Below are 55840 nucleotides of genomic sequence, written 5' to 3'. Positions count from 1 at the left end.
ACGGCGAGGCGGGTTTCGTCAAGGAGCTGCGGCGCCACCTGCGCGTGGAGCGCGGCCTGCCGCTCGAGCGGCTGTCGATCTCCGGCTACTGGCGGCTGGGCCGCGACGAGGACGGCTGGCAGTCCTCCAAGCGCGACTGGAACCGCCAGGTCGAGGAGGAGGAGTCCGCCGCCCTCGGCGGCTGACCCGGCCGCCGCCGTACGAGCCCGGGCTACCCGCCGAGGACGCGGCGCAGCCAGCGCAGCCGGGCGGCGCGGGCGTCCCGCGAGACGGCCGCCTGCGGGACCATGAGATCGAAGCCGTGGAACCCGCCCGGCCACACGTGCAGCTCCGCGCTGCCTCCGGCCCGCCAGATCGCGGCGGCGTACGCCACGTCCTCGTCGCGGAACGTCTCGGCCGAGCCGACGTCGATGAAGGCGGGCGGCAGCCCGGACAGGTCGGTGGCGCGGGCCGGAGCGGCGTAGGGGGAGACGTCCGGGCCGCCGCGGGCGTCGCCGAGCAGGGCGCTCCACCCGGTCTCGTTCGCGGTGCGGTCCCAGACGCCGGACCCGGCCATCTGGTGGGACGACGGGGTGTCGTTACGGTCGTCGAGCATGGGGCACATCAGCATCTGCCCGGCCAGGGCGGGGCCGCCGCGGTCGCGGGCCATGAGCGCCAGCGCCGCGGCCAGGCCGCCGCCCGCGCTCGCCCCGGCGACGATGATGCGCTCCGGGTCGACCCCCAGCTCGGCGGCGTGGGCGGCGGTCCACACCAGGCCCGCGTAGCAGTCCTCGACCGGCGCCGGATGAGGATGCTCGGGCGCCAGCCGATACTCCACGGACACGACGACGAGCCGGAGCTCCTGCGCCCAGTCGAGCACGACATCGAGGCCCACCCGGTTGTCACCGATGATCATCCCTCCGCCGTGCGCGTGGTAGACGGCGGCGAGCGGGGTGGTGGCGCCCGCCGGGCGGCAGATGAGCAGGGAGACGCCGGGCGCGCCGTCCGGGCCGGGCACCGCCCGCTCCTCCACCTCGAAGGCGCCGCCCCGGCTGAGCGCCTCGTCGGGCAGGCTTGGGCCGTTCGCCATCCCCGCCCGCAGGAGCGGGATCATGTCCGGAGTCAGCGACGGCGGCAGCGTCTCGCCGAACGCGGCGAGCGCGGCGGCCAGCTCCGGGTCGAAGGGCGGCGGGGTGGCGGGAAGAGTGCTGCTCAATGAGGCCTCCCGTATCGTGACTGGTCCGTGAAAGACGGCGGCGATTGCGGCGCCACCCGCGGCCACTACCCCGCCGTCCGCGCGTACGAGCGGCGGCGCGTTTTAGATCCGCGTTATCCGCCGGTGGTTATGGTGACGCCCGACGACGTCTCGGGGAGCGGTCTCGGGAGTGCCCATGTCACAGCGAAAGGTCAAGCGTATGCGCGCCGCCATGCGGCGCGAGGAGGCCAGGCGGCGCGAGGAGCGCAGGCGGCTGATGCGGAAGATCACGTACGCCGCCGCAGCCGTCGTGTCGGTGGTGGCCGTGGCGACCGGGGTGCTGGTGTTCACCACCGCCGGCGCGACCAACACGGCCACACCGGCGGCGGACGCCTCGCCGCCTCCGTCGACGGCGGGACCCGTCAAACCGTCGGCCACGCCGTCGGATGCCGCCTCGCCCGCCGGCGCCGCCTCGCCCGCCGGTGCCGCCTCGACGTCGGGCACCGCATCGCCCAAGGCGGCGACGCCCGCCGGATGAGGCACCGCCGTGACCCGGGCCGCCGCTCGGGTCACGGCACGTGTCACGGCGCTGGTGGCGGCCCGGGGCGTGGGGCCGCGGTGTCCTGCGTCCGTGTCCTCCTGCGTCCGTGTCCTCCTGCGTCCGTGTCCTGCGTCCGTGTCCTGCGTCCGTGTCCTGCGTCCGCCGGCCGCGCGGACCGCCGCCCGCGATGCGGACGGGGACGTTCACGGCCGCTGCTCCGGGCCGACGATGGGCGTGCGCAGCACGCCGAGCCGGTCGATCTCCACCTCGACCACGTCCCCCGGCCGCAGGAAGCGCGGCGGGTCGCGCACGTAGCCCACGCCCTCCGGCGTGCCGGTGGCGAGCACGTCGCCCGGCTGGAGGGTGAACGCATGGCTGACCAGCGACAGCAGCTCGCCGACACCGAAGATCATGTCGCGCGTGTTCCCGTCCTGGACGGTCTCGCCGTTGACCCGGGTCCGCAGGCGCAGCCCGTCGGCCAGGTCGCCCACCTCGTCGGCGGTGACCAGCGGCCCCATGGGTCCGCTGCGGTCGGCGTTCTTGCCCAGCGTCCACTGCGCGGTGAGCTTCTGCGCGGCGCGGGCGGTGAGGTCGTTGAAGGCGGCGTAGCCGAGCACGGACGCCGCGGCGGTCGCCTCGTCGGCGTCGATCAGCCGCCGTCCCACGACGGCGGCGACCTCGCCCTCCCAGTCCAGGCCGGGCTCACCGGCCGGCACCGGAGCGGGAGTCCCGCTCACTGTGAGGGTCGAGGCCCAGCGGCCGGAGACGGTCGGATGCCGTGGCGGGGTGAAGCCGCCCACCGCCGCGTGCGACCGGTAGTTGAGCCCGACGCAGACCACCCGGGCCCACGGCGGCACCGGCGGCGCGAGCTCGGCCTCCGCGACCGGGTGCAGCCCGACGTCCGTACGGCGGGCCTGCGGCAGCCAGCGGCCGAGGTCGGCGTAGAAGTCGCCGACCTCGGCGATCGGGGTGACCCGGTCGCCGATCCGGACGGCGACGTCCACCCGTCGCCCGTCGCGAATGCCGACGAGCTTCACGCGATCCCCTTCCGACGGACGTGCCGGACGTCGGAGACGACGCCGGCGAAAGGTCCATCCGGCCGGTGACGCGTCTGGTGCGCCTCCGGTCGCCGGGCGTCCCGCCGTGTGAGCGGCAGGTCCTCTCACCAGGGCGTACCCGCCGCCGGCCGCGTTCGCCCAGACCCATGCGTCTGCCCTCGGCAGACATACCGACAGGTCGCGGGGCTGCGCGGATACAACTGCGCCATGAGTGTTTCATCGAGCACTGGTTACCGGGATCGGATGAACGAGAAGCTGTTCCAGCAACGGACCCTGCTGTTGACCGGAGAGGTCGACGACGAGATGGCCGAGCGGGTGTGCGCCGAGATGGTGTTGCTGGCCTCGGAGGACTCCGAACGGGACATCGTCCTGTACATCAATTCGCCGGGAGGGTCCGTGCTGGCCGGGCTGGCGATCTACGACACGATGAAGCTGGTGCCGAACGACGTCGTCACCGTCGCGCTGGGGCTGGCGGCGAGCATGGGCCAGGTGCTGCTGGCCTCCGGCACGCACGGCAAGCGGATGAGCCTCGCGCACAGCCGCATCATGATGCATCAGCCGTCGGCCGGCATCGGCGGCACGGCGATCGACATCTCGATCCAGGCCGAGAACCTCAAGTACATGAAGCGGCAGTCCGAGGAGATCCTCGCGGCCGAGACGGGACGCACGGTCGCGGAGATCGCCGCCGACAGCGACCGCGACCGATGGTTCACCGCAGAGCAGGCCCGCGACTACGGGATCATCGACGAGATCGTCGGCTCATTCCACGGCCTCGCGCCCTTCGCCGTTTCCAACCGGATGGGGTTCTCGTCATGAGCCAGTACACGATCCCGTACGTGGTCGAGAAGACCCCGGTGGGGGAGCGGTCGTTCGATATCTTCAGCAGGCTGCTCAACGAGCGGATCATCTTCCTCGGCACCGAGATCGACGACGGCGTCGCGAACGTCGTGATGGCGCAGTTGCTCCACCTGGAGGCGGAGAGCCCGGACCAGGAGATCAACCTGTACATCAACTCCCCGGGCGGCTCGTCGACCGCGATGCTCGCGATCTACGACACCATGCAGTTCATCCGCGCGAAGGTCGCGACGTACTGCATGGGCCAGGCGGCCTCCGCGGCCGCGGTGCTGTTCGCCGCCGGCGCCCCCGGGCGGCGGTTCATGCTCGCCCACTCCCGCGTGCTGCTGCACCAGCCGTCCACGAAGGGCCAGGGCACCATCTCCGACCTCACCCTGCAGGCGGACGAGGTGATGCGCGTACGCGCGCAGACCGAGGAGATCCTGAGCCGTCACACCGGAGTGGACGTCGCGCGGCTGCACGAGGACACCGTCCGGGACCGGGTCTTCAGCGCCCGGGAGGCCGTCGAGTACGGCCTGGCCGACGAGCTGCTCTTCACCCGCGAGCCGTCGTAGCGCTCACGCCGCCAGCAGCTCCACCCGTGGCGTGCCGGTGGGCCTGTGCGCCGCGAGCCGGCGCGACGCCGTGATCCGCCGGACGGCACGGGTGAGCAGCTGCTCGATCGGCAGACCGAGTGCGTCACACACCGAATGCAGCATCTCCGACGACGGCTCCTTGCGGCCGCGCTCGACCTCCGACAGGTACTGCTTGGACATGCCCACCGCCCGCGCCACGTCGTCGAGCGTGCGGTCCTGGTCGAGCCGCTCGTCGCGGAGAATTACCCCGTAGACCGTGCGCAGCAACGGGTCCGGGCCGTCGGGGGTTTCCGGGGCGCGCTCCTTCACGGCCCGGCGCGTCCGGATGTCGACGACCACTGATCGGTCCGAGGCTGCCATGCCTGGGAGTCTGGCATGTCCGGAGCCCCGGCGGACCGCCTGTTCGCGGACAGATGAGCGGAAGTCGCCGTCGGCGGGGTCAGGAGAGCCTGTGGCCGCCCAGGGAGATCTGCGTCTCGGGCATGGGAGCGAAGAAGTCGAAGTTGGGCGGCGGGCCGACCCTCCGCTCCAGTGTCCTCACGACGTGCCGGACGTCCTCGTTCGGGCCCGCGAGGTAGAACGGCTTGCCGTCCTTGCCGAAGGCGATGGCCGACTTGTCCTCCCACGCGCCGAGGTGGCCGGCCGCCCCGGCCACGTCCGTGGCCGGCTCGAAGCCGAGGTCGCGCGCGTAGTCGACCGCGCCGAAGACGAGGTGCCGGACCAGGTCGAGCGGCGCCTCCCGCCAGCCGTGCGTGTAGATCCTGAACCACTTCGGGAGGAAGCGGTGCAGCTCCACCTCGCTCATCACGTCGGGGCCGACGGTGTGCTTGACGCCCAGGCAGTAGACGTCGACGAGGTAGGCGCAGACCGACAGCTTGTCCCAGCCGTGCTTGCGCGCCACCACCACGCTGACCGTGCCCGCGGTCTCCTGGCCGTCCGGGACGTCGTCCGCCCAGCCGGTCGTTTCCGGCACGCCCAGTCCCTCGCTCCAGCCGGCGTTGATCCAGCACCCCGCGAGTTCGGCCTCGGCGGCCTGCCCGCCCTTCTGCTCGGCCACCGCCCGGATGTACGGCGCGACCGCCGCCGGCGCCATGCCCAGCGCGCGGGCGATCTGCTTGGGGGAGCGGCCCTGTCCGCGGAGCTCGCGGACCTTCTCCAAGATCGAGCTGTCCATAGGGTCCGAAGCCTACCGGCTGTCCCTCACGGGCCGGGATGGACCGATCGGCCGGTTCGAGCCCCTCGAAGCGGCAGACGTCAGGATCATGCCCGACGCCATAAAGTGATCTCGACGGGGAGACGGCGGGACCGGAGGACGGTGATGGACGAGCGGCGGCTGGTGCGGGTCTCCAAGTACCTCGCCAGGCATCTGCGCCACCAGCCCGAGGCCATCGGCATCGAACTCGACGCGCACGGCTGGGTGGACGTCGACGCGCTGCTGACGGCGGCGGCCTCGCACGGGTTCCCGATCTCGCGGGCCGAGCTGGAGCAGGTGGTCGACGGCAACGACAAACGGCGCTACGTGATCGAGGGCGATCGGATCCGGGCCAGCCAGGGACACTCGGTACGCGTCGACCTCGACCTGCCGGTGGTCGAGCCGCCCCCGGTCCTCTACCACGGCACGGTCGCCCGGAACGTCGGGGCGATTCGCGCGGAGGGGCTGCGGCCGATGGCCCGCCATCACGTCCACCTGTCCCCGGACCGGGAGACCGCCACCCGCGTCGGCGCACGCAGGGGCAAGCCGGTCGTGCTCGTGGTGAACGCGGCCGGGATGCACGCGGCAGGGCACGAGTTCAGGGTGAGCGCCAACGGCGTCTGGCTGGTGGACCACGTCCCGGCGGACTTCATCTGGTGGTGAGCACCGTCATCCGTGTTCGGCGTGCCGGCCGTGGTCGGAGACCTGGGCGTCGAACCAGGCGTGCAGCGCCTTCACCAGGGTGGGCTCGCCGGTGGTGTAGGTGATCCGGGCGCCGTCGGGCATGTCGGTGTAGCGGATGTCGATGCGGGTGTGCCCTTCCCGAAGGTCGTGCAGGCCGGGCATGTGGTCGCCGTGGATGGATGCGGGGTCGCCGAAGTCGCCCTCGCGGAAGGCGGCCACTTCCTCGGTGAGGTGCTGCCGGATGAGGGTGATCTGCCGTACGTCGGAGGGGTCGTCGGCGGTGACGGTCTGCACGCCGCCGGTCGCCGTCTTGCCGAACCGGTGTGTGGTGCGGTCCAGGTCGAAGGGCATCACCGTGCGGCCCCTGGCGGCGACCTCCGCCTGACGCCCGGCCGGTGTCTGATGCTGCCCGTGGTCCTGGCCGGAGGGTGCGCAGCCGGCCGCTGCCAGCGCCAGAGCGGCCAGGAGCAGCCCGGCGCGCCGGTGTTCACGCGTCATCCATCGCCTCCGTGAGGATGCCGAGGGCGCGCAGCACCGCCGCGCGTTCATGTTCGGGGACGCGGCCGAGGACGGCGGAGAAGCGATCCGCTCTGGCCCGGGCGAGTCGCGCGGCCGCGTCGGCGCCGTCGGCAGTGAGCCGGACCAGGACGCCGCGGCCGTCGTCGGGAGTCGGGGTGCGTTCGGCCCAGCCGCGCTTGATGAGCTGGGTGACCAGGCGGCTGGTGGTGCTCTTCTCCAGGCGCAGCCGATGAGCGAGGTCGTGCTGCCGCAGGGCGCCGTCCCTGGCCAGCTCGCCCAGGGCATGGGCCTCCGAGACCGGGATGGGCTGCCCGCAGGGGGTCCGGTCGGGCTGGTGCAGGCCGAAGGCGCGAACGAACCTCGCCACGGCCTCCTGCAGGCGCATCTCCTCCGACATGGTTCGACCATACAACCAAAATTGTTGTATAGCACAACCATCTCGCGTGATATTCGGGTGGCGATGGGCCTGGGGACGCCCTATATCGTGCGTTCGTGGAAGAACTGATCATCGCTCGGCGCCTGCGCGTGCCCGTCGACAGCGCGGGGGACGAGACGTCCGACTGGGGCGGGGTGGCCGCCCGGCAGCTCGACGCGGCGCTGCTCAGCGTGGGGTTCACGTGCTCGCCGGCGCTGCTCGCCCGCCTGGCCCGGCTGCCCGGCGAGCAGGTGATCGACCTCGGCGTGCGCGTTCTGGCCGCGGTCCGCCGTCTGGTCGGCGATCACGTCGAGCACAACGCCTACTTCGTCGACTTCCCGGACAACGTCCCGGACACCCTGGAGTTCTGGGCGGGGCTGCTGCGCGAGGCCATGCTCGACCCGGTCGCCGCCGCCCGGCTCCGGCCGGACGTCCTCAACCTGCTGGACCTGCCGCGATACGGGAGCTACCGGCACACGTACGCCGACCTGCTGGCCGCGCACGCCGAGCTGATCCCCCTGGCGAAGGACCGGGTGACCGTGCTGGAGCTGGGCGGGAGCCTGCGCGACGAAGCGCGGGAGCTCTATCTCTCGCTGGCCGGCTCCGAGGTGCCGCTCGCCGCCGAGGACCTGGCGGCTCTGCGCGCGCTGGCCGCCTTCCGCGCCGGCGTCGCTGCCGACTCCGGGGCTGACTTCGGGGCCGACTTCGGGGCCGACGACCGGCCCGAGCACATCCCCGTACGCGAGAACCGGGCGGTGGTCAACGAAGCGCGGCTGGCCGCGGGGCGGCCGCTGCTCGTCGACACCGTGACGGACGTCCTCCGGCTGGCCGCCGCCTGCTCCGGCGGCGACGTCACCCTGACCACACCCACCCGGCTGCGCTCCTTCCGCCGCGCCGAACGCCGCATCCTGCTGGCCGCCCTGGACACCGTCCCGGCCGCCAAGCACGGGGACGTGCTCCGCCACCGGGAGCAGTGGAAGCGGCTCGGCGAGCGGCTGCACCCCCACGAGTATCCGCAGTTCCCCCGGGCCGCCCAGGTCTTCGACGTGGCCAGGGGTGTGCGCAGGGCGGCGAGCCTCGGCAGTCGCGTCGAGGCCGCGCTCGCCGCGGGCCGTACGGAGGAAGCCGTCCCGCTGCTGGAGCACACGCCCGGCGCACTGCTGCGCCGCCTCGACCACCTGCTGCGCACGGGCGGCGGCTCGGCCGTACTGGAGGCGGCGGGCAGGTCCGCCGCCCGGGCCTCCGGCCGCGTACTGCTCTCCCTGCGGGAGCACCTGCAGAACCGGCTCGCCCCCGCGGACCGGGTGTTCACCAACCGGTCCGGCAGAGCGTGGACGACGCCCGATACCCGCCCTCCCCTCGACGAAGAGGCACTGCACCGGACGCTCGCCATCCTCGACGAGGAGATCGGCCGCCGCCTGCCCGACCCCGGCGAGCTGATCGTCGACCCCGCCGTACTCGACGTGGCGCTGCCCCTGTCGGGCAAGGCCGTCGCGCCCGGGCTGGGGATGCTGCCCCGCGGTTCGCTGTCGGCCGTGGACGGTGAGCTGCTCCGGTTCTTCGTGCACTGGCGGCAGCGCGAGAGGCGCACCGACTACGACCTGTCCGCGCTCATGCTCGACGCCACGTACGACAACCCGAGGCACATCTCGTGGACGTCCTACACGAACGGCTTCGCGACCTATTCGGGCGACCTCACCGCGGCATCCGACGGTGCCTCGGAGTTCATCGACGTACGTCTCGCCGGGGCGACCAAGCCGATCATCATCCCGCAGGTCCACATCTACGCGGGGGAGCCGTTCGACGAGGCCGCCGAGGCGTTCTTCGGCTACATGACCAGGGACGCCGAGCAGGAGGGCAGGCCGTTCGAGCCGCGTACGGTCCGGATGAAGTCGGACCTGCGCGGGTCCGGCCGCGTCGCGCTCCCGCTCGTGTTCCTGCGAGGGGAGGACGGCGCGTGGCGGGTGAAATGGTTGCACCTCTACCTGTCCGGCCGTCCGGGGTTCAACCAGGTGGAGGGCAACCGGGTGACCACGTCGCTGCTCGTGCGCTCGATCGTGGAGCGGGACTACCTCGGCGTCGGTTACCTGGCCGGCCTGCTCGGGGCCAAGTCCTCCGTGTCCACCGCGTCTCACGGTGGCGGGCAGGTCACGTACATCGGGCTCGAGGCGCCCACCGATCTTCCCGAAGGGGCGCGGGTCTACACGCCCGCCACCCTGCACGAGCTGATCCCCGCCTGATATCTTGATGATCGCAAGGCCATGGAAGGGCTTCCTTCTCACCTCTCTTGGATCCGGTCTGCCCGTGAGGGCGCCGGGCTGGTTCTAGCTCTTCCGCTTTCCTTGCGCTCGGCGGGTGAGGCCATTCGGAGGCTTCCTTCTCACCTGGTTCGATTCCAGGTAGGCCCATGGGCCTGCTGGTACATCTAGCTTCCGAGCTCTCTTCACCCGCCCCGCAGTAGCAGTCGGCGTTCCGGCGAGACGGAGGGTAACGAAAGAATTACAGAACGTTATAGTGACCTCGTCGTCCGATGTGGCGTCGATACGGTCACGCAGTGGCACTAGCCGAACACGAAGCCCTCGTCCGCCTGTTCTGTGAACGACCCGACCTCGCCGCCGACCTGCTTACCCGGTCCCTGCGAGTGCAGCTGCCCGACTACGACTACGCGGGCCTCGAATCGGCCGATCTCACCCAGGTCACACCTACTGAACGTCGCGCCGACTCGGTCATCGTGTTCCGTCGTAAACGGCCGGAGGCCGATCCCCAGCCCGTTCTCGCCGTGATCGTGGAAGTTCAGCGTGGCCCGGACCCCGGCAAGATCTGGTCCTGGCCGATGTACCTCGTCAGCCTGCGTACCCGCCTCGAATGCCCGGTCATCTTGCTGGTCGTGTGCCCCGAAGCGTCGGTCGCCCGCTGGTGCGCCCGTCCGATCGAGCTGGGCCATCCCGGGCTGGTGTTGAAACCGCTGGTCGCCGGCCCGAACGAGGTGCCCGTCATCACCGACCCCGGCCAGGCGGCCGAGGACATCGAACTCGCGGTGCTCTCGGCGATTCACCACGCCGCCACGCCGGAGGGCCCCGACATCCTCAACGCCCTGTTCGCCGCGCTGCACAATCTCGACCGTGACCTGGGGGGTATGTACGCTGACATGGTTCGTGCGGCGCTGCCTCGAGAGGTCTGGGATCACTTGGAGGAGCACTTGAAGACCGAAACATACGAGTACCTCAGCGACTGGGCCCGAGACAACATCGCCAAGGGCAAGGCCGAAGGACAGGCCGAGGCGATCCTGACGGTCCTGTCGGCCCGAGGCATCGAGGTGTCCGAGGACGTTTCCGAGAAGATCCGGAAATGTCATGACTTCGACCGGCTGGCCGCCTGGCTCCGGGCAGCCGCCACGGTCGACTCCTCCGACGCGCTGCTCGACGACATCTCGTGACGCCGTCCGAGCGGTGACGTGGTCCGGCTGCGCTGCCGCCGCCGGGCAGGGGGCTTTGCGGTTGGAGGAGCACTTGAAGACCGAGACGTACGAGTACCTCAGCGACTGGGCCCGAGACAACATCGCCAAGGGCAAGGCCGAAGGCAAGGCGGAGGGCAAGGCCGAAGGACAGGCTGAGGCGATCCTGACGGTCCTGTCGGCCCGAGGCATCGAGGTGTCCGAGGACGTTTCCGAGAAGATCCGGAAATGTCATGACTTCGACCGGCTGGCCGCTTGGCTCCGGGCAGCCGCCACGGTCGACTCCTCCGACGCGCTGCTCGACGACATCTCGTGACGCCGTCCGGGCGGTGACGTGGCCCCGCTGTGCCGGGTGCCCGGGGACACGGCAAGCGGTTCTCCCTTCAGCGGGGCGGAGAACGACTGGGCCAGCGCGTTTGTCCCAGCACTGTCCGCTGCGCCCGACTGACAGTCGCACGCCCAGCTCGTGGGCGAGCTGGGCCTAGTTGTACTGCTCCGAAAGGTTGGTGACGCGGCTGATGGGTGGCTGGCCTTTCAACGCGGTGTGTCCGCGGTGATGGTTGTACATGTGCAGCCAGGGATCAAGTGCGGCGCGTCGTTCGGCTTCTGAGGCGTACGGGCGGGCGTAGGCCCATTCGTCGGCCAAGGTGCGGTGGAAGCGTTCGACCTTGCCGTTGGTTTGCGGGCGGTAGGGGCGGGTGCGCTTGTGGGTGATGCCCAGCCGGGCGCAGGTCTCGCCCCACAGCTGGGAGCGGTAACAGCTGCCGTTATCGGTCAGGACGCGTTCGATGACGATGGTGCGGGCCGCGAACCAGGTCTGGGCACGCAGGAGGAATGCGGTCGCCGTTTCCTTGGTCTCATCGGCCAGGATCTCGGTGTAGGCCAGGCGGGAGTGGTCGTCCAGTGCCGTGTGCAGGAAGCCGTGGCCCAGGCGGGGGTTGCCGTGGGCGTTGCGCGAGGCGGTTGGGTGGCCTGGCGGTTGCGCCGGCGGCGCGGCCCAGGACGCGGTGACCGTCACCGTCGGGGATGTTGCCCAGCTTCTTGACGTCGATGTGGACCAGCTCGCCCGGGCGGTCACGCTCGTAGCGGCGGACAGGTGAACCGCTCGCGCGATCCAGGTGAGCCAGGGGCGGCATGCCGTACCGGACCAGTACCCGGTGCACGGTGGAGGGGGCCAGGCCCAGGCGGGCGGCGATTCGGGCGGGTCCGAGCCGATGGGTGACGCGGAGCTTGCAGATGCGCCGTTCGGTCCGCTGTGGGGTACGGGCCGGGCTGCGGCGCGGCCGGGAAAACCGTTCGGTCATGCCGGCTGGGCCCAGTTGTCGATAGCGGCGGGCCCAGCGGGCGGCGGTGGTGTGGGAGACCTGGAAGCGTTCGGCCGCGCGGCGGATGCTCCAGCCGTCCTCGACGATGCAACGCGCGAGCCGGAGTCTGCCGGTTTCGGTCAGCGGGGCGTTACGGTGGGGCATGAGGGCCTCCGGGCGATGTGAATCTTGGTCGACTCACACCACGCCAGAAGGCCCTCACCCTTTTCAAGGTCATCGACAGCGTGTCGCCGATCCTGCTCCGCTGTCACCCACGTCCATGGGCAGAACACCTAGGGCAGACGGTTTGGTGCCGGCACCAATGACACGCTCCGCCCTGAGTGCAGCCGGTCGGGCGCATGTCTTCGAATCAGCCGAACTGAAGATAGCTGGCAAGGGTGTCGAGCTCGCCGGACTCGCCCGCGGGGAACCGGGAGAGCAGTGTGCGGAGGACGCCGCCCTTGTCGATCGCGACCCATGCGTATCCCTGCTCGTGGGCGTTGATCGTCAGATGCCAGCCGGAACCCTGGATCCCCCCGAACCACGCTGCCGCGTTCTCCTGAAGGACCTTGGTCCCGGACGGCAGCCTGCGGATCAACCCATCGCGGACCTTCTCTGCCATACGCGTGCGCGCCCGCTCGTCGGAGAGGGGTTCCACCGTGGTGACCCGTATGCTCAACCACTGTCGATCGTCGGGTGAGGTGAGCTCGGCGCTGCCGGCGAGGTCTCCGGCGAACTTCCAACTGTCCGGACGGCACAGCATGATCCCGCCGATCCAGTCGTTGTGCGGCATCAGGCGTTCGGTGTCGACGGTCGACATCGCGGTGGTGGCCGACGCGAGCCGCCGTGAGCCCGAGTAGAGATCGACTCGGTACTCTCCCGACGCCGGACAGCTTCGATCGAGCATTACCCACGTCGCCTGCCCCGCGGACTTCTCCAGTGGCGAAGGGATAATTTGCGTCATGTCGGACCGCTGTGTCCATTCATCGACTGAGCTCGGTCGATAGTAGGCAACCATGCCGATCTGTGCCCGCTTGGGCAGGTTGCGGTAGGTGTAGTCGGCGACGACTCGCGCCCCCTGCGCGACCACCTTGAGCCGTGAGACGGCCGCGATGGGCGCGGGCTGGGCCCTCGGGGCCAGTTCCTCGGCCTGTGCTCGGACCAGCTCGCCCTGCAGTTCGGCGACCAGGGGACGCACGTCGTCGCGCTGGGTCGCGACGACGTCCAGTGCGGTGCGTCCCGCCGCGTAGAGCTCCAATCGCTCGGCGGGGTCCGGCCGAGCCTTGATCCTCTTGATCACATCGACGGCCAGCCGCCGCGCGTCGGCAGGTTTGCCCTGGCCCGTCAGGGCCGTCAGCAGGTTCAGCCAGGGCAGCGGAGGCCCGGGGTTGAGCGCGATGGCGCGCCTGGTGTACTCCTCCGACTTCTTGTGATCGGCCAAGTGGATGTTGACCGCTCCGAGATTGAGGAGCACCACATAGCGCTCGCCGCCGAGTTCGAGCGCCCGGGTGAGGTCCGCGGCGGAGGCCACCCAGGCGCTTCGCGGGGCGGAGCTGAAGACGTAGCTGGAGGTGAACCTCTCCGGACTGGCGGCCAGGACCCGCGCGGACGAGCGATGCTCGTACGCCGTCGCGTAGTCGTCCTTCACGGCGATGGCCCGGTCGTACGCCTTGACCGCTCCTTCGAAGTTTCGCAGCGACGCGAGGCGATCACCTTCCGCGACTGCGCCGATGACCTCTTTCGGGGTCATGTCCGGCGGAGTGACTACGGCCACCACGGAGGCGGCAAAGCAGGCGACTGTGAGGACGCCTGCCGGCCAGACGAGGTAGCGGCGGGTGGACACGCTCACGGTGAGCGACAGGCCGAGCAGGGTGAGCGCCACCGCCAGCAGAGTGATCCCCCCGACGTAGGTGTTGTTCTTGTCGCCCCATTCGGACGCGGTCTCCTGCGCGGCCTGTTGATTGAGCGTCGCGCGGTTCGCGCCGACGTAGCGGTCGGAATAGAGCATGTCCAGGCGATTGGCGTACGTCCCCGAGGACAGCACGGACACACTCTGCACATGGGAGTACGCCTGGTCCCACCGGGCGGCGGCCGCCGACTCCTCGCGTCTCAGCAGCAGCTCTGCCCGGACCGCGTCCAGGTCGTGCCGGCGCTTCAAGGTGCTGACGGTGCCCAGATTCGCCCTGTTCTCCGAGACAGCCGCCTCGACCGTCATCTGCTCGCTCATCGCGGCGATGGCGGCACGCTGGGCGTCGCGCATCGTGCGGTCCTCGCGCGCGCCCGCGTCGCTCGCGAGATAACCGAGAATGCCGCCGGCCAGCGCGATAAGGACCACGGCCAGCGAGAGACGGCGCTTGTACGGCGTGTTGAGGTCCTCGACCTCCGGCGGCTCCAGATTGATCTCCATCGACCCGCCTCAGATCGAGGCCAACGCCGGCGGGACCGCGAGGACGAGCAAGGCGACATAGCTCGCCACCGCCGTTGCGAACACGGCCGGCCGCCAGCGCCGTGACGGCACGAGCCGCGCGACCGTCAGAACCACGACGATCAGGATCGACATCACGACGTACAGCGTCAGCTCATTCGCGAGGTCGTGCAGGCTGTCGGCGCGCCGTGCGGTGAGATCCGGTTGACCCTGTGGGACCGATATGTATTCGTTCACACGAATTAGGGCGTCCCGGCGCATGTCGTGGTTCCAGGTTGAGGCAGCACCCGTGCCGGTGCGGTAACGCACGTCGATCCACTCGGCGGCCAGGACTCCATCCGCAAGCATGCGCAGCAGGCGTGCCTGCGCCGGATCGGCCGCCTCGACCGCGTCCGCCTGTGCGTTCATGACCCGGTATTGCGCTATCTGGCTGCCCTCAGCGCGGCTGCGCGCGTCGGCGACCACGCGGCTCGACTGTGCCTGTACGGTCTCCACGACCGCCTGCCGGTCGGCGTCCACAGCCTGGGAGTCGGCCCGGATCGAGGCGTAGGTGATCACCGCGCCGCTGATCGTGACTATTCCGGTCGCAAGCGCGATCCACAACTCCCATGGTGCGCGTGCGGTCGTTGTTCGGCCCTTCGTCCGGTACTTCGTATATAAGCGCGAAAGGCGGGATTGTCGTGCATGCTCTTCACCCGCCGTTTTCTCGGCGATGGGGGGGACCGTTTTTCGATCTTCCCCTGGGAGGGTCTCCTCCGCTTGCCCAGTCATTCTTTAAGTAGAAAAAATTGCTAACATTGCGACAAGTAACTTATCGTCACATTCTAATTACAACGGATGTCCGACGCGGGAGGCCGACCTGGACGGGTTCGTGATGAACGTACGGCGGTGGCTGGACCACGGGGTGTTGCACGGCCAGATGGGCGTGGCCGCTCGGCCGGCCATGCTCGCCGACCCGGCCGCAGACGTGTCCGGGAGGAGTCGGTGGTCTCGTGGCAAGCCCGGCTCGTTCCTGCCGTCCTGACAATCAACCCGTCCGGCACGACGGGATCGCCCGCTGCCACGTGGTGGACGGGCGGGAGGCCGACCTCGGGGAGGGCGGACGACCGGGGTCAGCGGGGGACGATCGGCAGCGTGATGTACGAGTCGGGGTAGACCTTCTGGTGCTGGACGACCACGTCGGCCTCGGTCGCGTCCGTACGGCCGGTGCCGGGGTTGCGGTCGAAGCGCGGGAAGTTGGAGCTGGAGACCTCCACCCGGATCCGGTGGCCGGCCTTGAAGACCTGGCTGGTGGCGACCAGATCGATCAGGAACGTCCCGGACGGCTCGGAAACTCGGACGATGCCATCGATCACGCTCATGGCACGGCCGTCCGGATACACGTCCACGAGCTTGGCCGTCCAGTCGGTCGAGGCCGCGGAGGTCTCCGCGTGCAGGGTCACCGTGACCGGGCCGGTGACCTCGACGTCGGAGGCGAGCACCTCGGTCGAGTAGCAGAGCACGTCGGGCCGTCGCTCCACGTCGCGCTGGTCCTGGGGGCCGACATTTGTGACGTCGGGCAGCAGGGTCGGGCCGCCGACCGTGGGCACCGGGTCGCGCGGGTCGAAGGTGAAGGTCGCCGGCTCGTGCGCCGAGGGCGGCTCGGGGGAGAGCAGGCCGCCGGTGTGCAGGAAGTAAGGAGTCTCGACGGCGCGCTCCAGCGGCCAGGCCTCCTCGTCCCGCCAGACGTCGTCGCCCATCACGAAGATCTTCACGGCGGGGCCGGTGTCCTCGCCCTTCAGGAACGCGAGCTGCCGCTGCTCCAGTCGGATCGCCTGGGCGGAGGCGGCGCCGCCGAAGAACAGCCGCCCGGTGCCCGCGGCGCCGGGCGCGAGGTGGGACCAGGGACCGATCACCAGAGGGCCGCCCAGGCGGCGGTGGTTCTCCAGCGTCCCGCCGAGGAAGAGGTCGAACCAGCCCGCCACGTGCATGACCGGCACCTCGATCCGGTCATGGCGCAGGGTCTCGGCCAGGCCCTCCCAGTACGCGTCGCGCTCCACGTGCGAGGTCCAGTCGCGCCACCAGGGGATGCCGGGGATGTCGGCCAGCGGCAGGGTGCGCGCCGCGGCGTCCTGGTCGCCCAGGATCGGAAGGACCGCGGCGAACCCCGCGCCGGCGTCCTCGCCCGCCTCCGCGGCGTGCTGCAGCGTGAGCAGCGCCTGGAACGCGCCCCAGTTCAGGGCCGAACCGAGGGCGAAGGCCCCGCCGTGATACTTGAGGCCGTCGTGGAAGTCGTGCGGCGTCATCGAGGCGATCACGGCCTTGAGCCCCGCCGGGCGGGTCGCCGCCGCCTGTAGCGCGCATCCGGCGAGGTAGGACATACCGCTCATCACGACCTCGCCGTTCGACCAGGGCTGCGCGGTGATCCAGGCGATCGTGTCGTGGCCGTCGGCGCCCTCGTCCACCCACGGCCGGAACTCGCCGTCGCTGCTCCCGCGCCCCCGGCAGTGCTGTAGCACCACGGCGAACCCGGCCCGCAGCGCGGGCGTCACCGGCTCCGTCCGGAACGAGTCCTCGCCGTACGGCGTGCGCACGAGCAGGGCGGGGAACGGGCCGCCCTCCGCCGGACGGTGGACGGTGCCGCGCAGGACGGTGCCGTCCCGCATCGGCATGGGGGTGTCGTGCTCGACGGTGACCGGAAGCGGGGGGCGGTCGAGCTTCGGCATGAGGGCTCCTCGGGGCGAGGTCAGGTCAGGGCGTAGGCCTCGTAACGTACGGCGGTGGCCGCACGGGCCGCCGAGGCCACGGCGAGAGTGCGGTTGAGCCACAGATACCGATCATCGCCGGTCTCGAAGCGGCAGAACAGCCGGAAGTAGTACTCCGCCGGGTCCACGTCCTCGCCGCGCGCGAGACGGCCGAGCACCTCGGGGGCGCCGTGCCGGACTCCGCTCGTGGTGATGTAGACGTACGCGCCGTCGTGGGTGCGCAGCGTGTAGCGGGTGTCGATGCTGATCATGCCGTCGGCGTGCACGACCTGCCAGTCGGCCCCGCCGGGCAGCACCTCGCCCGACAGGCGGGGGCCCTCGAAGGTGCCGCCCACGATGTTGATCACACGGCGGTGCCCCCACTGCGAGCCGCCGAGGTCGAGCACGGGGTCGAGCTCCACGTGGAACGTGGCGAGCGGTTCCAGGTTCACGAGACGGCACTCCGATCGACGCTCCACGAGGAGCGTTCGCTGAGCGAGGCGGGGTCGAACCCGGCCGTGCGCTTGTAGGACGCGGCGATCTCCGCGCGTTCGGCGAGGGGGATGACCTGCTCGATGTCGTCGAACCCGCCGGGCGCCCGCTCGTGGGCGAGCTTCATGACGACCTCCGGGCCCATCTCCCGGTTGGACAGCTGCAGCGCCGTCGTGGCCGGGCGGCGCATCTCCTCGTACGCCGCGAGGTCGCCCCGCGCGAGGGCGTACGCCAGCACCCGGGCGTCGATGATCGCCTGGGAGGCGCCGTTGGAGCCGATCGGGTACATCGCGTGCGCGGCGTCGCCGAGCAGCGTGACGCCGTCGAAGGTCCAGCGGGGGAGCGGATCGCGGTCCACCATCGGGTACTCGTACGCGTTCTCGGCCCCGGCGATGATCCCCGGCACGTCGAGCCAGTCGAAGCGCCAGTCGGCGAAGTGCCTGCCGATCTCGGCGAGGTCGGCGGGGCGGTTCCAGTTCCCCCGGTCCGGGGCCTCGCCGTCCAGCGGGCGTTCGGCGATCCAGTTGATCAGCGTGCGTTCGCCGGTCTCGATCGGGTAGGCGACGAACTTCTGCGTGCCGTCCCCGGCCATGATCATGGATCGACCGGTCAGGAACGGCTCGCCGTAGGTGACGCCCCGCCACAGGACCAGGCCGTTCCACGGCGGCGGGCCCTCGCCCGGGTACAGGTGGGCGCGGACGGCCGAGTGGATCCCGTCCGCGCCGATCAGCAGGTCCTCGTCGCCGGGGCCGGTGATCCGGCTGCCGGTCCGTACGGCGTCCGGGCCCAGCCGCTCGACCACCGCCTCAAGCAGGAGCATCTGCAGCGTCCCCCGGTGGACGGAGTACTGCGGCCAGGCGTAGCCCGCGGCCAGGCCCCGGGGCTCGGACCAGATCGGCGTGCCGTACCGGTTGAAGTAGGCCAGCTCGGCCGTGGCGACGCCGATCTCGGCCAGCCGGTCGGCCAGGCCCAGCTCGGTCAGCTCTCGCACGGCGTGGGGGAGGAGGTTGATCCCGACGCCCAGCGGCCGGATCTCGGGGGCGGCCTCGTGCACGGTCACGTCCTCGAACCCGGCCGCGTGCAGGCTCAGCGCGGCGGTCAGCCCGCCGATGCCCGCTCCGGCGATGACGATGTGCACGGGTGCCTCCGGGGAGTACGAGGAGTTGTTACGGCCGTAACAATACTCACGGCCGCCGGTGCGGCTGCGCAAGACTTGACGGGTGAACAGCGAGCCCGACACCCGGCCCGACCTCGGCATGGACGTGCCGCCGGACCTGCGGTACGCCGCGTACGCGCGCGAGCGCCTGGCGGCCATGTCGCCTCCGGCCGACGCCGAGGCGTTCGCGCTGGCCTACCACCTGCTCCAGCTCGCCTACCTGCTGGTCACCGACCTGGAGACCCGGATCCACCGGCCGCGCGGCCTGACGCTGCCCGGGTTCCGGCTGATGTTCAAACTCTGGCTGCTCGGCCCCACCCAGCCCGTACGGCTCGCCGAGATCTCGGCCATGTCGCGGTCCGCGGTGACCAACGCCGTCAACACCCTGGAACGCGGCGGGCTGGTCGAACGGCGGCCGGTGCCGGAGGACGGCCGCGCGGTCGTGGTCGCGCTCACCCCGGAGGGCGAGGCGGCCGTGCGCGAGGCATTCGCCGAGCAGACCCGCAGGGAGCGGGAGTGGTTCGCCTGCCTCGGTCCCGCCGAGCGCGAGCAGATGACGGCCCTGTTGTCGCGCATCCTCCGGGCCCGCCCGGCGGATGTCTGACGGTCAGTCGCCGCGCCGCCGGCTCGCGGCGTCGGTGAGCAGCCCGAGACCGACGCCCAGCATCCACACGTCCTTGCTGACGCCGATGCCGGCCTGGCTCGGCCAGATGCTGCCCGGCTTGCGCAGGGCGGGCGTACGCAGGTAGAGCGCGACCAGGCCGCCGGAGAAACCGGTGAGCGCGGCCCCGGCGACCGCGGCCGGCACGACCGGCGCCAGGAGCGCGACGCCCGTCGCGATCTCGGCCGCGGACAGCAGCTTGAGGAACCGGCGGGGCGGAACGGACTTCAGGAACGGGAAGGCGGCGGCGGCCATGCCGTGGAGCCCGGCGGCCTGCTCCTCGTCGCCGTTCCACTTCTCCACGCCGGAGTGCAGGACGTACGCGCCCGTGGCGACCCGGCCCGGCACCTCCCGTGCCCTCATGAGCTTCATCGGCGACTCCCGTCCGTTTCAGTCCATACCGTTCGGCCTGCGACGATACCCGCCCGGCTCGCGGCGGCCGGGCGGGGGGCCCTCAGAAAGGGCGCCGTCAGTAAGGGCGCCGTCACAGGAAGTACAGACGGCTGAGCGGGACGGACTGCGCCGGAGGCGAGCTCAGCGGCTCGCCGTCGAGGCTCACCTGCCCGGTGCCGGGGTCGACACGCACCTCGCCGGTGCGGGCGTTGCGCACCATCGCGGCGGGGCCGATGCCCCGGGTGCCGCGTACGCCGACGCGGGCCCGGCGGGTGGGCAGGCCGTCGCCCGGCCGGTGCGCGGACCCGGCGTGCGCGGGGGTGGCCGTGGCCGCCGCCGCGCCGGAGACGAAGGCCACCGACAGGTCGGCCGCCGTCCCGCCGTGCGCCCCCAACTGCGGGCCGAGGACCAGCGGCTCGCTGTGGCTGGTGGCGGCGTTGGGGTCGCCCACCACCCCGTACGCCGGGAACCCGGCCTTGAGCACGAGCTGCGGCTTGGCGCCGAAGAACTCCGGCCGCCACAGCACGATGTCGGCGAGCTTGCCGGGCTCGATCGAGCCGATCTCGTGCGCCAGCCCGTGCGCGATCGCCGGGTTGATCGTGAGCTTGGCGATGTACCGCAGCACGCGGGCGTTGTCGTGCCCGGCCGGGTCGCCGTCCAGCGGGCCGCGCTCGGCCTTCATCTTGGCCGCCATCGCGAACGTGCGCCGCACGGTCTCCCCGGCCCGGCCCATGCCCTGCGCGTCGGAGGAGGTGATCCCGATGAGCCCGAGGTCGTGCAGCACGTCCTCGGCGCCCATCGTGCCGGCGCGGATGCGGTCGCGGGCCAGGGCGGCGTCACCGGGCAGGTCCGTCTTCAGCCCGTGACAGGAGACGATCATGTCGAAGTGCTCGGCGAGCGCGTCCCTGCCGAAGGGCAGCGTGGGGTTCGTGGAGGAGCCGATCACGTTCGGGACGCCCGCCAGCCGCAGCACGTCCGGGACGTGCCCGCCGCCGCAGCCCTCGATGTGAAAGGCATGGACGGTGCGCCCCTCCAGCACGGCGAGCGTGTCGTCGACCGACAGGCACTCGTTGAGGCCGTCGGTGTGCAGGGCGACCTGCACGTCGTACTCCTCGGCGACCCGCAGCGCGGTGTCGAGCGCGCGGGCGTGCGCGCCCATGTCCTCGTGGACCTTGAAGCCGCAGGCCCCGCCCTCGGCCAGCGCCTCGGTCAGCGGGCCGTCGCCCGAGGAGGAGCCGCGGGCGAGGAAGCCGATGTTGACGGGCCAGGCGTCGAACGCGTTGAAGGCGTGCCGCAGGGCCCAGGGGGAGTTCACGCCGACGCCCCACACCGGCCCGAACTCCTGGCCGATGATCGTCGTGACGCCGGAGGCGAGCGAGGCCTCCATGATCCGCGGCGACAGGAGGTGGACGTGCGTGTCGACTGCCCCGGCGGTCGCGATGAGTCCCTCGCCGGAGACGATGGCGGTGCCGGTGCCCACCACGACGTCCACGCCGTCGAGGGTGTCGGGGTTGCCGGCCCGGCCCACCGCCGCGATCCGCCCGGCGCGGATGCCGATCGACACCTTGCGCACGCCCAGCACCGCGTCGACGACGACGACGTTGCTGATCACCACGTCGCAGGTCTCGCGGACCGGCGCGGCCTTCAGGTGCAGGCCGTCGCGGGCCGTCTTGCCGAAGCCCGCGAGGAACTCCTCGCCGGGCCGCTGCGCGTCGCCCTCGACCTCGACCACGAGGCCGGTGTCGCCGAGCCGGACGCGGTCGCCCGCCCGCGGGCCGTGCGCGGCGACGTATCCCCGTCCCCGGTCGTTCATGACGTCTCCGTGAGATAGCCGCACGCCCGGGCCTTCGCGAGGGCGGCCTCCTTGGCGCCGGGCGCGTCCAGCGGGCCGTCGACCAGCCCGGCGAACCCGATCGCCACCCGGGCGCCGCCGATCGGCACCAGCTCGACCTCCCGGGTCGCTCCGGGATCGAAGCGTACGGACGACCCCGCGGGTACGGCCAGGCGGGTGCCGTACGCCGCGGCCCGGTCGAACGCCAGGCGCGGGTTGACCTCGAAGAAGTGGAAGTGCGAGGTCACCGAGATCGGCACCGGCGCGGTGTTGCGTACGCGCAGCCGTACGGAGGCGGCGGGCGGGTCGTAGCCGTCCCCGGGCCCGAGCACGACGGCTCCGGGAGCGTCGTCGCCGAGGGAGCCGCCGCCGAAGGGGTCGGTGACCACCGCGAGCCGGGTGCCGTCGTCGAAGACGGCCTCCACCTGCACCTCGGTGACCACGTCGGGCACCCCCGGCAGCACGTCGGCGGGGCCGAGCACCTCCCGGGCGGCCCGGATCGCCTCGGCCAGCCGCCTGCCGTCGCGGGCCGCCTCGCAGACCGTGTCGGCGATGATCGCGGTCGCCTCGGGGACGTTCAGCCGCAGGCCGCGGGCGCGGCGGGCACGGGCCAGTTCGGCCGTGGTGAAGATCAGCAACCGGTCCCGCTCCGAAGGGGTCAGGCGCACCGGAGCCCGCCCGTCGTCGGAGCCCCTCTGCGGAGGCGGCTAGTGGTGATATATCCCCGCATGGAGGGTCAAGTTACCGCAGAGCCGGGCGTCCCCGTGCCCCCGCCCGTGACCTCGTCGAGCAGCTCCAGCAGGTGATGGTAGGTCTCGCCGGTGGCACGGGTCATGCCGATCTCGCACGTGCGGTTGACCGACGCGTGCGCGGCGAAGCCGCCCTCGGCCACGGAGGCGGCCTCGGCGCGGGTGGCGGAGGCGGTCAGCTCCGGATGCAGCATGCCCCGGTCGCCGGCGAAGGCACAGCACTGCCAGCCCTCGGGGACGACGACCTCCTTCGCCACCACCCCGGCGATCTCGGCGACGGCGGCGTCGAGGCCGAGCCGGGTGGACGAGCAGGTCGGATGCAGGGCCAGCGAGGCCAGCCTGCGGCCCTCCGCCGGCTGCGGCAGCCGCGGCAGGACGTGCTCGGCCACGAAGGTCACCGCGTCGAGCACCCGTACGGCGGGGGAGGCGGCGGCCACGAGCCGTTCGAACCCCTCCGTGCAGGAGGCGGCGTCGCTGACCACCGGGAGCCGGCCGCCGCGGGTCGCGCTCAGCAGGGTCTCCCGCACCCGGCGGCCCATCACCTCGTAACCCTCGCCGAAGCCCTTGGAGGACCACGGTGTGCCGCAGCACAGGCTCTCGACGCCCTCGGGCACGTGCAGCCGCAGGCCGGCCCGCTCCGCGAGCCGCCGCAGGGCGGCCATGACGCCGGGACCGCCGTCGGCGGGGGCGAACAGGGTGTTCAGGCAGGACGGCACGTACACCGCGTCGGCGTCCGGGATCGGCGCGGCGCGCCGGGGCGTGCCGCCGCGCGGCAGGTCGCGGCTCCACTGGGGGACGGCGTCGGGGCCGGCCACCGCGCGGGCCGCCCGGCTCGCTCCCTCCACGAGCCCGGCCGGGGCCGCGGCGGCCGCGTCCATGGCGAGGTCCATGGCGCGGGTCACCGCGCCCCAGTGCCTGGCGGCGGTCTTCCAGCCCGCCCGCGCCGCACGCCCGTGCCGTTCGCCGCGCAGGCGCTTGGTGAGGTCGCCGGTGTTGATCAGCACGGGACAGGCCGTGGCGCACATGCCGTCGACGGCGCAGGTGTCGACGGCGTCGTAGTCGTACTCCTCCTCCAGCCGCCGCGCGAGCGCGTGGTCGCCCGCCGCCCGGGCCGCGGCGATCTCGCGGCGCAGCACGATGCGCTGGCGCGGGGTCGTGGTGAGGTCCCGGCTCGGGCACACCGGCTCGCAGTAGCCGCACTCCACGCACCGGTCGACCTCGGGCTCGACGGTGACGACGGTCTTGAGGTCGCGCAGGTGCGCCCGCGGGTCGTCGGTCAGCACGACGCCGGGGTTGAGGGTGCCGGCGGGGTCGCACAGTCGCTTGACCTCGCGCATGACGTCGTACAGCTCGTCGCCGTACTGGCGGCGCACGAAGGGCGCCATGACCCGTCCGGTGCCGTGCTCGGCCTTGAGGGTGCCGCCTCGGCCGAGCACGGCGGCGACCATCTCCTCGGTGAACTCCTCGTAGCGGTCGAGGTCCGTGTCGAACCGCTCGTTGAGCATGAAGTGCAGGTTGCCGTCCTTGGCGTGCCCGAAGATCACACTGCGCTCGTAGCCGTGCCTGGAGAACAGCTCCGCGAGGTCGTCGCAGAGATCGGCCAGGGCGGGCACCGGGACCGCCACGTCCTCCAGCAACGCCGTCGTGCCGCTGGGCCGGGCGCCGGCGACCGCGGCGTACAGGTTCTTGCGGATCCGCCACAGGGCCGCCCGCCCGGCGGTGTCCCCGCTGAGGCGGGCGGGCGCGGCGAGGTCCAGCCGGGCGAAGACCCGCGCGGCCTCCCGCTCGCGTGCGGCGAGCGGCGCGGGGTCGGACTCCTGCCACTCCACCAGCAGCGCCGCGTGATCGCGCACCTCCATGGTGCGCAGGACGTCGTCGGCGTACGGGTCGGTCGCGGCCACCCGCAGCGACTCCGCGTCGAGCAGCTCGACGGCGGCCGGCCCTGCGGCGACGATCTCCGGCACCGCCGCCATCGCCTCCCGAAGGGCCGGGAAGACGACCAGGCCGGTCGCGGCGAGGCGGTGCGCCGGCACGGTCCGCAGGACGGCCTCCGCGACGAACGCGAGCGTGCCCTCGCTGCCCACCACGAGATGGGCGAGGATCTGGGCCGGCGAGTCGTGGTCGAGGAAGCTGTTGAGGCCGTAGCCCATCGTGTTCTTGAGGGAGAACTGCGCCTCGATCCGGCCTACCGAGTCCGGGTTGCCGCGGACGCGGTCGCGCAGCCGCACCAGGCCCTCGGCCAGGGCGGGTTCGAGGGCGCGCAGGCGCGCGTCGGCGTCGGGCGCGCCGGTGTCGAGGACGGTCCCGCTGGGCAGCACGAGGACCAGCGACTCCAGTGTCCGGTACGTGTTGGCGTGGGTGCCGCAGGTCATCCCGCTGGAGTTGTTGGCGACGACCCCGCCGATCGTGCACGCCGACTCGCTGGCCGGGTCGGGGCCAAGCTTGCGGCCGTACGCGGCGAGCCGGGCGTTGACCTGCCGCAGCACGGCGCCGGGCTGCACCCGGACGCGGGCGCCGCCGTCGAGCACCTCGACGCTCCTGAAGTGCCTGCGGGTGTCGACGAGCAGGTGCTCGCTCACGCCCTGCCCGCTCAGGCTGGTGCCGCCGGACCGGAAGGTCAGCGGCAGGCCGGTCCGCATCAGCGCCGCCACCTGCGCGGCGCTCTCCGGCACGAGTACGGCCTGCGGGGTCAGCAGGTAGTGCGAGGCGTCGTGGGCCATGCCGAGCCGGTCACTGGCCCGGGCCCGGACGATCCCCGGCACGGCGGTCTCCACCGCCGCCAGAACGGCGGGGTCGGACGGTCTCGGCCGTCGCGGCCGGGCCTGCGCCTCGGCATCGGAAAGGCTCATGATCTCAACGCTTCCGTCCAGGAGACGCCGGTGCGCCTCTATCGCCGGGGGTCGATGTGGATCTTCGGGCCGGGACCCGCGCCGGCCGGGCGGCGTCCCGCCAGCACGCCGGCGACGTCGTCCAGGCCCACGGTGGCGGCCACGAGCGGGCGGGCGTCGACCGATCCGTCCGCGTACGCCTCGATGGTCCCGGCCAGACCGGCCGAGCCGCCGAGCACGCCCACGGCGGTGACGTCCTTGAACGCGAGGTCGCGGGTGTCGATGCGGCTGGGGGACCCCGCGAGACCGATACAGACTACCCGGCCACCCGGCCTGACCAGGTCGAACGCGAGTGCCGGGAGGTCGGCCGCGTTGGAGGCGTCGACGACGGCGTGCCACGGCAGGGACGGGAGTGAGGCGCGGGTCCAGACGCCCGCGAAGCCGAGATCACGGGCCAGCCCCAGCGTGGGCTCGTCGCGGCCCAGCAGGTGCACCTCGGTGCCCCGCGCCCGTGCGAGCAGCGCGACGAGCAGGCCGATCGTGCCCGTGCCCAGCACCAGCAGCCGGTCGCCGGGTCCGGCGGCGGCGCCGCGCACCGCGCGCAGGGCGTTGCCGCCGGGTTCGACGAGCGCGCCCGTCGTCGCGTCGATCGTCTCCGGCAGCGCGTGCAGGGCCCACGCCGGTACGGCCAGCCGCTCGGCCAGCCCCCCGGGGAAGTTCTTGCGGATGCCGATCTCGGCCCGGTCGGGGCAGACGTGGTGAAGGCCGTCGCGGCAGAGGCCGCAGCGACGGCAGCCGAGCTGGGTGTCGCCGGTGACGCGGCGGCCCAGCCAGCCGGGGTCCACGCCCTCGCCGAGCGCCGTGACGACGCCGCACCACTCGTGGCCGGGACGCAGCGGATACCGGGCGTCGCCGGAGTGCAGGTAGCTCATCTCGCCGGTGAACAGCTCCACGTCGGTGCCGCAGACGCCGACCCGCTCGACGTCCACGACCACCTGCCCCGGCGCGGCGACCGGCGGCTCGACGTCCTTGACCTCGGCCCTGCCGGGGCCGGTGATGACCAGTGCGCGCACGTGCCGCCCCTACCGCGCGCCTGGGCCGAAGGAAACGACGGGGAGCAGGGCGCGGTCTCCCCGGCGGAGGTCGAGGCTCATGATCGGGGCGGCACCCAGTAGGGCGTCGCCAGGCCGCGTACGCCGACCCTGGCGGTGAACAAGTGCCCGGACCCCGGGTGTTCGGCCACATCGACGCCACTGGCGGACGTGGTGATGACGAGGACGTCGAGATCCGGCCCGGCGAAGGCCGGGCAGGTGACGTCAGGCGCGCCGACCTCGACGACGGCGAGCAGGCGCCCGCCGGGATCGCGGCACTCGACCCGGCCGCCCCCGAAGACGGCGATCCACAGGTTGCCCTCGGCGTCGGCGCACATCCCGTCGGGCATGCCGTCGGCGAGCCGGAACAGCTCCCGCCGCGGCCCGGTCCGGCCGGTGACCGGGTCGTAGTCGCGCTCCCACACCACGTGCGGGACGCTGTCGATGCTGTACAGGCGGTCGCCCGAGGGGCTCCAGGCCAGGCCGTTCGACAGGGTCAGGTCCTCGTCGAGGGGGACGCAGGCCGTGCCGTCGAGGCGGACCAGCACGTCCTGGCCCTTCCGGTCGTCCAGCGCCATGCTGCCGATCAGGAAGCGCCCGGCTGGGTCCACGGCTCCGTCGTTGAGCCTGCTCCGCACGCCGGGCGGCAGAACGCGGGCGAGCTCGGTGCGGCGGCCGGCGGTGTCGACCCGGGTGAGGACCTCGCGCTCGGCGACGACGAACTCACCGTCGGCCGCGACCGCGACCGCGCCCACGGTGCCGCCGAAGGTGTGCGCGGTGGTGGCGGTGACGGCGCCGGTGCCGGGGTCGAGCCGTCCCTCGTGCACCGCGCCCGCGTCGATGTCCACCCACAGCAGGTGTTTCCTGGCGGGGTCCCACACGGGCCCCTCGGCGAGGGCGTACACCTCCGCGGACGCCTGCGTGGCGGTGAACTGCCCGGTCATGCGACCTCCCGTCCGTCGGCGATCGCGCGGCTGGACGGCGGGCCGACGGGAACCGCCCGCGGCGGAGCGAGCGGAAGCGCGGTCATAGCCGGATCCTAGAGCGGATATCGGGCGGGAGAAAAGGTCGGCGTCAAAACCTTGTACGGCGGTCGGCCCGGCGCAGCCGCGCGGAGCCGGGGCGCCGACGGGACGGCCGGCCGGGCCGGCGCGGACGGTCGTCTCCCGCCGGTGCCCGGCGGCCGGCTCGATCGGCGAAGGTGGTCATCCGCCCGCGACCACGGTCTTCAGTTCGCCGAACGACTCCCGGATGAGCTGCGACAGGCCCGGCTCGCCGGGGCCGCCGACCCAGCGTTCGAATGCGATCTTGAAGGCGGCGACGCCCGCCTCGGCGGCCAGGCTCGCGGCCGGATCCGCGACGCCGCGCCGCCGAAGCGTGTCGGCGAGGGCCGCGGACCACCATGCGAGCTTGATCAGCTCGCGCTCCCGCAGCTCGGCGTTGGCGGAGATGACGGATTGCCGCCGCAGAACGCGTTCGCGGTCCTCCTGGAACAGGACGCCGACCTCCTCGAAGGCGGCGGTCACCGCCGCGATCGGCGCGGCGGAGTCCGGGGCGCCGGCGACCGCGTTCACGAGGTGCTCCCGCAGCGCCTCCGAGCCGGAGAACAGCACCTCCCGCTTGTCGGCGAAGTGCCGGAAGAAGGTGCGCTCGGTCAGTCCCGCCCGCTTGGCGATCTCCGCCACCGTGGTCTGCTCGTAGCCGCGCTCGACGTAGAGCTCCAGCGCCGCCTCCGCGAGACGGCCGCGCGCGTTCGGCTCCCATCGACCCATGCCCGGGATCCTACCTGGATGACAGTCACTGACATCGGTGCTAACTTGATGACAGTCACTGACATAGCCCTCGCCGGGGGATGCCCCGGCGTGGAGGGCGACCAACCACTTGGAGTGCGTCATGCGGGTATTCGTCACCGGGGCGTCCGGCTGGATCGGTTCCGCCGTCGTTCCCGAACTCATAGGTGCGGGCCACGAGGTCGTCGGGCTGGCGCGGTCCGACGCCTCGGCCGCCGCCCTCACCGGGGCCGGGGCGCGGGTGTGCCGCGGCACGATCGACGATCTCGACATCCTGAGGCGCGAAGCCGCCGCGTCGGACGGTGTGATCCACCTCGCGTTCAAGCACGATCTCGCCTTCACCGGTGACTTCCGGGGCGCCGCCGACGCGGATCGCCGCGCCGTCGAGACGTTCGGCGAGGCGCTCGCGGGCTCCGACCGCCCGTTCGTGATCGCCTCCGGGCTCCTCGGGCTCACGCCGGGCCGGGTGGCGACCGAACGGGACGGGCGTGGTCCCGGCTCCGGCGCGGGGCACGGCGACGGCCCGGAAGCCCGGCAGGCCACCGCGCTGCGGACGCTCGACCTCGCGGGTCACGGTGTCCGCTCGTCGGTGCTGCGCCTGCCCCCGACGGTGCATGGCGAGGGCGACTACGGCTTCATGGCCGTGCTGGTCGGCATCGCCCGCGACCGTGGCGTCTCCGGTCACGTCGGCGACGGGTCCAACCGCTGGCCCGCGGTGCACCGCCTCGACGCCGCGCACCTGTTCCGCCTCGCGCTGGAGAAGGCCCCGGCGGGATCGGTGCTGCACGCGGTCGCCGACGAGGGCGTGCCGATCCGTGCCGTCGCCGGGGAGATCGGCCGCCATCTCGGCCTGCCGGTGGTCTCGATCGCCCGCGAAGAGGCAGGCGAGCACTTCTCGTGGCTGGGCGGGATGATCGGGACCGACGCACCGGCGTCGAGCGCGCTGACCCGCGAGCTGCTGGGGTGGCGGCCGGTTCAGCCGGGGCTGCTCGACGATCTCGGCAAGGGCCACTACTTCCGCGCCGGATGACCGGCGACCGGCGGGCGCGCGGGGGCGGGATCGTCAGGGCCGGGGGAGCGCGATCGAGGTCGCGATGTGCCCGTCGCTCACCACCCACCGGCCGGACAGGGCGCGGGTCCCCATCGCCGGGTCGCCGACCAGGAGCCGCGCGCTGAACGAGCCGGAGGCGTCGATGTCCACCACCGCCTCGGAGAAGTCGAGCCACCGGCCGGTGATCGGGAACCAGACCTTGTAGACCGACTCCTTGGCGCTGAACAGGATCCTGTCCCAGCAGATCTCGCCGTCCGCGTCGTCCAGTGCCCGGAGGGCCTCGATCTCCCCGGGGGAGGCGATCGTGGGGAGGACCTCCGCGGGAAGGGGCGCGCGCGGCTCGGCGTCGATGCCGACGGCGCGCGCCACGCCGGTGGAGGCGACGGCCGCCGCGCGATACCCGGCGCAGTGGGTGATGCTGCCGACCGTCCCGGCCGGCCAGACCGGGGCGCCGCGCTCGCCGCGCGGGATCGGCCCCGGCGTCACGCCGATCCGGGCGAGCGCGAGCCGGGCGCAGTGGCGTCCGGTGACGAACTCACGGCGGCGCCGGTCGACGGCCCGCGCGATGAAGGGCCGCTCCTCCGGGAACAGCGTCTCCTCCGGCGCGTCGCCGAACCTCTCGGCCGACGCCACCCACGAGGGCAGGATCTCGCCGATCATGCGGCCGTCCCGGGCACCGCGAACATCCCCTCCACTGTGCGGAGGGTACAGATCCGCACGCCGCGACGGAAGATCGATTGGCGGGCGGGCGGCGCTACCGCTGCTCTCCGGCGGTCAGCCGGGTCCCGTCGCGCCCCTCGCGGCGGTTCTTGTACTGGCTCGCGCCGACGGCGATCGCGAGGCAGGCGCAGATGACCGCGAGCGACAGCCAGACGGGGATCTTGTACACGTCGGCCAGGAGCATCTTCGCGCCGACGAACACGAGGATGGCCGCCAGGCCGTACCGCAGATACCCGAACCGGTGCATGGCCCCGGCCAGCAGGAAGTACATCGCCCGCAGCCCCAGGATCGCGAACGCGTTGGAGGTGAAGACGAGGAACGGCTCGGAGGTGACGGCGAAGATCGCCGGGATCGAGTCGACGGCGAAGACGATGTCGCTGGTCTCCACCGCGACCAGGACGGCCAGCAGCGGCGTCGCGGCCCACCGGCCGCGCCCGTCCTGCCGGTCGCCCTCCCGCCGTACGAGGAACCGCTGGCCCTGGTAGGAGTCGGTGACGGGGATGAACCGGCGCATCAGGCGCAGGATCGGGTTGCGGTCGGGGTGCACCTCGATCGCCGAATGCCTGGCCATCTTCACGCCGGTGTAGAGCAGGAACGCGCCGAAGACGTACAGGATCCAGTGGAAGTGTTCGAGCAGGACGGCGCCCGCGCCGATGAACACCGCGCGGAAGACCAGCGCGCCGAGCACGCCGAGGAACAGCACGCGATGCTGCAGCTCGCGGGGGACCGCGAAGAACGAGAACAGCAGCGCGATCACGAAGACGTTGTCGACGGCCAGGGACTTCTCGATGAGGTAGCCGGCCAGGTACTCCCCGCCCGCCTCGGGCCCCCACACCAGCCAGACCACGGCTCCGAAGCCGAGCCCGAGCGCGATCCACAGCCCCGACCAGGTCAGCGCCTCACGGGTGCCCACCACGTGGGCCCGGCGATGGGCGAACAGGTCCACGGCGAGCATGGCGAGGATGACCGCCAGAACCGCGGCCCAGATCCACAGGGGCACCGACATCGTCAACCTCCATCACCGCCGCGTACGGCGGGCTCGGCAGGCCGACGGTCTCCCCGTGCCACCATGCGGTGACCCTCGCGCCGGGACGCCCTTCGACGGCGGCCGTGATGACGACGCTGAGGAAGCCGGGTACTCCCCCTCGAACTATGCTCAAGTATTCACGAAATCAGTTTCGTGCGTCAACCGGCGCCCCGAACAGCTCGAGCAACTCGCCGATGTGCCGGTGCCGCTCGATCGGGTGCCGGAACGGGGCGAGCGGGTTGATCGTGTAGTGGTTGCGCCGCCCCACGCGCTCGCGACGCAGGTAGCCGGCCGCCTCGAGGTCGGCGACGATCGTCTGGGCCGCCCGCTCGGTGATGCCGACCGACTCGGCGACGTCCCGCAGCCGCGCGTCGGGATCGCGGGAGAGCGCGAGCAGGACATGCGCGTGGTTGGTGAGGAACGTCCAGCCGCCCGCGGGGGAGGAGGTGCTCATACCTCATTATGCGATGCGCGATTCACGAAACGCGGGTCGGGGCACCCGCCGGAGCACGGCCATCCCACGATCGGGCACGCCGGGCAGAATGAGAGCGTCCGCGGATCTTCTGGGAGGCTCACGTGACCATCGACGTCGGACGGGTGCGGGCGGACACGCCGGGGTGTGAGCACGTCGTCCACTTCAACAACGCCGGCTCGTCGCTGCCGCCGCGTCAGGTGACCGACGCCGTGGTGGACCATCTGCGCCTGGAGGAGCGTATCGGCGGTTACGAGGCGGCCGCCGCCGCCCTCGACCGGTCCGAGCGGGTCTACGACGCGCTGGCCGGGCTCGTGGGCGCGGACCGTGACGAGATCGCCCTCGTCGAGAACGCCACCCGCGCCTGGGACATGGCCTTCTACTCCCTGTCCTGGAAACCGGGCGACCGCATCCTCACCTCGCGCGCCGAGTACGCCAGCAACGCGATCGCCTTCCTGCAGACCGCCCGCAGGTACGGCGTCCAGGTGGACGTGGTGCCCGACGACGCGACCGGCGCCCTGTCCGTCGACGCGCTGCGGGACATGATCGACGAGCGGGTCAAGCTGATCGCGGTCACCCACGTGCCGACCCAGGGCGGCCTGGTCAACCCCGCGGCGGACATCGGCGCCGTGGCGCGGGAGGCCGGGGTGACGTACCTGCTGGACGCCTGCCAGTCGATCGGGCAGATGCGGGTCGACGTCCGTGAGATCGGCTGCGACCTGTTGTCGGCGACCGGGCGCAAGTTCCTGCGCGGGCCGCGCGGCACCGGCTTCCTGTACTGCTCGCGGCGCCTGCTCGACCGCCTGGAGCCGCCGTTCCTCGACCTGCACGCCGCCACCTGGACCTCGGCGGAGACCTACGAGGTACGCCGCGATGCCCGGCGGTTCGAGAACTGGGAGGGCTACGTGGCCGGCAAGATCGGCCTCGGCGTGGCGGCCGGCTACGCGCTGGACCTCGGGCTCGACGCCATCGAGGAGCGGGTGACCGGCCTCGCCGAGGCGCTGCGCGGGCGGCTGGCCGCCCTCCCCGCAGTGACCGTGCACGACCGCGGCGCACGGCGGTGCGGCATCGTGACGTTCACCGTGGACGGGCACGACAGCCGGGACGTGGCCGCCCGGCTGTCGGCCGCGAAGATCAACGTCTCGGTGTCGGCGGCGACCTCCGCCCGGTGGGACTTCGAGGCCCGCGGGCTGCCCTCGCTGGTGCGGTCCTCGGTGCACTACTACAACACCGAGGACGAACTGGACCGGCTGTGCGAGGCGCTGCCGACCGCGTGACCGGAAGCCGGGCCTACAGGCTCCAGTCGATGACCGGCCCCGCGGGCACGATGCGCAGCGGATTGATCTTCGGGTGGGTGCCGTAGTAGTGCCGCTTGATGTGGCCGAAGTCCGTCGTGCCGCCGAAGGCCGGGTTCGCGTACAGGTCGCGGGCGTAACGCCAGAGGTTGGGGTAGTCGGCCAGGCGGCGGAGGTTCGCCTTGAAGTGGGTCACGTACACCGTGTCGAACCGGGCCAGCGTGACCCACAGGCGGACGTCCGCCTCGGTGAGCCGGTCGCCGAACAGGTACCGGTTGCCGCCGAGGCGTTCCTCCAGCTCGTCGAGGGCCGTGAACAGCGTGGTCACCGCCGCCTCGTACGCCTGCTGGCTCTCGGCGAAGCCGCACTTGTACACGCCGTTGTTGACGTCGGCGTACACGCGCTCGTTGAGCGCGTCGATGTCGTCGCGCAGGTCCTCGGGATAGAGGTCGATCCCCGGCCTGGCCCACCGCGCGAACGCCCGGCCGAGGTCGAGGCTGATGTCGGGGAAGTTGTTGCTGACGATCCGGCGGGTGCGGCGGTCCCACAGCACGGGCACCGACACGTGCCCGTCGTAGCCGGGCTCGGTCGCCTCGTACGCCTCCCGCAGCACGGTGAAGCCGTTGAGCTCGTCGGGTCCGTGGCCGGGGCCCTCGCGAAACGCCCACCCGCGCCCGTCGCGCACAGGATCGACGACGGACATCGACACGACGTCCTCCAGGCCGAGCAGCGCCCGCACGATGACCGAGCGGTGGGCCCACGGGCAGGCCAGCGACACGTACAGGTGGTAACGGCCGGGCTCGGCGGCGTATCCGCTGCTCCCGTCGGCCGTCACGCGGTCGCGGAAGCGGTACAGGGGCCGCTCGAAGGACCCGTCCGGCCGGGTGGCCGCCTTCACCGTGTAGTCGCCGTAGGCCGCGAAGTCCACCGGACTCGCGACGGGGGCCGTTGTCGTCACGCCGCCACCGTCCTCTCGTCTCCTGCACGACGAGACTAACGGGAGCCGGTGCCGTGGCGACGGCTACGGCATCCCGGGGGCGGCGGTGCCGCGCCCGCGCGGCGTGCCGGCGCGGGGCGAGGCGGTGCGCCGCCCGCCGTTCGGCCGGGGTCCGGTCAGTGGGCCGGTCCCATGTGCGGCGTCCCAGTGCGGAAGCCGCCGGGCTGCCCGCGCTGCATCATGGCGAACCGCATCGTCGCCAGACCGAGAAGCAGGATGAGCGCGCCGACGACCACGTTGCTGATGATCGTCGCAGTGGTCGCCATGCCTCCCCGGATCACCCAGGGGGCGATGATGGTCCAGATACCGAGCAGCGGGGCGACCCAGGAGAGTCCGTAGGTGCGCCCGAACGCCGAGCTGTACGCCATCGCCAGGAGTGCTACGGCGAGACCCGTGACCAGGTTGTTCACCGCGAGCGGAGTCCGCGTGCCGCTGAATCCGAGGATCCACGGCGAGAGCGCTAGATACAGGCCGCTCAGAAGCGTGAGACCGTCGGCGAGCTGTGCCGCCGGATTCGCCGCGGCGGCTTCGTAGCGGGCGCGCATCTGCATGATGTCGGGATGCGTCCCGATGTCGGCACCGTGTGCCATACGTCACACCACCCTTCAGAGGTGTGTGCTTTAGTCCTTATTCCTAGCGTACGCCCGGTTCGTCACATCTTCCCGTTTTGGAGGGATTGGGGTTGCGGAGGCGGGTGCGACACGCCGGGTCGCGTTTAGCCACTTCACCAGGGGAAAGAGGGAGTTCGTCAGCTTCTGGAACCGAGAGGAGCGTCCGGATGAGCACCGAGGACAAGTTCCGCAACAAGTCGGAAGAGGTCACCGGCAAGGCCAAGGAGGGGCTCGGCAGGGTCACCGACGACGAGAGCCTGGAGGCCGAGGGCCGCGCCGATCAGTCCAAGAGCCACATGAAGCAGGCCGGCGAGAAGGTGAAGGACGCCGCCGGCAAGGTGAAGGACGCTTTCAAGGACTGACCCCGGAGAGACGATCTCGCACGAGGTGACAGGCCACGCCGGGCCCGGGTGAACGGGCGGTGGCCGTCGCCGGGGGACGAGGGAGCCGCCGAGCCGGGCGTGATCGCCCGGCGCTCCCGTCCCCGTGAGGGTGGGGGAGTAGCCGGTCCCGAGCGGGGCCGGCTTTCGCGTTCACGGCGCTGCCCGGGAGCGTCCCGCGGCCCTCACGGCGGAGGGACTCCTCGGAGCCCGATCGCAGGGCCGGGCGGCCGGAGAACCGGCAACCCGGAGAATCGGCGCTCGCGGGAGCCGCGGTGCCGGGCCGGCGGCGCCGGCCCGCGAAGGACGGACGTCCCGCCGGTCAGGCCGCGTGCGGCAGCGTGACGCGGAAGGTCGACGTCACAAGAGCCTGGAAGAGACGCACGAGCAGCGCTTCCAGGACCATGATGGCCGCCCGGGAGAGTACGGCGGCGAGGAACTCAGTCACTTGACACCTCGGTAGGACAAATCGGCTTCTAGGGAAGAATGACGCATAAACCTCCCAGAACGGCGTAGTTAAGGTTACCGTTCGGTGAACGATCGGTGACCGTTGCGGGTACACGCCCTGATCATGCGTCCCCTGCCGTGTCTGCTGCGGTTTCTCCTGCCGTGTCTCCTGCCGTGTCTCCTGCCATGTCTCCTGCCGTGTCTCCTGCCGTGTCCCCGGGCGACGGCGCCGGCCGCTGCCCGGTCCGGCCGGGCAGCGGCTCGTGCGGCTCAGCCGGGATAGGGGCGGTTGAACCGGGGCGGGGTGAACGAGACGTACCGAGGAGCGGGGTCGGCCGCAAGCGCCGCCGCGCGGGCGTTCATCGCCGGGGCGGACGTCGCGGGCCAGCGACCGCTCCGCAGCCGGTCGAACATCGTGTCGAGCGCCGCCTCCTGCTCCGCCGGGGAGAAGTCGCAGTGGCCGACGGTCTGCGTGTACGTCTGGCGCAGCAGGGAGTTCGCTCCCGCCCGGCGCACGTTCTCCTCGTACGACTGCTGCTGGGCGACGGTGGAGATCTGGTCACCGGTGCCGGACAGGGTCAGGACGGGGATCCGCAGGTCACCCTTGAGGACGATCCCGCGCGAGAAGCGCTTGACGGCGTCCGGGTCCGCCGCGATGCGGGGCGCGGCGGCCAGGGTCTTCAGGTCGGCCGAGAGGGCCAGACCCGCCGCCCCGTAGAGGTCGCGGACGGCGCGCCGGAGGGCGGGATCGGCCAGGCTCAACTGCTTCTCGTAGTCGACGCCGGTGTTCCAGGACGGGTTCCCGCCGACCACGTCCATGATCTGGCGCCGGCTGCTCATGGCCTGGCCGATGTAGGGCAGGGGCCCGCCGGCGAGCGCGAGGTAGGCGCCCTGCTGCAGCGCGGCGGCGTCCCCGCTGTCCGGAGGCGGCGGCACGGACCCGTCGGGGTTGCGTCCCCAGGCCGGCAACTGGCCGATCGCGGCGGCCAGCGCGATCCGGGCCCGTCCCTCCGGTGTCCGCTGCGCCGCGGCCAGGGCGTCGATCCACGCCTTCCTGGCCGATTCGATGTCGGCGGGGATGTCGACGACCGGCAGCCCGGGTGCGACCAGGCGCTCGAGCACGAAGACCGTGTCGAGCTTCTGGTTCCACTGGCCGACCGACCCGCCGAGGCCCCCGCACATCGGGACGGCGGCGTCGAAGGCGCCGGGGTGGACCTGGGCGACGCCGGCGGCGACGAAGCCGCCCATCGAGGTCCCGGAGGCGACGGCCTTGCGGGCCGGGCCGTAGGCCTGCTCGAAACGGGCCAGCGCCTCGGCCTGGTTGTCGATGGCGGACCGGATGTTCCAGCCGGTGATCGCCCGGCTCGTTCCGCCGCGGGCCACGCCGTCGGCCAGCAGGCGCGCGGTCAGGGGCTCGCTCCGGCCCGGGCCGGCGAAGTCGAGGGCGACCACCACGGTGCCGTTCCAGTGGGCCGGGACGACGAACTCGTACGGCGTGCCGTCCTCGAGGGTGCCGCTGATGCAGGTCGGGCGGGCGGGGGAGTCCGGCAGGCAGGGCGTGCCACCGGGGTGTCCGGCGGGGGCGGCAGCGGCGGCGGTTCCGCCTCCGGCGACGGCCGCCAGCGCGGCGGCCAGGCACGCGGTCACTTTACGGCGCATCACAGCGACAGCCCCTTCGACTCGACCGTCCAGCCGTTCTCTCCGCACAGCCCGCAGTCCGGGCCGACGAAGCGCGCCCCGGCGGTCCGGTCTCCGCGCAGGACGTAGTCGAACCAGTCCGCGGCCACCTGCCAGCCCTTGGTGGCCTCGAGACCCGCGATCAGGCCGGTGTGGCCGGCCGCGGGGTCGCTGACCAGGGCGGCGGGGACGTCGAGCAGGGCGTAGTTGTCGATGCTGTTCTGGTAGGCGACGTCGTCGGGACCACCGTTCACGAGCAGAGTCGGGGTGTGCAGGCCGGCGAGACGGTCGCGCCCGTAGCCGCCGAAGGCCGGGTCCGCGAAGTATCCGGTGTTGAAGCCGGCCACCGCGTCGACGATGGGGTCGGTCCCGGCGGCGAGGGCCTCGACGCCGCCGCAGCTGTGGCCGAGCACGCCGACCCGCGTCGTGTCCGCACGCCCGTCGAACTGCTTGCGAGCCTGCTTCGACTCCGTGGCCCAGTGCGCGGCCGCGAGGAGCGCCTCGGGGTGCGCGATCGTGTTCTCGGGGGTGTTGGGGACGGGGAACTCGTCCAGCCCGCCGTTGGCCACGACGATGTATCCCTGCGAGGCCAGGCCGGTCAGGAACGTGATCCCTTCCAGGTTGCTCGCCGCGCAGGCGCCGTTGCCGTAGACGATCACGGGCAGGCTGCCCTTCCGCAGCGCCTTGAGATCGGCCGGGCGGTAGACGGTGTGCCCGGGCAGCCCTTCGGCGGCCTCGCGGACCGTGGGCAGGATGGTGATGGCGCCGGCCGCGGGAGGCTTCGGCGGTGGCGGCTTCTGGGGGGACGAGGCCGCGGCAGCGCCGGAGCCGGCGAGGACGACCGCCCCCACGGTCGCCGCCAGCAGGGTCCGCGCGGTCATGGAGCGGGCAAGCACGTTGCGATTCCTCCACGGTTGATGGACGGGCAGGGGGTGTTGGCTCGGGGCCCGACGAGGTCCGCGAATGGCCGGTGGGGCGCCTGGCAGCTGTTGAGACTCATATAGCAGTCGCCAACGCAGACGATCGTTCAGTGTTCTGTCATCAATGTCAATCCCCTGATCGCCGTGGTGATTCTGCGGCGAGGTGACCGGTACGTGCTCCGGATGCGGTGCGGCATGTAGGCGCGAATCGCACGGCCGACCACAATCAAGCAGGTGGAGCTGGGCCGCGGTCATGCGGCGGGAGATCTCCGGGCCGCCTGCCGCGGTGGGTGGTGTGCCCGATGCGAGGCCTGACAGGCGACATCGACATGACGCCAGTGGTGGTAAACGTCATTCTGATCGCGTCGACTTCGACGCCGGGGGCGCGGCGCATCGAGGCGGCGGCCGTGCCGGACGGACGCCGACGGCCGGTGCCGCCCTTGGCGGTTCCGGCGGCTCCGACGGCCCGGACGAGGGGGTCAGCGGCGGGGGACGAGGCGCAGCGGCGCCGACCGGGGGCCGAACTCCAGCCAGTTGAACATCTCCACCTCGCCGTCCGGTTCGACGCGGGAGGTGGCGGCGAGCAGTTCGCCGAGCGCGGCCGTCATCTCCAGCCGGGCCATCGCCGCGCCGGGACAGCGGTGCGCGCCCCGGCCGAACGCGAGGTGCCGGTTGGGCCGCCGCTCCAGGTCGAGCCGGTCCGCGTCGTCGAACACCGCCTCGTCCCGGTTCGCCGAGGGGAAGATCATCGTGATCGCCTCACCGGCGCGCACCGTGCGCCCGCCCAGCTCCACGTCCCTCGTGGCGGTGCGGGCGAACACCCGGTAGGGGGCGTACAGCCGCAGCAGCTCCTCGATCGCCGCGGGCAGCAGCCCGGGGTCGGCGCGCAGCCGGTCCTGGAGCCCGGGGTCGCGGGACAGGTGGACGGCCGCGCTGCCCAGCACGGCGTGCGGCGCCCCGATGCCGGCCACGATGGTCTGCCGCACGGTGGCCACGACCAGGTCGTACGGGATCGGCCGCGCCGGGTCGGCGGAGGCCCGCAGCAGGCTGGTCACCAGGTCCTCGTCGGGGTCGCGGGGGCCGGCCCGGCGGTCCTCGACGATGGCCCGGGCGATCGCGTAGAGCTCCTCGCCGGCCGCCATGACCCCGGCCCGGTCCATCTCCTGGATGGCGAAGCTGTACTCGACGCCGATCCGGCGGATCTCCAGCACCTCGTCGACCGGCAGGCCGAGGAAGAGCGCGAAGCACTGCGCCGCGTACGGCAGCGCGAACTCCTGGGAGTAGTCGCCGCCGCCGCGGGCCAGCAGCGGCCCCAGCAGCTCGCGTGCCGCCTCCGCGAAGGCCGGTTCGAGGCGCCGGACCACAGCGCGGCGCAGCACCCGGTCCATCGGAGCGCGGTAGATCGCATGCTCGGGCGGGTCGAAGTGCAGCGGCGGCCGCCGCTGGGCGCGCGGCACGTGCGGGACGACGTTCTGCACCGCGGTGCTGAACGTCTCGCTGTCCCGGGCCACCCGCACCACGTCCGCGTAGCGGGTGGCGGCCCAGAAGCCGCCGAAGGCGTCGCTCCACGGCACCGGGCAGCGTCGCCGCAGGTCGGCGTAGACCTCGTGGGAGCTGTCGAAGGTCTCCGGCGCGGTGGGGTCCCAGTCGGAGGCGCGCTCGCGGCCGTCGCCGGTGGTGGTCATGGTGGAATCCCTTTCCCTTCCCGTCATGGGCCCGCCCGCTCACAGCAGGTGCCTGCGCGCGACCCGGGCGAGCGTCTCGATGGCGTACACGACGACGGCGATCGCGATGACGATCGCGGCGGTGGTGTCGTAGCGCAGCGTGGCGATCGACTCCTGCATCAGGTAGCCGACGCCGCCCGCGCCGGCGATGCCGAGCACGACCGACTCGCGCAGCGCCAGGTCGGCCACGAACAGGCCGTTGCCGGTGAACGACGGCACGAACTGCGGCCAGATCCCGGCGGCGAACGCCTGCCATCGGCGGGCTCCGACCGAGGTCAGCGCCTCGTGCGGCAGCGGGTCGAGCTGCTCCAGGGAGTCGGCGAAGAACTTGGCCGCCAGCGCGGTGGAGGAGATCCACAGCGCCAGGAAACCGGCGAACGGGCCGAGCCCCAGCGCGGCCACGAACAGCAGGGCGTACACGAGGTCGGGGATGCCCCGGACCACCACCAGCAGCACCCTGACCACGGTGGACAGCGGGTGCCAGGGGGTGGTGTTGACGGCGGTGAGCAGGGCCAGCACCAGCCCGCAGGCGGCGCCCACCGAGGCGGCGCCCAGCGCCATGAGCAGGCTTTCCAGCACCGCCATGAGCAGGTGGCCGGAGAACGCGGGCGGCCACATGCCGGCGAGTACGCTCCGCAGGTTCGGCCAGGCGCCGGACAGCCGGCCCGGATCGGGGTCCAGGGACCACAGCGACACCAGGAAGACCACCCCGGTGACGACCGCGCCGGACACCCGCAGCACCCGGCCGCGGTCCCAGCCGACGTCGTGCGGAGCGCGCCCCGCGGGCAGTGCGGCCGTGCCCGTGGAGTCCCCGGCGGACCGGTGGGCCGTACGCCGGCGGACCGCCACCGACAGCAGCTCCAGCAGCAGCACCAGGACGACGATCACGCAGATGATCCCCGCCGCCCGGTGGTAGTTGAGGCTGCCCAGCGCGGTCTGCAGCGCCACACCGATGCCGCCGGCCCCGACGACGCCGAGCACGGCCGACGCCCGGATGTTGATGTCGAGGCGGTGGAGCACGATGCCGGTCAGCGCCGGGAACACGCGGGGCAGCACGGTGGAGACGGCCACCTGCACCTCCCCGGCCCCGCACGCGCGGGCCGCCTCGGCGGGGACGGGGTCGGCCTCCTCGACGGCGTCGGCCAGCAGCTTGGCGATCATGCCCACCGAGTGCACGGCGACGGCGAGCGCGCCGGCCGGCGGGCCCAGGCCGAAGATCCGCACGAACAGGATCGCGAAGGCCAGCGTCGGCACGGCCCGGGTCAGCACGACGACCACCCGGGCGGCCGGCCGCAGCCAGCGGGGTCCGCGGTGGGTGCGCGCGGCGACGAAGGCCAGCGGCACCGAGGCCAGCACCGCCAGGCCGGTGCCCGCGACCGCGATGAGCAGCGTCTCGGCGATCATCCAGGCGACGTCGCCGGCGCCGGGCAGGTCCGGTGGCCACATCCGGCGCAGCAGCCGCACGGTGTCGTCCAGCCCGGCGGCGAGCGAGGAGGGGGACAGGCCGATCCACCAGAACGTCAGCCAGGTGACGGCCACGGCCGCGACGAGCAGCCCCGCCGCGACGAGGGCGCGGGCGCTCCCCGGCGGCCGCAGCGGACCGGGGTCCGCCGCCGCAGGAGCCCGCGTGGGAGTGGTGCTAACCATCGCGGGCCCCGGCCGTGTCGTAGATCTCCCGCAGCCGCTCGGCGGTGAGACCGGCGGCCGGCTCGTCCAGCACCAGCCGGCCGCCGCGCAGCGCCACGACCCGGTCGGCGGTGGCGAGCGCGAGCTCCATCTGATGCAGGCTGCACACCACGGAGATGCCGTCCTCGGCGCTGATCCGTTTGAGGATCTCGAGCACCAGCACGCTCGCCGCCGGGTCGAGCGAGGCGACCGGCTCGTCGGCGAGGATCAGCTCGGGGCTCTGCAACAGGGTCCGGGCCACCGCGACCCGCTGCTGCTGCCCGCCGGAGAGCGTGTCGCAGCGCTGGAACCGCCGGTCCGCCAGCCCGACCCGGTCCAGGTGCTCCACGGCGCGGATCCGCAGCGCGCGCGGGTAGCTCATCACCCCGTATCTGGGCAGCCGCAGGGTGGCCAGCGATCCCATCAGCACGTTCTCCAGTGCGGACAGCCGCCCGACGAGGCCGAACTGCTGGAAGACGAACCCGACCCTGGCGCGCAGGGCGCGCAGCCGGCTCCGGGAGCAGGCGGCCGGGTTCTCACCGAGGGTGCGCACGGTGCCGCTGTCCGGCAGGTGCATGCCGTTGACCAGCCGCAGCAGCGTGGACTTGCCGGCCCCGGAAGGGCCGACCAGGGCGACGAACTGGCCCTGCGGGACGTCCAGTGAGACGCCGTCGAGGACGGTGGTGCCGTGGAAGCCCTTGCCGACCTCCGACAACCGCAGCACGGGGTCGCCGATCACGGCGGGTTCCTCAGCCACCGGACGTGCAGACCTCGGCCTTGGTGATCTCGCAGATGCGCGCGATCGGCTGGTAGGTGGCGTCCGTGGCCTTGACGAACGTCCAGGCGGTGGAGGTGCCGAGGGTGCAGGCCGAGGCGCCGGCGTACTGGCCCCAGTTCTTCGGCCCCTTGATCTCGCTGCCCTTGCACAGCCCGGCGGAGGCGGCGCCGGTGGCGGTCAGGCCGGTCACCGTTTTGGAGATCTTGTCGCGGACGTCCTGCGGCAGCCAGGAGCCGACCACGACCGGCGGCCCGGGGATCAGCGGCGAGGTCCACACCTTGGTGACCTGCCCCGGCTTGAGCTGGCCGCGGGCCGGCAGCAGTTGGTCGATGAACACGTCGCCGACGAAGGCGATGTCGCAGTCGCCGGCCAGCAGCGAGGCGACCGCCGTGTCGTGCCCGTGGGTGAACACCGTCTTGACGTCCTTGTCCACATCGACGCCGGCTTCCCGCAGCGAGGCGAGGGGCTGCAGATAGCCGGTGGTGGAACCGGGGTCGGTGAAGCAGACGTCCTTGCCGGAGACGTCCTTGAGCGAGGTGATGCTCTTGTCGTCGCCGCGGGTCACCCCGTAGGCGTAGGCGCCGGGCTCGCCGCCCGGAGCGGCCAGCGGGACGGCCACGGGCTCGACGTCGGCGCGGCTGCGGGCCAGGTAGTAGCTGAAAGCCCCGTAGACGGCGATGTCCACCCGCTTGGCGACCTGCGCCTCGACGACGGCGGCGTTGCTGGTGACGGCCTGGAACCGCACCGGGACGCCGAGGTCCTTCCGCAGCGCGGAGACTATCGGGGCGAACGACGCCTCGAGGTTGTCGCTCTGCTCCGACGGAATGGCGGCGAAGACCAGCTCATCGGGCCGGCCATCGTCAGCGGACGCGCCGCGGGTACTGCCGGGGCCGGCACCACAGGCGGACAGGAGTGCGATCGCGGCACCCGCCGCGACGACGCCCAGCGCTGGGTTTCGGGACATCGAGGCTCCTCACATGCAGGTGGTCGGGCCAAAGTAAGCACGCCCCAGAGCATTGTCAACACTTCTGTGACGACCGTAGGATTTCTGCCGAACATAATTGGCGGCGATAATTCGACGAGCGTCCTTCGAACTGTTGCGTGTTCTGCCTCGCAGCAGCTGCCCACCCATGGAGGCGGACATCAATCCCCGTTCAGTGATCAATCGGGCGAGCCGGGCCGTGACGGTGCTCACGGCAGCGGCTCTCGCGCTCACCCTCCCACCGGCCGCCGGTCTGCCCCACGCCTCGGCGGCGTCCGGCCAGGCCGGTCCGATCAGCGTCACGGGTGTCCACCCGAGCGGCGCCACCTACGCGATCGAGGTCCCGCGCGACTGGAACGGCACCGTGCTGACGTTCAGCCCGGGCTACGGCGAGGGCGCCGGACCGCAGCACCTGCCGGCCGACCTCGGCGGCGACACCGCCGCGCGAAGCTGGTTGCTGGCCCACGGGTACGCCCTGGCCGGCACCCGGCCCTACGGGGGCGGCTGGGCCGTCGAGGAGACCCTGCGGGCCTCCGCCGACACGCTCGCCGAGTTCGCCGAGGTCGCGGGGGAGCCCAGGGTCACCCTGGCCTGGGGTGGTTCGATGGGCGGCGCCATCGCGGCCGGCCTGGCCGAACGCCGGCCCGATCTGATCGACGGCGCGCTGCCGTACTGCGCCTCGGTCGCCGGACCGGTGGCGATGCTCAACCAGTCGCTCGACGCGGCCTTCGCGTTCAAGACGCTGCTCGCCCCCGATGACGACGCGGTGAAGCTCGTCCGGCTGGCCTCGGCCGACGAGGAGACGCGGAGCACGACGGCCGCCCGCGCCGTGCTCGACGCCGCCCAGCGGACTCCGGCCGGCCGGGCGCGCATCGCCCTGGCCGCGTCCTTCGCCCAGGTCTCCACCTGGTCGGTGCCCGGCACCGCCGAGCCGGCGGCGCACGACTGGGCGGGGCAGCAGGCCCAGGAGTACGCGGCGTTCATGGCGACCGTCTTCTCTCCCCGTCATCCGCTGGAACAACGGGCGGGCGGGAACTTCTCCTGGAACACGGGCGTGGACTACCGCCGGCAACTGCGGGAGTCCGGGCGGACGAAGCAGGTGCGCGCCCTCTACGACAGCGCGGGGCTGGACCTCGACGCCGACCTCGACGCCCTGGCGGCGGCGCCGCGCGTCTCCGCCGACCCCGGCGCCGTCGCCTACATGGAGGACTACTTCACCCCGCGCGGCTCGCTCGCCGTCCCCGTCCTGACGATGCACGAGCGCGGCGACAACTACCCCACCGTCACCCAGGCCCGCGCCTACTCCGACGTGGTGCGGCGCGCCGGGAGCGGCGCGATGCTGCGCCAGGCGTTCGTCGACCGGCCCGGCCACTGCCGCTACACCGGAGCCGAGTTCGTCGCCGCGGTGCAGGTGCTGAGGAACCGGGTCATCACCGGCCACTGGACGGACGCCGAGGCCCATCAGCTCGACAAGCTGGCCGCACGCCTGGCCGCGAAGAACCCGGAGCTGGGCGCCGCGGAGTTCGTCCGCTACACCCCCGGCCGCTTCCTGCGTCCCCACGTCCCCCCGCGGTGAAGGGCGAGGAGGCGGCCCACGGATCGCCGTCCCGGCGCCGCCGGACCGCGGCCGAGGTCGCCGGGAAGAGTCCGGACGCGGGCGAAGTGACGTAAAATCCACGCAGGTCGAGCCTGGTGAGCGGCGCCCGCGTCCGGGCCGTGGCCACCTCGGGCACCTACACCGGCTGAGGAGTCTGACGATGGAGGGACGCCGGGTCGCCGCGTCGCCGGAACCCGGCTCCCTGCCCAGGGCTCGGCAAGGAGCGGAACCCCAGCGGCTGCTGACCACCCTGCTGGGCGACTACTGGTTCTGGCGGCAGGAGCACATCCCGTCGGCGGCGCTGGTCCGGCTGCTGGAGGAGTTCGGCATCACCGCGACCAGCGCCCGCGCCGCCCTGCGGCGGGTCGCCTCGCGTGGGCTGCTGGTCAGTTCCCGCAACGGCCGCACCACCGCGTACGGACTGCCGCCCCGGGCGTACGACGTGATCGTGGCGCACATGCGCCGGCTGCTGACGTTCGGCGCCACCACGCCGGACTGGGACGGGCAGTGGACGGTCGTCACGTTCTCGGTGCCGGAGGACCAGCGGGAGACCCGCCGCGCGCTCCGCGACGGGCTGCGCCTGCTGCACTTCGGCATGGTCTTCGACGCGGTGTGGGTGTCCCCGCACGACAAGACGGACGACGTCGTCGCGCTCGTGCGAAGGCTGGGCGTGCGCGGGGCGGCCGTGTTCCGGGCCCGCGAGGTCGCCGCGGGCGACCTCGACCCGGTGCCGGACCGTGCCTTCGACGTCGCCGGGCTGCGCGAACGCTACCTGCGCTTCATCGATGCGCACCGGCCGGTCGCCGAGCGGCTGGCGGTGTCCGGCCCGCGCCCCGCCACGGCGCTGCGGCTGCGAACCGCGATCATGACCGATTGGCGGGTGTTCCCCACGCTCGACCCCGATCTTCCCGCCGAGCTGCTCCCCGCCGGCTGGCCGCGCGACGAGGCCAGGCGGTTGTGCGTGCGGATCTACGACTCGCTCGGGGAACCGGCGGAGCGGCGGTTCCGCGAGATCCTCGCGGAGTTCGACCCGGAGCTGGCCGGGCTGGCAGCGCACCACACCTTCGCGCAGGTCTCCGCCCTGGAGTCGCCGGCGACTCGCCGGCACACGAGCTTCGACGAGACGACGGACCGCGAGCGCCTGGATCTCCTCGCCGGAGGCGATGCGGGCCGTGGCGCGTGATCGTCCTCGCCTCGGTTCGAGGACCGTGGACATCCGTTCCGGGCGGCTCCATGTCGCTCGAAAGCATGACATTCTGATAACGAGCGCGCGCTCAAGCGTTGTCCATATACTCCTGTTGTGAATGATGGTGAAAGGTCCGAGGCAGAGGACCTCGACTTCCCGCGCTTCCAGGTGGGCGCACCCCCGCAACACCTGATCACGACGCTTCTCGGGGACTACTGGATCAGCCGGCCTGAGCAGCTGCCGTCCGCGGCCCTGGTGCGGCTGACCGAGGAGTTCGGCGTCTCCGCCGTGGCGGCCCGGGCCGCGCTCAGCCGCCTGACCAAGCGGGATCTGCTGGAGTCGTCCAAGGTCGGGCGGCGTACCTACTATCGCCTGACGGATCGGGCCGCCGCCGTGATGCTGGAAGGGCGGCAGCGGATCATGTCCTTCGGCCTGGAGCAGGGCGCGTGGGACGGGCAATGGGTGATGGCGGCGTTCTCCATCTCCGAGGAGCAGCGCGACCTGCGCCACGCGCTGCGCGCCCGGCTGCGCTGGCTCGGCTTCGCCCCGCTCTACGACGGGTTGTGGGTCTCGCCGACCGCGAACGCCGACAGCGCGGCGGCGGTGCTGGCCGAGATGGAGATCCCCATGTCGACGATCTTCCGCGCCGAGGCACTCGATCTGCCGGGCATGCGCGCCCCCCGGGAGGCCTGGGACTTCGATCAGCTCCGGCGCACCTACGAGGAGTTCGTGGCGCAGCACTCACCTCTTCTGGAGCGCGTCCGCAGGGGCGTGGTCGGCGCGTCCGAGGCGCTGGTGGCGCGTACGGGGATCATGGACACCTGGCGGACGTTCCCCAACCACGACCCCGATCTGCCCGCGGAGCTGCTGCCCGCCGACTGGCCGCGTGCGGCGGCCCGGAATCTGTTCGTGGAGATCTACGACACCCTCGGGCCGCTCGCCGAGTTCCGCGTCAAGCAGATCGTCGCGGAGTTCGAACCCGGGCTGGCCGAGCTGGTCGCCCATCACCGGACCAGCTCCATCCTCGCGCTCACCTGACCGCTCCCCAGCGACGGGGCGGCGCTCCGGCCGCCCCGCACGTCTCCGCTGCACAACCGCCTCTTGACAGGTGTGCATCCCTAGGTGTGACACTTATCTCCACGACCGCAAAGTTAAATGCAGCATTACCTGGTCGCGGAAGGACCACCATGAGAATGCCCAGGACCATCCTCGCGGGTGCGGCGGCTTTGGCCCTCGCCAGTGTCGCAGCCTGCGGCGGAGGTGACGGTGAGACGGAGCGGCCGGCCGGCGCGACGGCTCTGTACGACGCCCTGCCCGACAGCATCAAGGAAGCGGGCGTCATCCGATTTGCCGGGGATTCCCACCCGCCCTATCGGATCGTCGCCAACGATGGCAAGACCGTCACGGGCATCGACAAGGAGTTGCAGGACGCCCTCGGCAAGGTGCTCGGGGTCCGCACCGAGATCTCGATCGTCAGCGGTCTGCCCGCGGCGCTGTCCGGCATGCTCGCCTCCCGATACGACGCCTTCAACGGTCCGGTCAAGGACAGCGCCGAGCGTGAGAAGCAGTTCGACGCGCTCGTGTGGATGGTCACCCGGACCTCCTACCTGATCCCCAAGGCCGGGTCCTCGGCCATCAAGAGCTCGGACGACCTCTGCGGCAAGCGCGTCGCCGGCACCGCCGGCAGCATCGTGGAGGACCAGGCCAAGCGCCTGACCGAATGGTGCGCCAAGCAGGGCAAGCCGGCCATGGAGTTCATCGGCTTCGCCGACACGAACGGCACCATCCTCGCCGCCAAGTCCGGCCGCGCCGACGCCGCCGGCATGACCGAGAGCGCCGCGCTCGACGTGCTCTCCAAGGAGAAGGACGCCTTCACGTACGTCACGCAGACCGAGGAGCAGGGCGCCGGCGTCGACCAGCTGGCGATGCTCGTGCCCAAGTCCAGCGGGCTCGGCCCGGTCATGCTCGACGCGTTCAAGGAGATCTTCAAGAACGGCGAGTACAAGAAGATCATGGACAAGTACGGGCTCCAGAAGGTGGCGGTGCCGGAGCCCAAGATGAACACCGCGGCGACGCAATGAGCGTGGCACCACAGACGATGGCACCACAGGCCGGGGCGCCACAGGCCGTGGACGTCGCCGCCGCCCGTCCGCGCATCCGCCCCCTTCGCTGGGTGGCCGGAGCCGTGCTGCTCGTGCTCGTGGCGCAGTTCGCCTGGTTCGTCGTCACCAACCCGAAGTTCGGATGGCCGGTGGTCGGCAGGTACCTGTTCGACCCGAACATCCTGCGCGGCCTGGGCACGTCGCTGCTGCTCACCGTCATCGCGATGGTGCTGGGCAGCGTTCTCGGGGTGCTCCTCGAGGTGGGCAGGATGAGCGGCTTCCGGCCGGTGGTCTGGGCGTGCACCGTCTACGTCACGGTCTTCCGCAGCATCCCGCCCCTGGTCCAGCTGATCTTCTGGTTCAACCTGAGCTACCTGCTGCCGCGGATCTCGTTGGGCGTGCCGTTCGGCCCGACCTTCGTCTCGTGGCCGACCAACTCCGTGATCAGCTCGCTGACCGCGGCCATCATCGGGCTCACCCTGCACGAGGCCGCGTACATGGCCGAGATCGTCAGGGCCGGCATCACGGCGGTGGACGGCGGCCAGCGCGACGCGGCCCGGGCGATGGGATTCACCGCCAGGCAGAGCTTCGTCAAGGTCGTGCTCCCGCAGGCGATGCGCGTGATCGTCCCGCCCACCGGCAGCCAGTTCATCACCGTGCTCAAGGGCACCTCGCTGGTCAGCGTGATCGCGATGACCGACCTGCTGTACTCGGTGCAGGTGATCTACAACAGGACCTACGAGGTCGTGCCGCTGCTGATCGTCGCGTGCGCCTGGTACCTGGTGGTGGTCGTCGGCCTCTCGCTCGGCCAGCGGCGCCTGGAGCGGCACTTCGGAAAGGGGCAGCGGTGAGCGACACGCCGGTCCTGCGCGTCCGTGACGTGCGCAAGCGGTTCGGCGACCACGCGGCGCTCGACGGGGTGAGCCTGGACGTGCACGAGGGCGAGGTCGTCACCGTGATCGGCCCGTCCGGCTCGGGAAAGTCCACGCTGGCCCGGTGCGTCCACCAGTTGGAGAGCATCGACGGCGGGGCCATGTACCTCGACGGGGAGCTGCTCGGCTACGAGTTCCACCGGGGCCACCTGCGTCCCCTGCCGGACCGGCGGGTGGCCGCGCAGCGCAGCCGCATGGGCATGGTCTTCCAGCAGTTCAACCTGTTCGCGCACTGGACCGTGCTGCGCAACGTCATCGAGGCGCAGGTGGTGATCCACGGCCGGAGGCCGGAGGAGGCGCGGCGGGAGGCACTGCGGCTGCTGGAGCGGGTGGGGCTCGCCGACAAGGCGGACGCCCATCCCCGGATGCTCTCGGGAGGCCAGCAGCAGCGCGTCGCCATCGCCAGGGCCCTGGCCACCGACCCGCGCATCATGCTCTTCGACGAGCCCACCAGCGCGCTGGATCCCGAGCTGGTGGACGAGGTGCTGAGCGTCGTGCTCGACCTGGCCCGCGGCGGCATGACCATGATCATCGTGACGCACGAGATGAGCTTCGCGCGTGAGGTGGCCGATCGGTGCGTCTTCATGGAGAAGGGACAGATCGTCGAGACGGGAACGCCCGAGGAGATCTTCGACAACCCCGCCTCGCCCCGCCTGAGAGCCTTCCTGTCGCGCTTCTCCGGGCGCGCGGCGCAGACCCCCGACGAACGTATGCAGGAGGAGACCAGCTCTTGAGCTTCACGGTAATGGCCGTCGGCGACCTCGTCGTCGACGAGCCCGACCCCGCGTCCTTCTTCGCCCCGGCCCGGGAGACGCTGGGCCGGGGCGATGTGGTGATCGGCCACATCGAGGTGCCCCACAGCACGTCCACCGCCCAGGTCAGCACCGACGTCCCCGCTCCGCCCGCCGATCCCGCGGCGCTCGCCGCGGTCGCGGACGCCGGCTTCCACGTCGTGACGCTCGCGGGCAACCACGTCTACGACGTCGGCGACCAGGGGGTGGCCGACACGATCAAGTACGCGACCGAGGCCGGTCTGATCACCGCGGGCGCAGGCATGACCCTCGAGGAGGCCCGCCGTCCCGCCGTGGTGGAGCGCGACGGCCTGCGGGTAGGGGTGCTCAGCTACAACTGCGTCGGCCCCCGCGAGTCGTGGGCGACCAGCCGCAAGCCCGGCTGCGCGTACGTCAAGGTGCTGACCCACTACGAACTCGACCATGCCAGCCCCGGCGGGCCGCCCGCCGTCTACACCTTCGCCGACCCCGCCTCCCTGGAGCGGATGGCCGAGGACGTGGCGGCCCTGGCCGCCGAGGCCGACATCGTGACGGTGTCGATGCACAAGGGCGTCGGGCACACGCCCGCCGTGCTGGCGATGTACGAGCGGCCCGTCGCGCACGCCGCGATCGACGCCGGCGCGCACGCCGTGTTCGCCCACCACGCCCACATCATGCGCGGCGTCGAGATGTACCGCGGCAGGCCGATCTACCACGGCCTGGGCAATTTCGTGACCGTCACCCACGCGTTGACGCCCACCACGGGCGACGCGGGCGAACGGGCCGAGTGGGCGCGCCGCAGAGTCGAGCTGTACGGCTTCGCGCCCGACCCCGGCATGCCGTACTACCCCTTCCACCCCGAGAGCCGGAACACCGCGATCGCGGTCTGCCGGTTCGACCGGGACGGCCTCGTCTCGGCGGGCCTCGTGCCCTGCTGGATCGACGGCGCGGGCCGTCCGGTGCCGCTCGGCGACGACGAGGAGGGGCGGCGGGTCGTGTCGTACATCGAGCACATCACCCGGCAGGCGGGTCTGAAGACGGAGTTCCACTGGGAGGGAAACGAGGTGGTGCTGCGTGACTGACCGTCCGCTCGCCGGCCGCACGGTGATCGATCTGACCACCGCACTGTCCGGGCCGTACGCGACTCTGCTGCTGGCCGGGCTCGGCGCCCGCGTGATCAAGGTGGAGAACCCGCTGACCGGCGGCGACAGCTCCCGCAACAACGCCCCCTATCTCGGCGCGGACGGGCTGACGCTGGCGCGCCAGGGGGACGACGACATGTCCGTGTCGATGCTCCTGCGGGGCCGCAACAAGCAGAGCGTCACGCTCAACCTCAAGCACCCCAAGGCCCGCGACATCCTGGCCGGTCTGGTCAGGGAGGCGGACATCATGATCGACAACTACAGCGCCGGCGTCACGGCGCGGCTCGGCATCGGGCACGACTGGGCCAGTGCGATCAACCCGCGCATCGTCTGCACGTCGATCAGCGGCTTCGGCGCGCAGGGCGGTCCCGGCTCGGGCAAGGCGATGGACACCATCGTCCAGGCGCTCAGCGGCGTGATGATGACCGCGGGCGCGCCCGGTGAGCCGCCGGTCCGCTTCGGGCTGCCGGTGGGCGACCTGGTCGCGCCGCTGTACGCGGTGATCGGCACGCTCGCCGCGGTGCTGCGGGCCGACGCGACCGGCCAGGGCCAGCACGTGGACGTGTCCATGCTGGGGGCGCTGACCTCGCTGGTGGCGTGCGAGCCGTTCGACGCCTACGAGAAGCTGGGCCTGCCCATGCGCACGGGGACGACCGTGCCCAGGCTGGCGCCGTTCGGAACGTTCCCGGCCGCGGACGGCTGGTTCGCGCTGTGCGGCCCCACCGACGCGTTCGCCCGCGGCCTGTTCACGGCGATGGGACGCGACGATCTGGCCGCGGACCCGCGCTTCGCCACGCGGGACGCGCGCGTGGCCAACGCCGCAGAGCTGCACGAGCTGGTGGCCTCGTGGGCGGGGGACCGCCCGCTCGCCGTGGTCCTCGATCTGCTCGCCCGCCACGGGGTCCCCGCGGCCGAGGTGCGCGAGCCCGGCGACGCCGTGCGCGACCCGCTCGTGCTGGAGCGCGAGGAGGTCGTGCCGCTGGAGCATCCGAGTCACGGCCGCCAGGGGGACCTGTACGGGACCGGGGTGCCGATCCGCTTCTCCGCTTCGGAGGCGGGGCTCGATCGCCCGGCGCCCGGCCTCGGCGAGCACAACGCCGAGATCTACGGCGGCCTGCTCGGCTACTCCGACGACGAGCTCAAGGCACTGGCCGAGGAGGGGGTGATCTGAGATGCCCACGGCACTTGCCGCGCTGGAGGAGGCGTACGCCCGGCGCGGCGCACCCCGCCCCCCGGCCTCCCCGGCCGCCTCGAAGGGCCCGGCCGGCGACCGGACGCCGGTCGTCGGCTACGTCGGGGCGGACGTGCCCGTCGAACTGCTGACCGCGGCGGGGGTCCGCGCGGTCCGGCTCACCGGCGACCCGGACTCCGGCTCCGAGCTCGGCGACCGCTACCTGGGCCGCGGGGTGGACCCGGCGGCCCGCTCGGTGCTCACCCGGCTGCTCGCCGGGTCCTTCGGCGACCTGGACCGCATCGTGGTCTCGCACGACTGCGAGGCGTCCCTGCGGCTGTTCTACGCGCTGCGCGAGCTGCGCCGCGTCGAGCCGGGCACGGGACTGCCCGAGGTGTACCTCGTGGACATCCTGCACCTGCCGCACCGCACGACCGCGCGGTACAACCGCCGCAGGATCGGCGAGTTCGCGGCCAGACTCGAGGCCTGGACCGGCCGCCCCCTCGACCTGGCCGGGGCGGTGGCGGCGCACGACGAGCGGCGCCGGCTGCTGGCCGCCGTCGCCGAGCTGCGCCGGGCCGTGCCCGCCCGCCTGACGGGACGGCAGTTCCTCGCGGTGGCGGGCGCGGCCCTGCCCGTGGACGAGCACATCGCGCTGCTGGAACGGCTGCTGGCCGAGGCGGGACAGCTCCCGGAACACGCCGGGCGGCGCGTCTTCCTGAGCGGCAGCGACCACGACACGCCGCACGTGTACGAGGCCGTCGAGTCCGAGGGCTACGTGATCGTCGGCGAGGACCACTCCTTCGGCGACCTCTTCCTCAGGGAGCCGGTCGGCGCGGCGGGCCTGGACGCGCTGGCCGAGCACTACCACCACAGCGGCCCGACCGCCCACCGGGCCACGGTGAGCGAGCGCGCCGCCCACGCGGCGCGGGCCGTACGGGACTGCCGGGCCGAGCTCTTCGTCGCCTATTCCAGAATCGGCGACGAGGCCCCGGCCTGGGACTTCCCGGCGCAGCGCGCGGCGCTCGACATCCCCGCCGTGCTGCTGGAGCGCCAGGACTACGGGCGTGCCGACCTGACCGCCCTGCGGAAGGAACACCCATGCGCAGTGTGAAATCCCTCGCCACGGCGGCCGAGGCGGGCAGGCACCAGCGCGAATGGTTCGCCGACCTGCGGCGGCGGGTCGCCGCCGGAGAGCCGTTCGCCCTGCTGAACGCGGACGTCCCGCACGAGATCTTCCGCACGATGGACATCCCGTACGCCGTCAGCCAGTGGTGGGCGTCCCTGGTGGCCGCCAAGCAGCGTTCGGGGCACTACCTGGAGCTGGTGCGGCAGCGCGGCTACCCCGACTACTCCGAGCAGTACAACTCGGTCACCCTCGGCTCCGCGTTCGATCCGGAACCGGAGGCGGGCCCGTGGGGCGGCCTGCCGAAGCCGGACATCGTCGTCGGTGACGCCACCGGTGACATCACCCGCAAGGTCTTCGACATCTGGGGGCACGAGCCCGGGGTCACCTTCTACCCGCTGGAGAGCGCCGCCGAGAACGAGGTCCCCGCCAACTGGTGGGAGCTGATGCCGCACCGCTGGGAGCAGGCCGTGGGCCCGGCCAGGCTGGACCTGCTCACCGCGGAGCTGGAGAACCTCGTCAGGTTCCTGGAGACCACCACCGGCAGGCGGTTCAGCGAGTCCCGCTTCCGCGAGGTGATGGCCCTGGTCAACGAGCAGGAGGAGTGGAACAGGAAGACCCGCGACCTCATCGCCCGCACCCGGCCCGCGCCGCTCGGCGTCGTCGACAGCATCCCCAGCGTCATGCTCCCGCAATGGCACCGCGGCACCGAGTGGGCCAGGGACATCGCCAGGCGCTTCTACGAGGAGGTGCGCGAGCGGGTCGACACGGGCCGGGCCGCGTGCCCGGACGAGCGGGCCCGGCTGATGTGGATCGGCCGGGGCCTCTGGTACGACATGGGCTTCTACCAACGCTTCCAGGACGAGTACGGCGCGGTGTTCGTCTGGTCGATGTACCTGGCCATCGCCGCCGACGGGTACATCCGCTACGGCGACGACCCCATGAGAGCGCTGGCGGCACGCTTCGCCGCCTTCGGCGACCAGCTCTACACCCCGCCGTGGTCGAGCGAGTGGTACGTGAAGGAGGCCCGCCTGCACGGCATCGACGGCGTGGTCCACCTGGTCTCCGACGACCCCCGCGGCAGCTATTTCACCGCCAGGGCGCTGGAGGCGGCCGGCTTCCCGGTGATCGAGATCCACGCCGACAACGTCGACGCCCGCACCTTCGGCGACGAGGTCGTCAAGCGCATCGGTCAGTGGCTGGAGAACGTCGTCCTGGCCTGACCTCGGTCGTTCACCGGCTCCGCTTCGCCGCGCGGGATCAGTGTCGCGTTCACGTTGGGCAAATCTTTGACGGTCGTCACAAGAGTGTCTTATATTCCGAATCAATCGCCGTACAACTCAGGGGGAATCCCATGGATCTTTCCGGCAAGGTCGCCGTCGTCACAGGTGCGGGCCGAGGGCTCGGCCGCGCGTACGCCGAGGCACTGGCCGCGTCCGGAGCGGCGGTGGTCGTCAACGACGTGGACGCCGAGGCGGCGGCGCAGGTCGTCGAGGCCATCACCGCCGGCGGCGGCACCGCGCGGAGCGTCGTCGCCCCGGTCGGCTCCGCCGAGGTGGCCGACCGGCTGGTCGACACGGCCGTGAAGGAGTTCGGCCGGCTCGACGTGATGGTGACCAACGCGGGCATCCTGCGCGACCGGGTGCTGTGGAAGATGTCGGACGACGACTTCGACGCGGTGATCGACGTGCACCTGCGCGGCACGTTCACCTGCGCGCGGGCGGCGGCGATCCGGATGCGTGAGCAGGGGACCGGTGGCCGGCTGATCCTGATCTCGTCGCCGGCGGGCCAGCGCGGGAACTTCGGGCAGACCAACTACGCGGCGGCCAAGGCCGGCATCGTGGCGATGGCCAGGACCTGGGCGATGGAGCTGGCCAGGGCGAACATCACGGTGAACGCGGTCGTCCCGGTGGCGGCCACGGAGATGACCAAGACGATTCCCGTGTTCGCGCCGATCATCGAGGAGTCCGAGCGGACCGGGACGCCCTTCCCCGAGTGGCTGCGCAAGGACGAGGGGCTGGGCACGGTCGAGGACGTGGCGGGGCTCGTCGTGTTCCTCGCCTCGGACGCCTCCGCGGGGGTGACCGGCCAGGCGATCGGGATCGGCGGCGACCGCCTCGCGCTGTGGTCGCATCCCGGCGAGAAGGCCGTCGCGTTCGCCGACGGCGGCTGGACGGCCGAGAGCATCGCCGCCTCCTGGCAGTCGGGCGTCGGCGCCGAGCCGGAGACGTACGGCATCCCCGCGCCCAAGGCCCCGGCCTCGGACGCGCAGGGGGCCTGACATGGCCGCCATGAACGTCGCCGATCTGGTCGCGATCGACGTCCACACCCACGCCGAGATCTCCAAGGACGGGCACGGCTCGCTGAGCCCCGAGCTGTTCGGCGCCTCGGAGGACTACTTCAAGGCCCACGGGCACCGCCAGCCCACGATCCCGGAGATGGCCGCGTACTACCGGGAGCGGAAGATGGCCGCGGTGGTGTTCACCGTGGACGCCGAGCACGCCACCGGGCACCCGCGCATCTCCAACGAGGAGGTGGCGGACAGCTGCGCCGAGCACGCCGACGTGCTGATCCCGTTCGCCAGCGTCGATCCGTGGAAGGGCCGCGCGGGCGCGCGCGAGGCGCGGCGGCTGGTCGAGGAGCACGGCGTGCGCGGGTTCAAGTTCCACCCGAGCATCCAGGGCATCGCCCCCAACGACCCCGTGGCGTACCCGCTGTACGAGGCGATCGAGGAGCTGGGCGTCCCGGCGCTGTTCCACACCGGCCAGACCGGCATCGGCGCGGGCGTCCCCGGCGGGGGCGGCATCCGGCTCAAGTACGGCAATCCCATGCTGGTGGACGACGTGGCCGTGGACTTCCCCGAGCTGCGGATCATCCTGGCCCATCCGTCGTTCCCCTGGCAGGACGAGGCGCTGGCGGTCGCCACGCACAAGCCGTACGTCTACATCGACCTGTCGGGCTGGTCGCCGAAGTACTTCCCGCCGCAGCTCGTGCGGTACGCCAACACGCTGCTGAAGGACAAGGTGCTCTTCGGCTCCGACTACCCCGTGATCACGCCGGACCGCTGGCTCGCCGACTTCGACAAGCTCGAGATCAAGCCCGAGGTCCGCCCCAAGATTCTGAAGGACAACGCCGTGCGCCTGCTCGGGCTCGGCACG

54 protein-coding genes and 1 pseudogene (1 of these 55 cut by a window edge) are annotated in these 55840 nt (G+C 72.1%); 24 read left to right on the top strand and 31 right to left on the bottom strand.

The genetic code is table 11. The features are described from left to right. Positions 1–185, top strand: the 3' end of a protein-coding gene (locus tag AAH991_RS31070) for a siderophore-interacting protein (RefSeq protein ID WP_346229483.1). The gene continues 667 nt to the left of window position 1, outside the view; 185 of the gene's 852 nt are visible here — the last part of the coding sequence; its start codon lies off the left edge, out of view; it ends in the stop codon at positions 183–185. Positions 186–211: 26 nt separating this feature from the next. Here AAH991_RS31070 and AAH991_RS31065 read toward each other — a convergent pair whose 3' ends face one another. Next, entirely contained in the window at positions 212–1195 is a 984-nt protein-coding gene (locus AAH991_RS31065) for an alpha/beta hydrolase (RefSeq protein ID WP_346229482.1), read from the bottom strand. Positions 1196–1370: 175 nt separating this feature from the next. On the opposite strand from AAH991_RS31065, the gene AAH991_RS31060 reads away from it, so the two are divergent. After that, positions 1371–1712, top strand: a complete 342-nt coding sequence (locus tag AAH991_RS31060) for a hypothetical protein (RefSeq protein ID WP_346229481.1) — start codon at positions 1371–1373, stop codon at positions 1710–1712. Positions 1713–1918: 206 nt separating this feature from the next. Here AAH991_RS31060 and AAH991_RS31055 read toward each other — a convergent pair whose 3' ends face one another. Continuing rightward, positions 1919–2752: a fumarylacetoacetate hydrolase family protein gene (locus tag AAH991_RS31055; RefSeq protein WP_346229480.1), complete on the bottom strand. Its 834-nt coding sequence runs from the start codon at positions 2750–2752 to the stop codon at positions 1919–1921. A 264-nt stretch (positions 2753–3016) separates the two neighbouring features. On the opposite strand from AAH991_RS31055, the gene AAH991_RS31050 reads away from it, so the two are divergent. Together AAH991_RS31050 and AAH991_RS31045 are read left to right on the top strand one after the other, a co-directional pair. Then, the gene (locus AAH991_RS31050) at positions 3017–3589 is read left to right on the top strand and encodes a ClpP family protease (RefSeq protein ID WP_346229479.1); all 573 of its coding nucleotides are present in this window, start codon (positions 3017–3019) and stop codon (positions 3587–3589) included. After that, positions 3586–4182, top strand: coding sequence for a ClpP family protease (locus tag AAH991_RS31045; protein ID WP_346229478.1), 597 nt, complete (start codon positions 3586–3588; stop codon positions 4180–4182). The genes AAH991_RS31050 and AAH991_RS31045 overlap by 4 nt, the downstream gene beginning before the upstream one ends. Before the next feature lie 3 nt (positions 4183–4185). On the opposite strand, the gene AAH991_RS31040 is transcribed toward AAH991_RS31045, so the two are convergent. Both AAH991_RS31040 and AAH991_RS31035 read right to left on the bottom strand, forming a co-directional pair. Beyond that, positions 4186–4563, bottom strand: a complete 378-nt coding sequence (locus tag AAH991_RS31040) for a helix-turn-helix domain-containing protein (protein WP_346229477.1) — start codon at positions 4561–4563, stop codon at positions 4186–4188. Positions 4564–4642: 79 nt separating this feature from the next. Continuing rightward, positions 4643–5377, bottom strand: coding sequence for a helix-turn-helix domain-containing protein (locus tag AAH991_RS31035; protein WP_346229476.1), 735 nt, complete (start codon positions 5375–5377; stop codon positions 4643–4645). 144 nt (positions 5378–5521) lie between these two features. Between AAH991_RS31035 and AAH991_RS31030 the strand changes: the two genes are divergently transcribed. Next, on the top strand, positions 5522–6058 hold the full coding sequence (locus AAH991_RS31030; protein WP_346229475.1) for an RNA 2'-phosphotransferase: 537 nt from the start codon (positions 5522–5524) through the stop codon (positions 6056–6058). Between the two features lie 6 nt (positions 6059–6064). Here the strand turns inward: AAH991_RS31030 and AAH991_RS31025 are convergent, their stop codons facing one another. Together AAH991_RS31025 and AAH991_RS31020 are read right to left on the bottom strand one after the other, a co-directional pair. Then, a complete protein-coding gene (locus AAH991_RS31025) occupies positions 6065–6577 on the bottom strand; it encodes a hypothetical protein (RefSeq protein WP_346229474.1) in 513 nt (170 codons plus the stop codon). Continuing rightward, positions 6567–6995: a MarR family winged helix-turn-helix transcriptional regulator gene (locus tag AAH991_RS31020; RefSeq protein WP_346229473.1), complete on the bottom strand. Its 429-nt coding sequence runs from the start codon at positions 6993–6995 to the stop codon at positions 6567–6569. The genes AAH991_RS31025 and AAH991_RS31020 overlap by 11 nt, the downstream gene beginning before the upstream one ends. 95 nt (positions 6996–7090) lie before the next feature. Between AAH991_RS31020 and AAH991_RS31015 the strand changes: the two genes are divergently transcribed. From AAH991_RS31015 to AAH991_RS31005, 3 genes are all read left to right on the top strand, one after another. Further along, positions 7091–9253, top strand: a complete 2163-nt coding sequence (locus AAH991_RS31015) for a hypothetical protein (RefSeq protein ID WP_346229472.1) — start codon at positions 7091–7093, stop codon at positions 9251–9253. Between the two features lie 314 nt (positions 9254–9567). Continuing rightward, complete coding sequence (locus AAH991_RS31010; protein ID WP_346229471.1) at positions 9568–10449, top strand: hypothetical protein; 882 nt, start codon at positions 9568–9570, stop codon at positions 10447–10449. Positions 10450–10522: 73 nt separating this feature from the next. Then, positions 10523–10783, top strand: a complete 261-nt coding sequence (locus AAH991_RS31005) for a hypothetical protein (RefSeq protein ID WP_346229470.1) — start codon at positions 10523–10525, stop codon at positions 10781–10783. 165 nt (positions 10784–10948) lie between these two features. Here the strand turns inward: AAH991_RS31005 and AAH991_RS31000 are convergent. The 6 genes and pseudogenes from AAH991_RS31000 to AAH991_RS30975 all read right to left on the bottom strand — a co-directional run bounded on the left by AAH991_RS31000 (position 10949) and on the right by AAH991_RS30975 (position 18549). Further along, positions 10949–11936 (bottom strand): annotated as a pseudogene (locus tag AAH991_RS31000) (IS481 family transposase). A 205-nt stretch (positions 11937–12141) separates the two neighbouring features. Continuing rightward, positions 12142–14178, bottom strand: a complete 2037-nt coding sequence (locus AAH991_RS30995; RefSeq protein WP_346229469.1) for a tetratricopeptide repeat protein — start codon at positions 14176–14178, stop codon at positions 12142–12144. A gap of 9 nt (positions 14179–14187) precedes the next feature. Next, positions 14188–14754: a hypothetical protein gene (locus tag AAH991_RS30990; protein ID WP_346229468.1), complete on the bottom strand. Its 567-nt coding sequence runs from the start codon at positions 14752–14754 to the stop codon at positions 14188–14190. Between the two features lie 554 nt (positions 14755–15308). After that, the gene (locus tag AAH991_RS30985) at positions 15309–16901 is read right to left on the bottom strand and encodes a CocE/NonD family hydrolase (protein WP_346229467.1); all 1593 of its coding nucleotides are present in this window, start codon (positions 16899–16901) and stop codon (positions 15309–15311) included. Between the two features lie 20 nt (positions 16902–16921). Continuing rightward, complete coding sequence (locus AAH991_RS30980; RefSeq protein ID WP_346229466.1) at positions 16922–17371, bottom strand: DUF3237 domain-containing protein; 450 nt, start codon at positions 17369–17371, stop codon at positions 16922–16924. Continuing rightward, positions 17368–18549 carry a flavin-dependent oxidoreductase gene (locus AAH991_RS30975; protein ID WP_346229465.1) on the bottom strand — a complete coding sequence of 394 codons (1182 nt, stop codon included), beginning with the start codon at positions 18547–18549 and terminating at the stop codon, positions 17368–17370. Before AAH991_RS30975 ends, AAH991_RS30980 begins: the two co-directional genes overlap by 4 nt. 82 nt (positions 18550–18631) lie before the next feature. Here AAH991_RS30975 and AAH991_RS30970 point away from each other — a divergent pair, with 82 nt between their 5' ends. Then, entirely contained in the window at positions 18632–19171 is a 540-nt protein-coding gene (locus tag AAH991_RS30970; protein ID WP_346229464.1) for a MarR family winged helix-turn-helix transcriptional regulator, read from the top strand. A 3-nt stretch (positions 19172–19174) separates the two neighbouring features. Here the strand turns inward: AAH991_RS30970 and AAH991_RS30965 are convergent, their stop codons facing one another. From AAH991_RS30965 to AAH991_RS30935, 7 genes are all read right to left on the bottom strand, one after another. Continuing rightward, the gene (locus AAH991_RS30965) at positions 19175–19600 is read right to left on the bottom strand and encodes a hypothetical protein (RefSeq protein ID WP_346229463.1); all 426 of its coding nucleotides are present in this window, start codon (positions 19598–19600) and stop codon (positions 19175–19177) included. A 112-nt stretch (positions 19601–19712) separates the two neighbouring features. Then, complete coding sequence (locus AAH991_RS30960) at positions 19713–21434, bottom strand: urease subunit alpha (RefSeq protein ID WP_346229462.1); 1722 nt, start codon at positions 21432–21434, stop codon at positions 19713–19715. Further along, the gene (gene ureA / locus AAH991_RS30955; protein ID WP_346229461.1) at positions 21431–22120 is read right to left on the bottom strand and encodes an urease subunit gamma; all 690 of its coding nucleotides are present in this window, start codon (positions 22118–22120) and stop codon (positions 21431–21433) included. Before ureA ends, AAH991_RS30960 begins: the two co-directional genes overlap by 4 nt. 68 nt (positions 22121–22188) lie before the next feature. Next, on the bottom strand, positions 22189–25050 hold the full coding sequence (locus AAH991_RS30950; RefSeq protein ID WP_346229460.1) for an FAD-binding and (Fe-S)-binding domain-containing protein: 2862 nt from the start codon (positions 25048–25050) through the stop codon (positions 22189–22191). A 38-nt stretch (positions 25051–25088) separates the two neighbouring features. After that, positions 25089–26102 (bottom strand): zinc-dependent alcohol dehydrogenase, encoded by a 1014-nt coding sequence (locus AAH991_RS30945; protein ID WP_346229459.1) that lies wholly within the window; start codon positions 26100–26102, stop codon positions 25089–25091. A 77-nt stretch (positions 26103–26179) separates the two neighbouring features. Next, entirely contained in the window at positions 26180–27064 is an 885-nt protein-coding gene (locus tag AAH991_RS30940; RefSeq protein WP_346229458.1) for an SMP-30/gluconolactonase/LRE family protein, read from the bottom strand. Positions 27065–27325: 261 nt separating this feature from the next. Then, positions 27326–27892 carry a TetR/AcrR family transcriptional regulator gene (locus AAH991_RS30935; RefSeq protein ID WP_346229457.1) on the bottom strand — a complete coding sequence of 189 codons (567 nt, stop codon included), beginning with the start codon at positions 27890–27892 and terminating at the stop codon, positions 27326–27328. Between the two features lie 121 nt (positions 27893–28013). On the opposite strand from AAH991_RS30935, the gene AAH991_RS30930 reads away from it, so the two are divergent. Continuing rightward, complete coding sequence (locus AAH991_RS30930) at positions 28014–28940, top strand: SDR family oxidoreductase (protein WP_346229456.1); 927 nt, start codon at positions 28014–28016, stop codon at positions 28938–28940. Between the two features lie 33 nt (positions 28941–28973). Here the strand turns inward: AAH991_RS30930 and AAH991_RS30925 are convergent, their stop codons facing one another. The 3 genes from AAH991_RS30925 to AAH991_RS30915 form a co-directional block, all read right to left on the bottom strand. Next, entirely contained in the window at positions 28974–29621 is a 648-nt protein-coding gene (locus AAH991_RS30925; protein WP_346229455.1) for a 4'-phosphopantetheinyl transferase family protein, read from the bottom strand. Between the two features lie 94 nt (positions 29622–29715). Beyond that, positions 29716–30687 (bottom strand): TerC family protein, encoded by a 972-nt coding sequence (locus AAH991_RS30920; RefSeq protein ID WP_346229454.1) that lies wholly within the window; start codon positions 30685–30687, stop codon positions 29716–29718. A gap of 166 nt (positions 30688–30853) precedes the next feature. Beyond that, the gene (locus tag AAH991_RS30915) at positions 30854–31162 is read right to left on the bottom strand and encodes a helix-turn-helix transcriptional regulator (protein WP_346229453.1); all 309 of its coding nucleotides are present in this window, start codon (positions 31160–31162) and stop codon (positions 30854–30856) included. 122 nt (positions 31163–31284) lie between these two features. Here AAH991_RS30915 and AAH991_RS30910 point away from each other — a divergent pair, with 122 nt between their 5' ends. Continuing rightward, positions 31285–32457, top strand: coding sequence for an aminotransferase class V-fold PLP-dependent enzyme (locus tag AAH991_RS30910; RefSeq protein ID WP_346229452.1), 1173 nt, complete (start codon positions 31285–31287; stop codon positions 32455–32457). Between the two features lie 13 nt (positions 32458–32470). On the opposite strand, the gene AAH991_RS30905 is transcribed toward AAH991_RS30910, so the two are convergent. Both AAH991_RS30905 and AAH991_RS30900 read right to left on the bottom strand, forming a co-directional pair. Then, positions 32471–33433, bottom strand: a complete 963-nt coding sequence (locus AAH991_RS30905) for a glutathione S-transferase family protein (protein ID WP_346229451.1) — start codon at positions 33431–33433, stop codon at positions 32471–32473. Positions 33434–33588: 155 nt separating this feature from the next. Next, complete coding sequence (locus AAH991_RS30900; RefSeq protein ID WP_346229450.1) at positions 33589–34062, bottom strand: SPW repeat protein; 474 nt, start codon at positions 34060–34062, stop codon at positions 33589–33591. A 188-nt stretch (positions 34063–34250) separates the two neighbouring features. Here AAH991_RS30900 and AAH991_RS30895 point away from each other — a divergent pair, with 188 nt between their 5' ends. After that, entirely contained in the window at positions 34251–34445 is a 195-nt protein-coding gene (locus AAH991_RS30895; RefSeq protein WP_346229449.1) for a CsbD family protein, read from the top strand. Between the two features lie 340 nt (positions 34446–34785). Here the strand turns inward: AAH991_RS30895 and AAH991_RS30890 are convergent, their stop codons facing one another. The 7 genes from AAH991_RS30890 to AAH991_RS30860 all read right to left on the bottom strand — a co-directional run bounded on the left by AAH991_RS30890 (position 34786) and on the right by AAH991_RS30860 (position 42638). Further along, complete coding sequence (locus tag AAH991_RS30890; RefSeq protein WP_346229448.1) at positions 34786–34911, bottom strand: hypothetical protein; 126 nt, start codon at positions 34909–34911, stop codon at positions 34786–34788. Between the two features lie 269 nt (positions 34912–35180). After that, positions 35181–36569, bottom strand: coding sequence for an alpha/beta hydrolase family protein (locus AAH991_RS30885; RefSeq protein ID WP_346229447.1), 1389 nt, complete (start codon positions 36567–36569; stop codon positions 35181–35183). Further along, positions 36569–37483, bottom strand: coding sequence for an alpha/beta hydrolase family protein (locus tag AAH991_RS30880; protein ID WP_346229446.1), 915 nt, complete (start codon positions 37481–37483; stop codon positions 36569–36571). Before AAH991_RS30880 ends, AAH991_RS30885 begins: the two co-directional genes overlap by 1 nt. A gap of 503 nt (positions 37484–37986) precedes the next feature. Continuing rightward, positions 37987–39192, bottom strand: coding sequence for a cytochrome P450 (locus tag AAH991_RS30875; RefSeq protein WP_346229445.1), 1206 nt, complete (start codon positions 39190–39192; stop codon positions 37987–37989). A gap of 39 nt (positions 39193–39231) precedes the next feature. After that, the gene (phnE, locus tag AAH991_RS30870; protein ID WP_346229444.1) at positions 39232–40878 is read right to left on the bottom strand and encodes a phosphonate ABC transporter, permease protein PhnE; all 1647 of its coding nucleotides are present in this window, start codon (positions 40876–40878) and stop codon (positions 39232–39234) included. Next, positions 40871–41653, bottom strand: a complete 783-nt coding sequence (locus AAH991_RS30865) for a phosphonate ABC transporter ATP-binding protein (RefSeq protein ID WP_346229443.1) — start codon at positions 41651–41653, stop codon at positions 40871–40873. Before AAH991_RS30865 ends, phnE begins: the two co-directional genes overlap by 8 nt. Further along, on the bottom strand, positions 41646–42638 hold the full coding sequence (locus AAH991_RS30860) for a phosphate/phosphite/phosphonate ABC transporter substrate-binding protein (protein ID WP_346229442.1): 993 nt from the start codon (positions 42636–42638) through the stop codon (positions 41646–41648). Before AAH991_RS30860 ends, AAH991_RS30865 begins: the two co-directional genes overlap by 8 nt. A gap of 217 nt (positions 42639–42855) precedes the next feature. Between AAH991_RS30860 and AAH991_RS30855 the strand changes: the two genes are divergently transcribed. The 12 genes from AAH991_RS30855 to AAH991_RS30800 all read left to right on the top strand — a co-directional run. Beyond that, entirely contained in the window at positions 42856–44232 is a 1377-nt protein-coding gene (locus tag AAH991_RS30855) for an alpha/beta hydrolase (RefSeq protein ID WP_346229441.1), read from the top strand. A gap of 181 nt (positions 44233–44413) precedes the next feature. Then, the gene (locus AAH991_RS30850; protein ID WP_346229440.1) at positions 44414–45436 is read left to right on the top strand and encodes a PaaX family transcriptional regulator; all 1023 of its coding nucleotides are present in this window, start codon (positions 44414–44416) and stop codon (positions 45434–45436) included. Between the two features lie 117 nt (positions 45437–45553). After that, positions 45554–46477, top strand: a complete 924-nt coding sequence (locus AAH991_RS30845) for a PaaX family transcriptional regulator (protein ID WP_346229439.1) — start codon at positions 45554–45556, stop codon at positions 46475–46477. A 149-nt stretch (positions 46478–46626) separates the two neighbouring features. Next, entirely contained in the window at positions 46627–47520 is an 894-nt protein-coding gene (locus AAH991_RS30840) for a transporter substrate-binding domain-containing protein (protein WP_346229438.1), read from the top strand. Continuing rightward, the gene (locus AAH991_RS30835; RefSeq protein WP_346229437.1) at positions 47517–48392 is read left to right on the top strand and encodes an amino acid ABC transporter permease; all 876 of its coding nucleotides are present in this window, start codon (positions 47517–47519) and stop codon (positions 48390–48392) included. The genes AAH991_RS30840 and AAH991_RS30835 overlap by 4 nt, the downstream gene beginning before the upstream one ends. After that, entirely contained in the window at positions 48389–49207 is an 819-nt protein-coding gene (locus tag AAH991_RS30830; protein WP_346229436.1) for an amino acid ABC transporter ATP-binding protein, read from the top strand. The genes AAH991_RS30835 and AAH991_RS30830 overlap by 4 nt, the downstream gene beginning before the upstream one ends. Beyond that, positions 49204–50325, top strand: coding sequence for a CapA family protein (locus tag AAH991_RS30825; RefSeq protein WP_346229435.1), 1122 nt, complete (start codon positions 49204–49206; stop codon positions 50323–50325). The genes AAH991_RS30830 and AAH991_RS30825 overlap by 4 nt, the downstream gene beginning before the upstream one ends. Beyond that, complete coding sequence (locus tag AAH991_RS30820; RefSeq protein ID WP_346229434.1) at positions 50318–51556, top strand: CaiB/BaiF CoA transferase family protein; 1239 nt, start codon at positions 50318–50320, stop codon at positions 51554–51556. Before AAH991_RS30825 ends, AAH991_RS30820 begins: the two co-directional genes overlap by 8 nt. Position 51557: 1 nt before the next feature. Further along, entirely contained in the window at positions 51558–52670 is a 1113-nt protein-coding gene (locus AAH991_RS30815) for a 2-hydroxyacyl-CoA dehydratase (RefSeq protein WP_346229433.1), read from the top strand. Beyond that, positions 52658–53905, top strand: coding sequence for a 2-hydroxyacyl-CoA dehydratase (locus AAH991_RS30810; protein WP_346229432.1), 1248 nt, complete (start codon positions 52658–52660; stop codon positions 53903–53905). The genes AAH991_RS30815 and AAH991_RS30810 overlap by 13 nt, the downstream gene beginning before the upstream one ends. Before the next feature lie 131 nt (positions 53906–54036). After that, positions 54037–54963: an SDR family oxidoreductase gene (locus tag AAH991_RS30805; protein ID WP_346229431.1), complete on the top strand. Its 927-nt coding sequence runs from the start codon at positions 54037–54039 to the stop codon at positions 54961–54963. 10 nt (positions 54964–54973) lie between these two features. Continuing rightward, a partial coding sequence (locus tag AAH991_RS30800) for an amidohydrolase family protein (protein ID WP_346229503.1) occupies positions 54974–55840 on the top strand: 867 nt, incomplete at its 3' end.

Source organism: Microbispora sp. ZYX-F-249, assembly GCF_039649665.1.
Taxonomy (GTDB): Bacteria; Actinomycetota; Actinomycetes; order Streptosporangiales; family Streptosporangiaceae; genus Microbispora; species Microbispora maris.
Note: the sequence above shows the minus strand (reverse complement) of the source record. Positions and strands in the feature narration are given on the sequence as shown.

What these genes read in the sequence shown, in the direction of transcription:
- AAH991_RS31060 (WP_346229481.1), top strand. Translation starts at nt 1,371, where the DNA reads ATGTCACAGCGAAAGGTCAAGCGTATGCGCGCCGCCATGCGGCGCGAG.
- AAH991_RS31050 (WP_346229479.1), top strand. Translation starts at nt 3,017, where the DNA reads ATGAACGAGAAGCTGTTCCAGCAACGGACCCTGCTGTTGACCGGAGAG.
- AAH991_RS31045 (WP_346229478.1), top strand. Translation starts at nt 3,586, where the DNA reads ATGAGCCAGTACACGATCCCGTACGTGGTCGAGAAGACCCCGGTGGGG.
- AAH991_RS31040 (WP_346229477.1), bottom strand. Translation starts at nt 4,563, where the DNA reads ATGGCAGCCTCGGACCGATCAGTGGTCGTCGACATCCGGACGCGCCGG.
- AAH991_RS31035 (WP_346229476.1), bottom strand. Translation starts at nt 5,377, where the DNA reads ATGGACAGCTCGATCTTGGAGAAGGTCCGCGAGCTCCGCGGACAGGGC.
- AAH991_RS31030 (WP_346229475.1), top strand. Translation starts at nt 5,522, where the DNA reads ATGGACGAGCGGCGGCTGGTGCGGGTCTCCAAGTACCTCGCCAGGCAT.
- AAH991_RS31025 (WP_346229474.1), bottom strand. Translation starts at nt 6,577, where the DNA reads ATGACGCGTGAACACCGGCGCGCCGGGCTGCTCCTGGCCGCTCTGGCG.
- AAH991_RS31020 (WP_346229473.1), bottom strand. Translation starts at nt 6,995, where the DNA reads ATGTCGGAGGAGATGCGCCTGCAGGAGGCCGTGGCGAGGTTCGTTCGC.
- AAH991_RS30995 (WP_346229469.1), bottom strand. Translation starts at nt 14,178, where the DNA reads ATGGAGATCAATCTGGAGCCGCCGGAGGTCGAGGACCTCAACACGCCG.
- AAH991_RS30985 (WP_346229467.1), bottom strand. Translation starts at nt 16,901, where the DNA reads ATGCCGAAGCTCGACCGCCCCCCGCTTCCGGTCACCGTCGAGCACGAC.
- AAH991_RS30965 (WP_346229463.1), bottom strand. Translation starts at nt 19,600, where the DNA reads ATGAAGCTCATGAGGGCACGGGAGGTGCCGGGCCGGGTCGCCACGGGC.
- AAH991_RS30960 (WP_346229462.1), bottom strand. Translation starts at nt 21,434, where the DNA reads ATGAACGACCGGGGACGGGGATACGTCGCCGCGCACGGCCCGCGGGCG.
- AAH991_RS30950 (WP_346229460.1), bottom strand. Translation starts at nt 25,050, where the DNA reads ATGAGCCTTTCCGATGCCGAGGCGCAGGCCCGGCCGCGACGGCCGAGA.
- AAH991_RS30940 (WP_346229458.1), bottom strand. Translation starts at nt 27,064, where the DNA reads ATGACCGGGCAGTTCACCGCCACGCAGGCGTCCGCGGAGGTGTACGCC.
- AAH991_RS30935 (WP_346229457.1), bottom strand. Translation starts at nt 27,892, where the DNA reads ATGGGTCGATGGGAGCCGAACGCGCGCGGCCGTCTCGCGGAGGCGGCG.
- AAH991_RS30930 (WP_346229456.1), top strand. Translation starts at nt 28,014, where the DNA reads ATGCGGGTATTCGTCACCGGGGCGTCCGGCTGGATCGGTTCCGCCGTC.
- AAH991_RS30925 (WP_346229455.1), bottom strand. Translation starts at nt 29,621, where the DNA reads ATGATCGGCGAGATCCTGCCCTCGTGGGTGGCGTCGGCCGAGAGGTTC.
- AAH991_RS30920 (WP_346229454.1), bottom strand. Translation starts at nt 30,687, where the DNA reads ATGTCGGTGCCCCTGTGGATCTGGGCCGCGGTTCTGGCGGTCATCCTC.
- AAH991_RS30915 (WP_346229453.1), bottom strand. Translation starts at nt 31,162, where the DNA reads ATGAGCACCTCCTCCCCCGCGGGCGGCTGGACGTTCCTCACCAACCAC.
- AAH991_RS30900 (WP_346229450.1), bottom strand. Translation starts at nt 34,062, where the DNA reads ATGGCACACGGTGCCGACATCGGGACGCATCCCGACATCATGCAGATG.
- AAH991_RS30895 (WP_346229449.1), top strand. Translation starts at nt 34,251, where the DNA reads ATGAGCACCGAGGACAAGTTCCGCAACAAGTCGGAAGAGGTCACCGGC.
- AAH991_RS30885 (WP_346229447.1), bottom strand. Translation starts at nt 36,569, where the DNA reads ATGCGCCGTAAAGTGACCGCGTGCCTGGCCGCCGCGCTGGCGGCCGTC.
- AAH991_RS30875 (WP_346229445.1), bottom strand. Translation starts at nt 39,192, where the DNA reads ATGACCACCACCGGCGACGGCCGCGAGCGCGCCTCCGACTGGGACCCC.
- phnE (WP_346229444.1), bottom strand. Translation starts at nt 40,878, where the DNA reads ATGGTTAGCACCACTCCCACGCGGGCTCCTGCGGCGGCGGACCCCGGT.
- AAH991_RS30860 (WP_346229442.1), bottom strand. Translation starts at nt 42,638, where the DNA reads ATGTCCCGAAACCCAGCGCTGGGCGTCGTCGCGGCGGGTGCCGCGATC.
- AAH991_RS30850 (WP_346229440.1), top strand. Translation starts at nt 44,414, where the DNA reads ATGGAGGGACGCCGGGTCGCCGCGTCGCCGGAACCCGGCTCCCTGCCC.
- AAH991_RS30840 (WP_346229438.1), top strand. Translation starts at nt 46,627, where the DNA reads ATGAGAATGCCCAGGACCATCCTCGCGGGTGCGGCGGCTTTGGCCCTC.
- AAH991_RS30835 (WP_346229437.1), top strand. Translation starts at nt 47,517, where the DNA reads ATGAGCGTGGCACCACAGACGATGGCACCACAGGCCGGGGCGCCACAG.
- AAH991_RS30815 (WP_346229433.1), top strand. Translation starts at nt 51,558, where the DNA reads ATGCCCACGGCACTTGCCGCGCTGGAGGAGGCGTACGCCCGGCGCGGC.
- AAH991_RS30810 (WP_346229432.1), top strand. Translation starts at nt 52,658, where the DNA reads ATGCGCAGTGTGAAATCCCTCGCCACGGCGGCCGAGGCGGGCAGGCAC.
- AAH991_RS30805 (WP_346229431.1), top strand. Translation starts at nt 54,037, where the DNA reads ATGGATCTTTCCGGCAAGGTCGCCGTCGTCACAGGTGCGGGCCGAGGG.